General features: G+C 45.5%; 58 protein-coding genes and 1 pseudogene (1 of these 59 running past the window's edge). 15 read left to right on the top strand and 44 right to left on the bottom strand.

Translation table 11 applies throughout. The features are described from left to right. Together pduB and LKD36_RS11550 are read right to left on the bottom strand one after the other, a co-directional pair. Positions 1-562 carry the 5' portion of a microcompartment protein PduB gene (gene pduB / locus LKD36_RS11555; RefSeq protein ID WP_308459714.1) on the bottom strand. 170 nt of this gene lie to the left of the window's left edge, so the window shows 562 of its 732 coding nt (coding positions 1-562); the start codon lies at positions 560-562; its stop codon lies off the left edge, out of view. A gap of 471 nt (positions 563-1,033) precedes the next feature. After that, positions 1,034-1,258, bottom strand: a complete 225-nt coding sequence (locus LKD36_RS11550) for a hypothetical protein (protein ID WP_331465225.1) — start codon at positions 1,256-1,258, stop codon at positions 1,034-1,036. 150 nt (positions 1,259-1,408) lie between these two features. On the opposite strand from LKD36_RS11550, the gene feoB (LKD36_RS11545) reads away from it, so the two are divergent. From feoB (LKD36_RS11545) to LKD36_RS11535, 3 genes are all read left to right on the top strand, one after another. Further along, positions 1,409-3,748 carry a ferrous iron transport protein B gene (gene feoB / locus LKD36_RS11545; RefSeq protein WP_308459685.1) on the top strand — a complete coding sequence of 780 codons (2,340 nt, stop codon included), beginning with the start codon at positions 1,409-1,411 and terminating at the stop codon, positions 3,746-3,748. Between the two features lie 162 nt (positions 3,749-3,910). Further along, entirely contained in the window at positions 3,911-5,578 is a 1,668-nt protein-coding gene (locus tag LKD36_RS11540) for a DUF6020 family protein (RefSeq protein ID WP_118770822.1), read from the top strand. Then, positions 5,575-6,864, top strand: a complete 1,290-nt coding sequence (locus tag LKD36_RS11535; RefSeq protein WP_118770823.1) for a CotH kinase family protein — start codon at positions 5,575-5,577, stop codon at positions 6,862-6,864. Before LKD36_RS11540 ends, LKD36_RS11535 begins: the two co-directional genes overlap by 4 nt. On the opposite strand, the gene LKD36_RS11530 is transcribed toward LKD36_RS11535, so the two are convergent. Both LKD36_RS11530 and LKD36_RS11525 read right to left on the bottom strand, forming a co-directional pair. Then, positions 6,840-7,412 (bottom strand): GNAT family N-acetyltransferase, encoded by a 573-nt coding sequence (locus LKD36_RS11530; protein WP_308459684.1) that lies wholly within the window; start codon positions 7,410-7,412, stop codon positions 6,840-6,842. The genes LKD36_RS11535 and LKD36_RS11530 overlap by 25 nt on opposite strands. 11 nt (positions 7,413-7,423) lie before the next feature. Next, entirely contained in the window at positions 7,424-8,263 is an 840-nt protein-coding gene (locus tag LKD36_RS11525) for a magnesium transporter CorA family protein (RefSeq protein WP_308459683.1), read from the bottom strand. A gap of 228 nt (positions 8,264-8,491) precedes the next feature. On the opposite strand from LKD36_RS11525, the pseudogene LKD36_RS17695 reads away from it, so the two are divergent. Both LKD36_RS17695 and LKD36_RS11515 read left to right on the top strand, forming a co-directional pair. Continuing rightward, positions 8,492-8,602: pseudogene (locus tag LKD36_RS17695) on the top strand (YbaK/EbsC family protein); the annotation flags it as partial. A gap of 19 nt (positions 8,603-8,621) precedes the next feature. Beyond that, positions 8,622-9,164, top strand: coding sequence for an HD domain-containing protein (locus LKD36_RS11515; RefSeq protein WP_308459681.1), 543 nt, complete (start codon positions 8,622-8,624; stop codon positions 9,162-9,164). Positions 9,165-9,177: 13 nt separating this feature from the next. Here LKD36_RS11515 and LKD36_RS11510 read toward each other — a convergent pair whose 3' ends face one another. Further along, a complete protein-coding gene (locus LKD36_RS11510) occupies positions 9,178-9,825 on the bottom strand; it encodes a DUF3786 domain-containing protein (RefSeq protein ID WP_118770841.1) in 648 nt (215 codons plus the stop codon). Between the two features lie 227 nt (positions 9,826-10,052). Between LKD36_RS11510 and LKD36_RS11505 the strand changes: the two genes are divergently transcribed. The 3 genes from LKD36_RS11505 to LKD36_RS11495 are packed head-to-tail and all read left to right on the top strand — an operon-like array spanning position 10,053 to position 13,039. Beyond that, complete coding sequence (locus LKD36_RS11505; RefSeq protein WP_308459680.1) at positions 10,053-10,637, top strand: manganese efflux pump MntP; 585 nt, start codon at positions 10,053-10,055, stop codon at positions 10,635-10,637. A 30-nt stretch (positions 10,638-10,667) separates the two neighbouring features. Then, positions 10,668-12,017, top strand: a complete 1,350-nt coding sequence (locus LKD36_RS11500; RefSeq protein WP_308459679.1) for a hypothetical protein — start codon at positions 10,668-10,670, stop codon at positions 12,015-12,017. A 23-nt stretch (positions 12,018-12,040) separates the two neighbouring features. Beyond that, complete coding sequence (locus LKD36_RS11495) at positions 12,041-13,039, top strand: U32 family peptidase (protein WP_308459678.1); 999 nt, start codon at positions 12,041-12,043, stop codon at positions 13,037-13,039. Positions 13,040-13,083: 44 nt separating this feature from the next. Here the strand turns inward: LKD36_RS11495 and LKD36_RS11490 are convergent, their stop codons facing one another. Continuing rightward, a complete protein-coding gene (locus LKD36_RS11490) occupies positions 13,084-14,601 on the bottom strand; it encodes a CoA-acylating methylmalonate-semialdehyde dehydrogenase (RefSeq protein ID WP_118770831.1) in 1,518 nt (505 codons plus the stop codon). Positions 14,602-14,824: 223 nt separating this feature from the next. Here LKD36_RS11490 and LKD36_RS11485 point away from each other — a divergent pair, with 223 nt between their 5' ends. Further along, positions 14,825-15,622, top strand: coding sequence for an IclR family transcriptional regulator (locus LKD36_RS11485; protein WP_308459677.1), 798 nt, complete (start codon positions 14,825-14,827; stop codon positions 15,620-15,622). A gap of 55 nt (positions 15,623-15,677) precedes the next feature. Here LKD36_RS11485 and LKD36_RS11480 read toward each other — a convergent pair whose 3' ends face one another. After that, positions 15,678-16,022, bottom strand: a complete 345-nt coding sequence (locus LKD36_RS11480; protein WP_308459676.1) for a VOC family protein — start codon at positions 16,020-16,022, stop codon at positions 15,678-15,680. 238 nt (positions 16,023-16,260) lie between these two features. Here LKD36_RS11480 and LKD36_RS11475 point away from each other — a divergent pair, with 238 nt between their 5' ends. Both LKD36_RS11475 and LKD36_RS11470 read left to right on the top strand, forming a co-directional pair. Beyond that, positions 16,261-16,710: an Hsp20/alpha crystallin family protein gene (locus LKD36_RS11475; protein ID WP_308459675.1), complete on the top strand. Its 450-nt coding sequence runs from the start codon at positions 16,261-16,263 to the stop codon at positions 16,708-16,710. Positions 16,711-16,791: 81 nt separating this feature from the next. Further along, positions 16,792-17,244 (top strand): Hsp20/alpha crystallin family protein, encoded by a 453-nt coding sequence (locus LKD36_RS11470; RefSeq protein WP_308459674.1) that lies wholly within the window; start codon positions 16,792-16,794, stop codon positions 17,242-17,244. A 50-nt stretch (positions 17,245-17,294) separates the two neighbouring features. Here the strand turns inward: LKD36_RS11470 and LKD36_RS11465 are convergent, their stop codons facing one another. Beyond that, on the bottom strand, positions 17,295-18,482 hold the full coding sequence (locus tag LKD36_RS11465; RefSeq protein ID WP_308459673.1) for an iron-containing alcohol dehydrogenase: 1,188 nt from the start codon (positions 18,480-18,482) through the stop codon (positions 17,295-17,297). Between the two features lie 172 nt (positions 18,483-18,654). On the opposite strand from LKD36_RS11465, the gene pfkB reads away from it, so the two are divergent. Next, entirely contained in the window at positions 18,655-19,563 is a 909-nt protein-coding gene (gene pfkB, locus LKD36_RS11460) for a 1-phosphofructokinase (RefSeq protein WP_308459672.1), read from the top strand. Between the two features lie 26 nt (positions 19,564-19,589). On the opposite strand, the gene fabZ is transcribed toward pfkB, so the two are convergent. The 7 genes from fabZ to LKD36_RS11425 all read right to left on the bottom strand — a co-directional run bounded on the left by fabZ (position 19,590) and on the right by LKD36_RS11425 (position 25,298). Beyond that, positions 19,590-20,015, bottom strand: a complete 426-nt coding sequence (gene fabZ / locus LKD36_RS11455) for a 3-hydroxyacyl-ACP dehydratase FabZ (RefSeq protein WP_118771525.1) — start codon at positions 20,013-20,015, stop codon at positions 19,590-19,592. Between the two features lie 44 nt (positions 20,016-20,059). Further along, positions 20,060-21,295, bottom strand: coding sequence for a beta-ketoacyl-ACP synthase II (gene fabF, locus LKD36_RS11450; RefSeq protein ID WP_308459671.1), 1,236 nt, complete (start codon positions 21,293-21,295; stop codon positions 20,060-20,062). Further along, positions 21,295-22,035 (bottom strand): 3-oxoacyl-[acyl-carrier-protein] reductase, encoded by a 741-nt coding sequence (gene fabG / locus LKD36_RS11445; protein WP_308459670.1) that lies wholly within the window; start codon positions 22,033-22,035, stop codon positions 21,295-21,297. The genes fabF and fabG overlap by 1 nt, the downstream gene beginning before the upstream one ends. A gap of 2 nt (positions 22,036-22,037) precedes the next feature. Beyond that, complete coding sequence (gene fabD, locus LKD36_RS11440) at positions 22,038-22,964, bottom strand: ACP S-malonyltransferase (protein ID WP_308459669.1); 927 nt, start codon at positions 22,962-22,964, stop codon at positions 22,038-22,040. Positions 22,965-23,068: 104 nt separating this feature from the next. Continuing rightward, positions 23,069-23,995 carry an enoyl-[acyl-carrier-protein] reductase FabK gene (fabK, locus tag LKD36_RS11435; protein WP_308459668.1) on the bottom strand — a complete coding sequence of 309 codons (927 nt, stop codon included), beginning with the start codon at positions 23,993-23,995 and terminating at the stop codon, positions 23,069-23,071. Positions 23,996-24,014: 19 nt separating this feature from the next. Further along, positions 24,015-24,248, bottom strand: a complete 234-nt coding sequence (gene acpP / locus LKD36_RS11430) for an acyl carrier protein (RefSeq protein WP_118771520.1) — start codon at positions 24,246-24,248, stop codon at positions 24,015-24,017. A 123-nt stretch (positions 24,249-24,371) separates the two neighbouring features. After that, a complete protein-coding gene (locus LKD36_RS11425; RefSeq protein WP_118771519.1) occupies positions 24,372-25,298 on the bottom strand; it encodes a beta-ketoacyl-ACP synthase III in 927 nt (308 codons plus the stop codon). 616 nt (positions 25,299-25,914) lie between these two features. Between LKD36_RS11425 and LKD36_RS11420 the strand changes: the two genes are divergently transcribed. Further along, on the top strand, positions 25,915-26,115 hold the full coding sequence (locus tag LKD36_RS11420; protein ID WP_308459667.1) for a hypothetical protein: 201 nt from the start codon (positions 25,915-25,917) through the stop codon (positions 26,113-26,115). Between the two features lie 178 nt (positions 26,116-26,293). Here LKD36_RS11420 and LKD36_RS11415 read toward each other — a convergent pair whose 3' ends face one another. From LKD36_RS11415 to LKD36_RS11385, 7 genes are all read right to left on the bottom strand, one after another. Continuing rightward, on the bottom strand, positions 26,294-26,428 hold the full coding sequence (locus LKD36_RS11415) for a hypothetical protein (protein ID WP_308459666.1): 135 nt from the start codon (positions 26,426-26,428) through the stop codon (positions 26,294-26,296). 562 nt (positions 26,429-26,990) lie between these two features. Then, entirely contained in the window at positions 26,991-28,355 is a 1,365-nt protein-coding gene (locus LKD36_RS11410) for a sensor histidine kinase (protein WP_055059697.1), read from the bottom strand. Beyond that, entirely contained in the window at positions 28,346-29,008 is a 663-nt protein-coding gene (locus LKD36_RS11405; RefSeq protein WP_308459665.1) for a response regulator transcription factor, read from the bottom strand. The genes LKD36_RS11410 and LKD36_RS11405 overlap by 10 nt, the downstream gene beginning before the upstream one ends. A 38-nt stretch (positions 29,009-29,046) precedes the next feature. Further along, positions 29,047-29,424, bottom strand: a complete 378-nt coding sequence (locus tag LKD36_RS11400; RefSeq protein WP_025580194.1) for a NisI/SpaI family lantibiotic immunity lipoprotein — start codon at positions 29,422-29,424, stop codon at positions 29,047-29,049. Further along, positions 29,417-30,160, bottom strand: a complete 744-nt coding sequence (locus tag LKD36_RS11395; protein ID WP_025580193.1) for a lantibiotic immunity ABC transporter MutG family permease subunit — start codon at positions 30,158-30,160, stop codon at positions 29,417-29,419. The genes LKD36_RS11400 and LKD36_RS11395 overlap by 8 nt, the downstream gene beginning before the upstream one ends. A 2-nt stretch (positions 30,161-30,162) precedes the next feature. Next, on the bottom strand, positions 30,163-30,909 hold the full coding sequence (locus LKD36_RS11390) for a lantibiotic immunity ABC transporter MutE/EpiE family permease subunit (protein ID WP_008705323.1): 747 nt from the start codon (positions 30,907-30,909) through the stop codon (positions 30,163-30,165). Then, entirely contained in the window at positions 30,910-31,614 is a 705-nt protein-coding gene (locus LKD36_RS11385; RefSeq protein WP_308459713.1) for a lantibiotic protection ABC transporter ATP-binding protein, read from the bottom strand. It lies immediately after the preceding gene. Between the two features lie 337 nt (positions 31,615-31,951). Here LKD36_RS11385 and LKD36_RS11380 point away from each other — a divergent pair, with 337 nt between their 5' ends. Then, positions 31,952-32,848, top strand: coding sequence for a hypothetical protein (locus tag LKD36_RS11380; RefSeq protein WP_308459664.1), 897 nt, complete (start codon positions 31,952-31,954; stop codon positions 32,846-32,848). Positions 32,849-33,110: 262 nt separating this feature from the next. Here LKD36_RS11380 and LKD36_RS11375 read toward each other — a convergent pair whose 3' ends face one another. The 12 genes from LKD36_RS11375 to LKD36_RS11320 all read right to left on the bottom strand — a co-directional run bounded on the left by LKD36_RS11375 (position 33,111) and on the right by LKD36_RS11320 (position 42,851). Continuing rightward, positions 33,111-34,574 (bottom strand): peptidoglycan DD-metalloendopeptidase family protein, encoded by a 1,464-nt coding sequence (locus LKD36_RS11375; RefSeq protein ID WP_308459663.1) that lies wholly within the window; start codon positions 34,572-34,574, stop codon positions 33,111-33,113. Continuing rightward, positions 34,526-35,143, bottom strand: coding sequence for a flavin reductase family protein (locus LKD36_RS11370; protein WP_308459662.1), 618 nt, complete (start codon positions 35,141-35,143; stop codon positions 34,526-34,528). Before LKD36_RS11370 ends, LKD36_RS11375 begins: the two co-directional genes overlap by 49 nt. Positions 35,144-35,319: 176 nt before the next feature. After that, the gene (locus tag LKD36_RS11365; RefSeq protein WP_118771516.1) at positions 35,320-35,601 is read right to left on the bottom strand and encodes a DUF2325 domain-containing protein; all 282 of its coding nucleotides are present in this window, start codon (positions 35,599-35,601) and stop codon (positions 35,320-35,322) included. 22 nt (positions 35,602-35,623) lie between these two features. Further along, complete coding sequence (locus LKD36_RS11360) at positions 35,624-36,052, bottom strand: flavodoxin (RefSeq protein WP_308459661.1); 429 nt, start codon at positions 36,050-36,052, stop codon at positions 35,624-35,626. A 23-nt stretch (positions 36,053-36,075) separates the two neighbouring features. Beyond that, positions 36,076-36,633: a DUF3793 family protein gene (locus tag LKD36_RS11355; RefSeq protein ID WP_308459660.1), complete on the bottom strand. Its 558-nt coding sequence runs from the start codon at positions 36,631-36,633 to the stop codon at positions 36,076-36,078. 128 nt (positions 36,634-36,761) lie between these two features. Then, on the bottom strand, positions 36,762-37,184 hold the full coding sequence (locus LKD36_RS11350; RefSeq protein ID WP_308459659.1) for a transcriptional repressor: 423 nt from the start codon (positions 37,182-37,184) through the stop codon (positions 36,762-36,764). After that, positions 37,166-37,312, bottom strand: coding sequence for a FeoB-associated Cys-rich membrane protein (locus LKD36_RS11345; protein ID WP_118771512.1), 147 nt, complete (start codon positions 37,310-37,312; stop codon positions 37,166-37,168). Before LKD36_RS11345 ends, LKD36_RS11350 begins: the two co-directional genes overlap by 19 nt. After that, positions 37,312-39,456: a ferrous iron transport protein B gene (gene feoB / locus LKD36_RS11340; protein ID WP_308459658.1), complete on the bottom strand. Its 2,145-nt coding sequence runs from the start codon at positions 39,454-39,456 to the stop codon at positions 37,312-37,314. The genes LKD36_RS11345 and feoB (LKD36_RS11340) overlap by 1 nt, the downstream gene beginning before the upstream one ends. A 74-nt stretch (positions 39,457-39,530) precedes the next feature. Then, a complete protein-coding gene (locus LKD36_RS11335) occupies positions 39,531-39,752 on the bottom strand; it encodes a FeoA family protein (protein WP_118771510.1) in 222 nt (73 codons plus the stop codon). Positions 39,753-39,783: 31 nt separating this feature from the next. After that, positions 39,784-39,999 carry a FeoA family protein gene (locus tag LKD36_RS11330; protein WP_308459657.1) on the bottom strand — a complete coding sequence of 72 codons (216 nt, stop codon included), beginning with the start codon at positions 39,997-39,999 and terminating at the stop codon, positions 39,784-39,786. Between the two features lie 201 nt (positions 40,000-40,200). After that, complete coding sequence (locus LKD36_RS11325; protein ID WP_118771508.1) at positions 40,201-41,847, bottom strand: putative manganese-dependent inorganic diphosphatase; 1,647 nt, start codon at positions 41,845-41,847, stop codon at positions 40,201-40,203. 341 nt (positions 41,848-42,188) lie between these two features. Next, complete coding sequence (locus LKD36_RS11320; protein ID WP_308459656.1) at positions 42,189-42,851, bottom strand: GTP pyrophosphokinase; 663 nt, start codon at positions 42,849-42,851, stop codon at positions 42,189-42,191. A 184-nt stretch (positions 42,852-43,035) separates the two neighbouring features. Between LKD36_RS11320 and LKD36_RS11315 the strand changes: the two genes are divergently transcribed. Further along, positions 43,036-43,302, top strand: coding sequence for a hypothetical protein (locus LKD36_RS11315; protein ID WP_118771507.1), 267 nt, complete (start codon positions 43,036-43,038; stop codon positions 43,300-43,302). Positions 43,303-43,337: 35 nt separating this feature from the next. On the opposite strand, the gene LKD36_RS11310 is transcribed toward LKD36_RS11315, so the two are convergent. The 10 genes from LKD36_RS11310 to LKD36_RS11265 all read right to left on the bottom strand — a co-directional run. Beyond that, positions 43,338-44,210: a DUF1002 domain-containing protein gene (locus LKD36_RS11310; RefSeq protein WP_308459655.1), complete on the bottom strand. Its 873-nt coding sequence runs from the start codon at positions 44,208-44,210 to the stop codon at positions 43,338-43,340. Positions 44,211-44,217: 7 nt separating this feature from the next. Then, positions 44,218-45,180, bottom strand: a complete 963-nt coding sequence (locus LKD36_RS11305; RefSeq protein ID WP_118771505.1) for an alpha/beta fold hydrolase — start codon at positions 45,178-45,180, stop codon at positions 44,218-44,220. A 147-nt stretch (positions 45,181-45,327) separates the two neighbouring features. Further along, on the bottom strand, positions 45,328-46,647 hold the full coding sequence (locus LKD36_RS11300) for an aspartate kinase (RefSeq protein WP_308459654.1): 1,320 nt from the start codon (positions 46,645-46,647) through the stop codon (positions 45,328-45,330). A gap of 132 nt (positions 46,648-46,779) precedes the next feature. Next, complete coding sequence (locus tag LKD36_RS11295) at positions 46,780-47,481, bottom strand: L-ribulose-5-phosphate 4-epimerase (RefSeq protein ID WP_308459653.1); 702 nt, start codon at positions 47,479-47,481, stop codon at positions 46,780-46,782. 75 nt (positions 47,482-47,556) lie between these two features. Next, positions 47,557-52,044 carry a dockerin type I domain-containing protein gene (locus tag LKD36_RS11290; protein WP_308459652.1) on the bottom strand — a complete coding sequence of 1,496 codons (4,488 nt, stop codon included), beginning with the start codon at positions 52,042-52,044 and terminating at the stop codon, positions 47,557-47,559. A gap of 14 nt (positions 52,045-52,058) precedes the next feature. Next, on the bottom strand, positions 52,059-54,269 hold the full coding sequence (locus LKD36_RS11285) for a transglutaminase-like domain-containing protein (protein WP_308459651.1): 2,211 nt from the start codon (positions 54,267-54,269) through the stop codon (positions 52,059-52,061). After that, the gene (locus LKD36_RS11280) at positions 54,270-55,415 is read right to left on the bottom strand and encodes a DUF58 domain-containing protein (protein WP_308459650.1); all 1,146 of its coding nucleotides are present in this window, start codon (positions 55,413-55,415) and stop codon (positions 54,270-54,272) included. Continuing rightward, complete coding sequence (locus LKD36_RS11275; RefSeq protein WP_118771499.1) at positions 55,412-56,359, bottom strand: AAA family ATPase; 948 nt, start codon at positions 56,357-56,359, stop codon at positions 55,412-55,414. The genes LKD36_RS11280 and LKD36_RS11275 overlap by 4 nt, the downstream gene beginning before the upstream one ends. Continuing rightward, the gene (locus LKD36_RS11270) at positions 56,328-57,461 is read right to left on the bottom strand and encodes a prenyltransferase/squalene oxidase repeat-containing protein (protein ID WP_308459649.1); all 1,134 of its coding nucleotides are present in this window, start codon (positions 57,459-57,461) and stop codon (positions 56,328-56,330) included. The genes LKD36_RS11275 and LKD36_RS11270 overlap by 32 nt, the downstream gene beginning before the upstream one ends. Further along, positions 57,458-57,671, bottom strand: a 214-nt coding sequence (locus tag LKD36_RS11265; protein ID WP_308459648.1) for a hypothetical protein, incomplete at its 5' end; no start/stop codon positions are given. The genes LKD36_RS11270 and LKD36_RS11265, both read right to left, overlap by 4 nt.

The raw sequence follows: 57,671 nt of genomic DNA, 5'->3' as shown, positions 1-57,671 counted from the left end.
ATTTTACGATGTCCACATCGGCTGCTTTCACCGCCAGATCCGCCATGACAAAACCGATCGCTGCCGGAGATCCGCAGACAAATCCAAAGGCTTTTCCTCTGGGAATGTCGAAGGCAAAACCAAGTGCCTGATCCGCCCGTGGGGAATAGGCAAATTCCAGATGTCCGGCATCGCTGACATAGATCTCCCCGGCATTACGCTTCGTCTTTTCCAGTGCAATCTCCACCGCTCTTCTGGCATCTGCCACGGTCTCTGCGCCGATCACAATGTAGTTTCCATGTCCGCCCCAGCCTTTGGTATCTCTGGGCAGCATAATGGAAAGCACTTCTGTGTTCGTCTCTTTTACCGCATCGTCTACCGCCGTGATCTGACCGGCTGCGCCGGTTCTGGAACTGATGATTCCCACACTGCGGTAATTCTCTTTTATTTTCATTTTCTTCCGGAGCTCCGGGTCTACACTGGCAATGACAAGTCCAATGGTGTCAAGCACGGTAGTTCCCACAAACTCCGGCATGGTATTCTGTTTCATTTGTTCACAATTCTCCGTTTTACTGACTGCAATGATTCTTTTATCATCTTATCATAAGTACTTCTTTTGTGAAAGCTTATTTTCTGTCGCAAGCCCGAACACAAACTTTCCAAACACGCAGGTGCACTTGTGGGTCTATATAAAAACAAATGCTCACCAGTTCCTGTTTTTATTCTTCACAACAAGCTTTTTCAAGTGAAATGGGCCAGGATACCAGGTAGTGAAGGAAAAATTCCTGTCTTTTTTTAAAAGACAGGAATTTTTTTTAACCAATTGCGCCAGAGACCCACAGGGCCGGCAGCCACAACAATATGGCACACCACAACAGGTTCCAAAGTCTCACGTCAGGCACACCACACAGCAAAAGAAAAAGCCTCCGCGGATTTTCCGCGAAGGCTCTGTTCCAACACTTATTTCATAAAGAATTTCTGCAGATCTGCCTCGGTAGTATCCTCGCCGATGGTAATCAGCTCGGTTCCGGTCAGACGTGCAAACATCGCGATATCATCTCTGGTCAGCGCAGATGATACGGAAGTGATCGCCCATATCTACCATGGTTACCTGAATACCATCTCCGGTTACGCCATCGAAGATCAGGCGGGCCGGATCTTCTTTTCCGCCGATTCCAAGCGGGATCACGTCAATTTCCGGTTTGGTTGCTGCAAATGCAACCGGTACTTCCAGCATAAAAATAGAAGATTCACTGGTCATTTTGTCACTATTTAACATTTTACATTTTTGCCGCATCAAAGGAAAGCAGACAACCTTCCTCTTTTCTAATGCTGTATTTTCTGTATTTCTTTCCATTACTCTTGACCATTCCACTACAAAAAGATAAAATTTATCAATAAGAAAAGTACATCAGAAAGGACAAAAGACATGACTTTACGAGACTTACCAATTGGAAAGACAGCCACCATCCGGTCTGTGGGCGGTGAAGGTGCACTTCGCCAGCATTTTCTGGACATGGGACTGATTCCCAAAGGTGATGTAACTATGGTAAAATACGCCCCCATGGGTGATCCTATGGAGCTTCGTATTCACAGTTATGAACTGACTCTGCGTCTTGCAGATGCTGAAAAAATAGAAATTGAAAATATTCGGGATACCAGTGAGGAAACAGTCACACGTAACCGTGAAAATATTCCTCATCCCGGTCTTGGTGAAGGTGGAAAATATCATCAAAAGGAAACAGAACATCCTCTTCCGGATGATGCGCTCCTCACCTTTGCACTGGCCGGTAATCAGAACTGCGGAAAAACTACATTATTCAATCAGCTGACCGGTTCCAATCAGCACGTAGGAAATTTTCCCGGTGTAACCGTAGACCGAAAAGACGGTGCTATTCGCGGCAAAGCGAATACACTAGTAACTGATCTTCCGGGCATTTATTCCATGTCACCTTATACCAGTGAAGAGATCGTCACCAGAAACTTTGTGCTGAACGAGCATCCAAAAGGAATTATCAATATTGTGGATGCCACCAATATTGAGCGGAACCTATATCTGACCATGCAGCTCATGGAACTGGATATTCCTATGGTGCTGGCTCTGAATATGATGGATGAAGTTCGTGAAAATGGTGGTTCCATTATCGTCAATCAGATGGAAGAGATGCTTGGCATCCCTGTAGTACCTATCTCTGCCGCCAAAAACGAAGGGATTGATGAACTGATCTCCCATGCACTGCATGTAGCAAAATATCAGGAGAAGCCAACCGAAATTGATTACTGTGACGCCAATGACGATGGGGGGGCTGTTCACCGCTGTCTTCATGCCATTATGCATCTGATCGAAGATCATGCTGCAGAAGCAGGTATCCCGGTTCGTTTTGCCGCTTCCAAACTGGCAGAAGGTGATTCCCTGATTCTCGACAGTCTTCATCTGGACCAGAATGAAAAAGAGATGCTGGAACACATTATTGTACAGATGGAAAATGAACGGGGACTGGATCGTGCTGCTGCCATTGCTCATATGCGCTTTGATTTTATTCAGAAAATCTGTGATGAGACCGTCATCAAACCAAAAGAGAGTAAAGAACATCTTCGAAGCGTTGCGATTGATAAAATACTTACCGGTAAATATACTGCTATTCCCTGCTTCATCGGCATCATGGGACTGGTATTTTTCCTGACTTTCGGCGTGATCGGTGCCTTCCTGTCTGATCTGCTGGATCTGGGAATTACATCTCTCGGAAATCTGGTCGATGGTCTTATGACATCCTGGAATGTGAACCAGGCGCTGCATTCTCTGGTCATTGACGGAATTTTCAATGGTGTAGGAAGTGTTTTGAGTTTTCTTCCCATCATTGTCACTCTGTTTTTCTTCCTGTCACTTCTGGAAGACAGTGGCTACATGGCGCGGGTTGCCTTTGTCATGGACAAGCTGCTCCGAAAGATCGGTCTGTCAGGACGAAGCATTGTTCCTATGCTCATCGGATTCGGATGCACCGTTCCCGGCGTTATGGCAAGCAGAACTCTTCCTTCCGAGAGAGACCGCAAAATGACAATTCTGCTCACACCGTTTATGAGCTGCTCGGCAAAACTTCCCATCTATGCCTTTTTTGCAGCAGCCTTCTTTCCTGAGCACGGTGCACTGGTCATGATCGCCCTGTATTTTGGCGGAATCTTCATGGGAATTCTCATGGCACTGCTCATGGGACACACTATGTTCAGTGGCGAAGCCGTTCCCTTTGTTATGGAGCTTCCCAATTATCGACTTCCTGGAGCAAAAAATGTCGGACATCTCCTGTGGGACAAAGCAAAGGATTTTCTGCAGCGTGCATTTACCGTTATCTTCCTGGCAACTATGGTGATCTGGTTCCTTCAGAGTTTCAACCTTCACCTGAATATGGTTTCTGATTCGAGAGACAGTATCCTTGCCATGGTGGCAGGTGTGATTGCTCCTTTGTTTGCACCTATGGGACTGGCTGACTGGCGGATCTCTACAGCACTGATCACCGGATTTCTCGCAAAAGAAAGTGTGGTTTCCACCTTGTCCATTCTGTTTGGCAGCACAGCAACCCTGACTTCCGGCATTACACCGCTGTCGGCTGCAAGTCTGCTGGTCTTCTGCCTGCTCTATACGCCCTGCGTGGCAGCCATCGCTTCTATTAAGAGGGAGCTTGGTGGAAAATGGGCGGTTGGTGTTGTCATCATCCAATGCATAATCGCATGGATTGCTGCATTTCTTGTTTATCTGATAGGGAGCTGGATTTAATCCGGCTCCTTTACAATTTCTGTTTTTATGTCACATTTTCTTCATGTTTCCTTTATTTTTCAGACAAATATCTTGTTTTCCTTTATATCCTGTTTATAATGTTAATTTACGATAATCTACTGACATATAATAGAAAGAATAAGAAAAGGATATCAAAGAATAATGAAACACATCTCCATACGAAACGTCTTAAGCTGCGTGATACCGGCTTTTTTCTTTGCTGTTTTTATGGTTCTCGGTCACTCCTTTTATGAGGATAACAGCTGGGATCTGGTATTTGGCAGTACCGAACTCTTCCGATCATCCGTACTTCACGGAATCGGATATTTCATCCTGTTTTCTGTCGGCATTGCGCTCCTGTTCCATGGGCTGGACCGGCTCAGCCGGAAGCATTACAACGAACGTACCTGGCCAAAGCCCATACAGTTTTATCTGGATCTGCTGCACCGACACCCCATTGCCACCACCTTTTTCACCCTGTTTCTCCTGTATCTTCCTTACATGATCTATTCCTTCCCTGGAATCTTCACTTCCGATACAGTTGCACAGCTGGAAAACGGTTATGTGGCACTTTTTGAAAAAACCAGCCGTCTGAGAAATCATCATCCGGTGGTACATACTCTGCTTTTATACGGATTTAGCCGGTTCGGTGCAACCGTCTTTCATTCCCCCACCATCGGAATCGGACTTTTCTCTCTGCTGCAGATCTGTTTTCTGTTCTTTGTCATTGGCTGGATGGTACAGTTTTTACTGGAGCGGCATGTTTCTGCCAGATGTCTGGGACTGGTTTTACTCTTTTATGTACTGTCCCCACGTATGAGAAACTACATGTTCCTGCTGGTAAAAGATGCCTGGTTTGCCGGATTTCTGCTTTTATTTCTCGTAGAACTCTATCGGATCCTCACTGTACAGAACTGGTCATCCGCAGAGAAATGGCAGCATCGGGGAATGTTCCTTCTCTCCGTACTCGGTATCTTTTTCTTCCGTCAGGAAGGTGTTTATCTGATCATCCTTAGTTCTCTGGTCATGCTGATCGCAACCCGGAGACGTTCCTTCCTCCGTCTGGCGGTTCTGGCATTTGCAGGATTTTACTTATATACCCAGATACTTTTACCGGCCTGCTCGGTAAAAGCATCGAATCCAAGAGAAGTATTCTCCATACCCTTCCAGCAGACCGCACGGTATCTCCGGGATGCCGGAGATGATGTAACGCCGGAAGAAAAGGAAGCGATCTCCGCGATTCTGGATTATGACAATCTGGCTGAGCGGTATAACCCGAATCTGTCTGATCCGGTAAAAGCAACTTATAACACGGATGCCGGTACGGATGAACTGCTGGCCTACTTTGAGGCCTGGTTCCAGATGCTGCTTCGGCATCCGGATATCTATGTGCAGGCAACCATGAATAATCTGTACGGATATTTTTATCCGGGCGGTTTCACCACAAAACTGTACAGCTATGATAACAGTGAAGAGCACCTGGAAGAGCTGAATGAGAGTCTTTACGCGTATGGCGTTTCCTTTCACTATCCAACTGCTTTTGATGCTGTCAGACAGAATCTGGAAACGCTTCGGGAATCCATATTCCAGCTTCCGGGTCTGGTACTGTTCAATTATACAGCAACCTATATCTGGATGCTGATTCTGTGGTTCTTCTACTGTATCCGCAGAAAGAATCAAAAAGGCCTCCTGCTCCTTACTCCATTGATGATTGTATTACTTGTCTGCATCGCAGGTCCTACTTATGGATGGTATTTCCGTTACGCATATTCCATCGCATTCTGCCTGCCGGCAGTGATCTTAACTTCATGGAGTGAATACAGACAATGAAACTGAAAAAACACATAAGACGACTTCTTCTGATAAATGCCATTCTTATTTTCATCTGCGCAGGTCTTATTACCCGGGACAGCAGCGAAGATCCGGAAATGGATCTTCCTGCTATCCATATTTTCCTCAATGACTGTACCCTGGAAGAAATCCATGATGGTGCTACCGGTATTCCTTATGAGGGAAATACCCTTGATCTGGACGGAAAAGAATATACCAACGTCAGGGTCAAAGGCAGAGGAAATTCTTCCTGGAAAATGCCCCGGCGAAGTTATCAGATCAAGCTTCCCAGTCGCGACTCTATGCTTGGCATGCCCCCGGCAAAGAAATGGCTTCTCATCGCCAATTATGCCGACGCCTCCATGATGCGCAACAAGCTCATGTATGATCTGGCCGGGCAGATGATGGATTTTGCCCCGCAGGCTGAATTTGCAGATGTATGGATTGATGATGAATACAAGGGGACCTACCTTGTCTGCCAGCGGCTTGCAACCGGAAAAACATCCATGAACCTGAAGAGCGAAGAAGGCATTCTGGCAGAGGTCGATACCTTCTACTGGTATGACACCGAATACCGTTTCAGCAGTGAATACAGTCCCGCAGTCTTTACGTTAAAAGATGCCTGCGCCGACGATCTGGGAAAAGAGGATTCGATTGCCGAAAAATCATTTGCAGACTTTGAAAATTATGTGCGCAGATTTGAAGATCTTCTTTATGCGGAAGACAAGGACTGGGATCAGATCTCTTCCATGATTGATGTGGACAGTTTTGTTGCTTTCTATCTACTGGAAGAGTTTTCCGAGAATCCGGACAGCTGCCGGACCAGTCTCTACATGTACCAGGATGGCCCGAACGACGTCTTACATATGGGTCCTGTCTGGGATTTTGACAAGGCACTCGGCTATGCCCAGAAAAAGAAATATGGCGGTGATCCAAAAAGAGATTATGTCAGCCAGATCCAGGAATACATGGGAACAGAGAAAGACTGTACCTGGTATATGGAGCTTATGAAAATTCCGGAATTTCAGGATGCAGTACAGGAATGTTATCAGACGACTGCCCGCGATGTTTTCCTGACATCAGAACAGCTTATTGAGGATTACCGACACAGAATTGCCAAGTCTGCAGAATATACAGAAAGCATCTGGCCTGTAGCAGAGATTGCTGAGAACTGCGGACATGATCCCGTACAGTTTTCCTGTTGGAATGACGCAGTCGATTATCTAAAAAACTGGACAAAAAAGAGAATTCAATATTTTGATCAGAAATGGATGTCCTCCAACTGAGAAAATGGAATCGGAGACGGCTGCTCGTCAGCATGTTCTCCGATTATTTTTTCCATCCAGATCATATTGTACCAGCGATGAAATTTGTAACCGCATTTTTGAAATTCACCTACCATGCGATAACCCAGATGGGCGTGAAATTCTCCACTGTTCTTCGTCAGTGTTTCATCCTCTTCTCCGTCTGGCCAGGCAATACAGGCATTCATGTTTAAAATGCCCTGAGTTTTCAACACCTGTTCCAGTGCATCGTGAAGTTTTCCACCAACACCTTTGTGTATCTTCCGCTCATCCACATAAATCGACGTTTCCACCGCCCAGTCATAGGCCGGCCGGTCATGAAACGGTCCCACATAGGCATAGCCCAACAACTCTCCGTCTTCTTCTGCCACCAGATAAGGATATTTTTCCAGCGTATGCCGGATTCTGGAACGAAATTCTTCTACCGAAGGAACCTCATATTCAAACGTAATGGCCGTATGCTCCACATAAGGCGCGTATATTTTCAAAAGCGCTTCTGCATCATTTTCCGTTGCTCTGCGTATCTGCATATTTTCTCCTTCTACCAGAATTTCTTCTTTTTAAAATATAGAATGTTTAATATCGTAATCACAATACTCAAAAGAATGATGAATCCATACCCATAATGCCAGGTAAGTTCCGGCATATTGGTAAAGTTCATACCATACCAGCCTGCCACCAATGAAAGTGGCAGCACAATGGTCGTAACAATCGTAAGCAGCTTCATGATCTCGTTCTGGCGCTCATCAATCAGGGACTGGTATACTTCGCGGATCTGCACACAGTAATCTCTGAGCATCAGTGTCTCATCATGAAGTCGGTTAACTCGTTCCGTAAGCAATGAAAAACTGCGCTTTTCTTTTTCTTTGAAAATGTGATTGTCGTCCTCACACAAAATACTGCTCAGATCTGCCAGCTGCAGATAGTAATGTGAAAACAGGCTGACTTTTCTTCTGTATCCACTAATCTCATGATTGAACGGAATGTCACTGCCCTTTTCCAGCACCATGTCCTCCAGTTCCTCCAGACTATGTTCCAGTTTCGTGATAAATATCACATCATCCTTGATCAGATATTCTAGAAAATCCGCAAAGAAAATTCCAAGCTCCGGCTGTTTTTCATCGCCTGCCTTCAGCATTTCTTTCAGCCACTCTAGAACTTTGCCGCTGTCATCCACAAATATAATTTTATCTTTTTCTATCCGAAAATAAAATCCGGTATGGGAACGATTCTTTGCTCTGGACGGAATATAAAGGCTTCCCACGTAGGAGCCCTGTATCTTCTCCACTTTACAGAACCGAATCCCTCCAGATATTTCCATGCCTTCTTTTACCGCTTCTTTTTCTGTCATCACCTGAATAAATGTGCCCAGCTGATTCAATCCATATCCCTCCTGTCTGCTTCTACTTATGTTATATCTCAATCTTCCCCTTTTCGCAATTTTAATTCGAAGCATTTTCATTGACAGTTGTACCTTTGCGCCCTAAAATACCAGTAAACATATTACAGCAAGGAGCGCTTACTCATGTCATTCACAAAAGCAAAGGCTTATCTTGAATCTGTCGGCTTTGCCGATCATATTATGGAACCGGAGGCATCCACCGCAACTGTTGTGGAAGCTGCCGGTAATGACCATAGCGCCGTCCAGCTGACCATTCCGGAACTGGAGCAAGTAGCCAATGCCCGCGGATGGGTGGATGTCTGCAAGGAAGCAGTCTAAAAAGGAGGGACAAACTCCTATGAGAATGAACACCTATACCGGAAAACGGTTTGATCCCATGCAAATGACACCGGAGGAGGTCTCCCTCCGGGATATTGCCCATGCCTTAAGTCTTCTCTGCCGCGGCGGCGGACATATGAAATATTTCTATACCGTAGGACTTCATTCCCTGAACTGCGCCCGGGAAGCAGCTTCCCGCGGATGGTCCGACCGGCTGGTACTGGCCTGTCTGCTTCACGATGCCAGCGAAGCTTACCTATCCGACATTATCCGCCCGGTAAAAGTACACCTCTCCAATTATCTGGAGATTGAAGAGCAGATCATGCAGACCATTCTGACCCACTTTCATCTGGGTGATCTGACTCCGGAAGAACATGCTTTGTGGCATCAGATTGATGACGAAATGCTCAGTCAGGAACTGAAAAGTCTCATGAATGGAGAACATGAAATGGTTCCCGTTCCCCTGACGTCTAAACCCGATTTTCGGGAACGGCCCCATGAAGAGGTGGAGGAAGAATTTTATCAGCTGGCGGAATCACTGGTACAAAAAATGCAGGCATAAAGCCTGCACTTTTTTATCTGGCACTTTCCAGCCGTATCACGTCCATCAACTCTGCCAGCCGGTCCAGCAGATCTCCCTGCAGATAATAAGTCGTCTCAAAATTTAAAAATTTCATAGTCTGACTGTCCCAGAGAATCCGGATCTGCGGAGCAAATTCATCATCTCCCTCCCAGAACTGAAGAAGCACCGGAAAGAACGGAAAAGCCGGAATCTGCGCTGTCACATCCGCACCGGCAAGCCTAGCTTTCACCTCGCCGCCCATGATCTTACAGGCTGCTTTCAATTCTTCCACTTTTCCATTAAATGCATCTGCATACTTCTGTGCAAAAAGATTGGCATCCGGACTCGACCCCGCTGCCGCAAAATTTCCGATCAATTTCCAGTCACCGGTAAGCGCCGGGATTTCCTGTTCAGTTCCGTGACAGAGCATATCATAGATGGTCATGACAATGGTATATTCCCGGCACTCCACATAGCCATTCTCCACTTTTCCTTCCACGGCTGCTGTCTTTCGATCAATCCGATAGTCCGTATCCAGATACCGGATATATAAATAAGACTCATCTATTGATAAGTGAAATTTCGCCGCCAGTTTTTCCGGATCATATTTCAGGAAATACTGTCTGCCGATATCTACCTGTTTTTCATAATTGGAAGCCATCTTTTTTCCTCCGTCATCCACCTGATTTCTTCTTTTATCTTACACAACTTTCCTTTTCCTGTAAATCATGGGATTCCACATTGACAGATCATTTTTCTAATGATAAACTATCATCAATAAAAATCCCATGAAGAGCATGGAGTTTGTTCATTTTGGAATCATATACCCAAGTATAGTCGTTCGTCTGTACTTGGGTTTTTTAATGCTTACGCAGGAGGAAGTCGAAAGTGGAATGGAATCTATTATTTTTCTTTAACAGCATATTGCTTGGTGTGGGACTGGCCATGGATGCCTTTTCCGTATCTCTTTCCAATGGACTCAATGAACCTCACATGCGGGTGAAAAAAATGTGTATTATTGCAGGTACCTTCGGATTTTTCCAGGCATTTATGCCTATGGCCGGCTGGTTCTGTGTTCACACGATCGTAGAGTACTTCAAGGCATTTGAAAAATTCATTCCATGGATTGCCCTCTTCCTGCTGCTTTATATCGGCGGTAAGATGGTATGGGAAGGACTGTACGGTGAGGAGGAAGCAGAAGAAGTGGTCCGCCTTGGAGCTGCCGGCCTTCTGATGCAGGGAATTGCCACCTCCATCGATGCGTTATCTGTCGGATTTACCATTGCTGATTATGGTTTTGTCATGGCTTTCGTCTGTTCCCTGATCGTTGCTGCCACTACCTTTTGTATCAGCTATTCCGGTCTGATCATCGGCAAAAAATTTGGAACCCGATTTGCAGACAGAGCAACTGTTTTCGGCGGTGTGATTCTGGTTTTCATTGGACTGGAAATCTTCATCACCGGGATCTTCTGATCCGGAAACATCTAATACAGGAGTAATCTCATGACCCTTATACCGCCGGAACTTTTTGGAGTTCCCATGATTCCTTTTGGACTCCTCAGCGCATTTGTAAATAAAAAAGAGGTACGCATTACAGAATTTTCTGAAACAGGGTTCCGGTTTCGTACCGCAAAACCATGTTCCGCCCCGGTGAATATCCGCCTTGCTTTCTGGCAGATGGAGCTTTCTTCCTATCAAGAAGTATCCCTTTCTGTCACCTCCTTTTCCTTCGAGCAGCGATATGATTATTTTTATGAATATACTGTACTCACAAAAGATCCCGTCTATCGCTCTGCTGTAAATGCATTGTTGGGCTGGTATGGATCTTATGTCAACCTGAAGTTGACCGAAGACGACAGCGAGCTTTCCATGGCGCTCACCGGATATCCGGCGGAACAGGAGAACATACACTTCGAAACCTTCGCTGCTCAAAAACAGGCATGGTTTCAGGAACCGGATAATCTGCCGGATTTTTCATTTCTGAATACAAATACTCCGGAACTGGCGATCGAACTGGACCGTCCGGAACTTTATACTTCTTATCTGAATATGAATTTTTCAGACTGGCTCTCCCAATATTGGGCATCTAACCATCTGTCCTGGCATCCATTGTCCCGGCTGCAGCTGACTCGCCTTTATATTGGAAATCAGTTCTGTCATCTGCTGTTCCCGAAAGAGGATGTCCTGTTTGCGCTTATGGACAAGGCCTGGGCAGATGGATTGGCAATAACCCTTTCCTTTTCTTATCTTCGAGAGTTTATGCTGAAACCAATTCAGCAGCTGCTCGAAACATTAAATTTCTGGTGTCAGAAACACCAGACGACCGTGGAAATTGTCGTCAATGACTGGGCTATGACAGACCTTCTGACAGACTTTCCACATCTGCACCCTATTCTTGGAGTACTTATCAACAAACGCCGGAAAGATCCACGTCTTTCTTATAAGAAAGGGGAACTTTCTGCCCTCTCCGAAAACAGCATAAATGCAGATTTTTATCGAAATTTTCTTGCCGAAACCTGCAGGATCACACGGTATGAAGAGGAATCCTGTGGTTATCTTCCAGAACTATCGGAAGGAAAGCACAGCCTTCATCTGCCCTTTTACCAGACCAACACCTCCCAGTACTGTCCACTCTATGCCCGCTGCAAAAGAGGCAGTCGCGGCGCACAGACACTCCCAAAGGACTGCCCCCACTGGTGCAGGGAATATGCCTTTCTCTATCCGGCTCACCTTCACATGCTCGGACGATATAATTCCCTGTTTGCACTGGATACCGGGATTCTACGGTCGCCGGAACTGCTTGGTGGATGGCTACGAGAAGGCGTTGACCGTCTGGTTGTCAATCTTCTGTAATTTTATTTTAATGGAGAATCTTTATGAAACTGACTGTTGGACTTGGATCTGTCGATGAATATATTCGTTTTAGCGAAGCGGGTGCCGATGAATTCTTCTGCGGGTATGTTCCTTATTCCTGGACGCAGAAATACGACACAATGATGCCTCTTAACAGGAGGGAAGTACTCTGCTCCAATGTACAGCTGGGTGCTTTCTCCGAGCTGGAAATCCTGTCATCCATGATACGGGACTATCAGCGTCCGGTTCATCTGACCTTCAACTCTCTTTTCTATCTGCCGGAACAGTATCCGGAGATCGCTAAGATCATGAAAGCCTGTATGTGCCTTGGATTTCAGAGTTATATTATTGCCGACCCGGCGCTCATTCTGTATCTTCGGGAACATAACATTGACTGTGAGATTCATTTAAGCGGCGAAACCGGGGAAGTCAACAGCCGTATGGTCGATTTTTTCCAGCAGTTTTCTTTAAAAAGAGTAATTTTTCATCGAAAGAACAACTTTGACGATATGAAAGCAGTCATCGACGCAGAAAAATCCCATGGCGGTCTGCGGTCCAGGACAGAATTTGAGGCATTCGTCCTTAATGAAATGTGCCAGTTCGCCGGCGCTTTCTGCAATTCTTTCCACTGTGATGAACTGGGACACCTGTGCCGGGTTTCCTACTGGCTGGAGCCTTTAAGGGAATCTTGCGGTGACTCATCTCTCAGACAGCTTCACCCGTCACCACCTGCTGCTTCGCCACAAACAAGCTTGCCACATACCCCCGATCTTCCAGATGGCTATCTCTGTGGTGCTACCGGATGCGGACTCTGCGCCCTTTACCGTCTTCGGGAAATCGGCATTACTCACCTGAAACTGGTGGGGCGCGGCAATTACAATGACTATATGGAACAGGATATCCGCATCCTTCGGCGAGCACTTACCCTGCTGGAGCAGAGTACTTCCGAAGAAGATTTTAAGGACACTTTGCGTCGCACGCTTTTTTCTTATAAATGCAGCAAGGTCTGCTACTATCTGTAGCAGACCTTGCTGTGATATAGGAATGTAAGTTTACAGATTTCTTTTTATCTTTCAACTGTTCCTTCCCAAGTATCCATTGCTTTCTTATGGGAAGTCTCATCGTACCAGTGTTTTGTAACGGTCTTTGCACGAGTGTAGAATCTCACACCATCTTTTCCAAGTACATGCAGATCACCGAAGAAGGATTCTTTGTTTCCGGAGAACGGGAAATATGCAGTCGGAACCGGAATACCTACGTTGATACCAACCATGCCGCCATCGGTCAAAAACTCAAATTTTCTTGCATAATATCCGTTCTGGGTGAAGATTACGGAACCATTTGCAAACGGATTGGCGTTCATCAGAGCAAGTCCTTCGTCAAAATCTTTCACTCTCTTAATCAGCGTTACCGGTCCGAAGATCTCTCTGTCACCTACGGTCATGCCCGGTTTTACGTTATCAAGAATGGTCGGTCCTACGAAGAATCCATTCTGATACGGTTCGTCTACTTTCACATTTCTTCCATCCAGTACCAGCGTAGCACCTTCGTCTACACCTTTCTGAATCCACTCACATACTTTCTGCTGATGTGCCTTTGATACTACCGGACCAAGTTTGGTCTCCGGGTCATAGGAGCATCCCACTTTCATAGCTTCTGCTTTCTTCTTCAGCAGTGCAACGAATTTATCTGCAATGCTCTCCTGTACCACGATAACCGGCAGAGCCATGCAGCGCATTCCTGCGCATCCGTAAGTGGAGTTGATGATTGCATTAGTTGCACTCTCCAGATCAGCATCTTCCAGAACCAGTGCATGGTTCTTTGCCTCACACTGTGCCTGTACACGTTTTCCGTTTGCTGCTGCTTTAGAGTAAATATATTTACCAACACCGGTTGTTCCTACGAAAGTAACAGCCTTTACACGAGGATCGGTCATGAAAATCTCAGCTTCCTGACGGCTGCAGGTTACCAGGTTTACAACACCTTTCGGGAATCCTGCTTCCTCATAGAAGAGTTCCAGAATTCTCATGGAAGTCAGCGGAGTCTGGCTTGCTGCTTTTAATACAACCGTGTTACCGGTAGCAATTGCCAGCGGAACCATCCAGCCCCACGGAATCATAGCCGGGAAGTTAAACGGAACGATGCCTGCTACAACGCCGAGCGGCATACGGTAGGTTGCAGTATCAAATCCGGTAGTTACCTGAAGGGATGCATCTCCCTGTACCAGAGTCGGAAGGCTGCATGCATGCTCTGTCGGCTCAATAGCCTTCAGCACATCACCTCTTGCCTCTCCAAGAGTTTTTCCAAGCTCTTTGGAGCAGAGAAGTGTCAGTTCATCCAGATGCTCTACCAGTACATTTCTCCATTTAAACATCATCTGTGTTCTTGCGCTTAAAGACTTCTGAGACCACTCCGGGAAAGCAGCCTGTGCAGAAGCGATTGCCTCTTCTACTTCCTCTGCAGTACAGCACGGAACTTCTGCCATCACTTCACCGGTACTGGAGTTGGTTACTTCCATCCATTTCGTTGTCTTAGATTCTTTCCACTCTCCGTTTACACAATATTTTTTTCTTTCTACACCCATGATTTCTCCTCCAATTTTGCAAGCCATTATTTCATTTTGCGTGTTTCAATTTCGAATGTAATTTATATATATCACTTTCTGTTTTCAAAGTCAATATTATTTTTCTATTTTATAAATTTAATTTCATTATTTGAATTCTAATTTTGCATTTTAGTTTTCTATTGATTTTTTTGCCATTTTCATAGTATTATAATAAGTAAGATCGAATCAGAAAGGTAATACTATGAGAACAAATTCTAATGGAGGCAATGAGAAAAATTCCAACCAGTCCTCTGATAAACTGCTTCAAATTATGGAAGCTTTAGCAAAAGAACGCCTGCCTGTCCGGCTTCAGGATCTCAGTGCACAGGTAAATATGTCCCAGTCAACGGTGCTTCGCTATTTAAACGCACTTCAAAGTTCTAATTATGTATATCAGGAAGAATCAACTTCCCGTTATGCATTGACCTGGAAGATCTGCGGACTGAGCGAACATTTAAATTCTAATCTTGGACTACGCAGTATTACTGCACCGTATATTACCGAACTTGTAAATAAGCTGAACCTTGGTGTCTGTCTGGTTATTGAACAGGATCATGATTGTGTCTATCTGGACTGTGTGGATGCTTCCCCATCATTTCAGCATACATTCCAGCGAATTGGAAAACGGGCACCCATGCATGCTACCGGATCCGGCAAGCTGCTCCTCTCCCAGAAAACTCCATCCCAGCTTTCCGACTATCTGGTGCTCCGGGGACTTCCCAAATTCACGGACTATACCATTACTTCTCAGGATGATTTTCTCGCCGAGCTGAAAAAAGTCCGTGAAAGCAAAATGGGCATGGATAATCAGGAATGTGAATTGGGTCTGATCTGCGTTTCCATGCCGCTATACACCTACTCCGGTTCCATTATTGCCGGACTGAGTGTCTTCGGAGATTCCGATAAAATGACACAGGAACGAATTCATTCAGAAATCGCTCCACTGCTCCGTGCCGCTACTAACGAAATCTCCCTTCATCTTGGATACGAAGAAGCATAAAAAACCGCAGGTTCATGGTTATTTCATCCACGAACCTGCGGTTCTCTTTTCTTTCTCAGCTGTTCACTTTCCACTTATCCAGAGGCTTCAGCTCAATTTTTGTGCCGTTGGGAAGCTGGAACCAGTGATCATTCATCACTTTTACTGGGTATCCAGTAAGCTTCTCCATCGTTTCTGAAACGGATTCCACTGCGATGGAAATGTGACCATATCCGTTCTGCGCTTCCGTATCAATCTTCTCAGCAGTCTCATTTAACTGGATTCCTTCCATATACCAGCATCTGCGGACCGGTTTCTCGCCATCCTCTCTCCATTTTCTCATTCCAAATACTTCTTCGAAAAAACGCTGCGCATCTTCATAGGATTCCGTAAGAAGACCTGCGTGGTCAATCTTTGCCATTTTTCCGTACCTCCTTTTCTTTACAGCATATCGAATATTCTCTTTTTCTGCAACGTGAAATCTATTTTAAGAGTTCACAAAAAGTTCACAAAAAATTAGCACTCACCTCTTGACAGTGCTAATAATGCGTGCTATATTACATATAGAACAAAGGAAGGGGAACAAAAAGAAGAGTTCCTGGTACGGAGTTCCAAAAAATGACAATAAATATGAGGTTCACTGAAAGGAGAAATGACTTATGTTGATGCCTAGTATTTTTAATGATAACGTATTTGATGATTTCTTTGATTTTCCGTTTTACGATGACAGAGCTGAGAAAAAGCTTTACGGTCACCATGCAGCTAATCTGATGAAGACCGATATTCAGGAACATGAGGATGGCTACACTCTGGAGATGGATCTTCCGGGATTCAAGAAAGAGGAAATTCAGATTGAACTGAACAATGGTTACATGACCATCAGTGCAGCCAAAGGTCTGGATGAAGATGAGAAGGACAAGAAATCCGGTAAATACATCCGCCGCGAGCGTTACACCGGTTCCTGCCAGCGTAGCTTCTATGTTGGTGAGGATGTTACCGAAGAGGATATCAAAGCTGAATTTAAGCATGGTATCCTGAAACTCTTCGTTCCGAAAAAAGAAGCAAAACCTGCTGTTGAGCAGAAGAAATATGTTTCCATTGAAGGATAACTGATTCCCCCGGCGGGAAACCGCCGGGAAGTAACTTTGAACATTTTGAATATAATTTTTATTTTTAAGGAGAGATGACTTATGTTGATGCCGAGCATTTTTAATACAAACTTATTTGATGATTTCTTTGATTTTCCGTTCTATGATGATACCAAAGCTGAGAAAAAACTCTATGGTCACCATGCAGCTAATCTGATGAAGACCGATATTCAGGAACACGATGATGGTTATACTCTGGAGATGGATCTTCCGGGATTCAAGAAAGACGAAATTCAGATTGAACTGAACAATGGTTACATGACCATAAGTGCAGCCAAAGGTCTGGACGAGGATGAAAAAGATAAGAAATCCGGTAAGTACATCCGCCGCGAGCGTTACACCGGTTCCTGCCAGCGTAGCTTCTATGTTGGAGAGGATGTTACCGAAGAGGATATCAAGGCTGAATTTAAACATGGTATCCTGAAACTCTTCGTTCCGAAGAAAGAAGCAAAACCTGCTGTTGAGCAGAAGAAATATGTTTCTATTGAAGGATAAAGAACTATTGAAGAGGGAGCCGCAAGGCTCCCTCTTTTTATGTTCATCTGCTATTCCTGATTGGCCATGCGATAGATCGCAATCATATCTTCCGGATACAGATCCTTTGCAGAACCTTTATGGCCTCCGGATGCTCTTGCGCAGGAATCTGCCATCTCTTTTATCTGCTCATCTGTCGGTGCGATACCAAGTTCCTTAAAGTTTACCGGCATTCCGATCTCATGATAGAAATCTTCCATTGCCTCAATTCCTTTCAGTGCCGTCTTCTCATCGGTCTCCCCTGGTGTAACTCCCATGACATGAGTCGCATAGCGTACAAATCTCGGCAGACAATTTTTATAAACATATCTTGCCCAGCTCGGCCAGATTGCCGCAAGACCGGCACCATGAGTCACATCGAACATGCCGCCCATCTCATGCTCCAGCATATGGGATGCAAAGTCTCCGCCGTCATTTCCACAGCCGGTCAGTCCGTTATGCGCCAGACTTCCTGACCACATAATCTCTGCCCGTGCCTCATAATTCGTCGGATCATGATGGAGAATTTTTGCATATTTCATAACGGTGCGGAGAAGTCCTTCTGCGATTTCATCCGTAATCTCCATATTTCCACCCTGCGTGAAATATCTCTCCATAGTATGCATCATAATATCCGTGCATCCGGATTCAGTCTGATAATCCGGCAGAGTCATCGTCAATTCCGGATTCATAATGGCAAACTTCGGACGCGCAATATCATCATTGTAAGAACGTTTTTCCTTGGTTTCTTCATTAGTAATAACACAGCTGTTGCTGGTCTCACTGCCGGCTGCCGCAATCGTCAGGACAGATGCAATGGGCAGGAATTTCTGTGCAGTGCGTTTCTTTTCAAACAGTTCCCATACATCTTTTTCCGGCTCTGCGAGTCCGTAGGAAATTGCTTTTGAAGAATCAATTGTGGAACCACCTCCAACTGCAAGAATAAAATCAATGCCCTCTTTCTTACCAAGTGCAATTCCTTCCCGCACTTTGGACAGATGCGGATTCGGCACGACGCCGCCCAACTCTACATGAGCCACTCCTGCTGCGTCAAGAGACGCTTTCACCCTGTCAATCAGACCTGATTTCACAGCACTTTTGCCGCCATAGTGGATCAGTACTTTTTTTGCCCCATATGCCTTTACCAGTTCCCCTGCCTGATTTTCCGTGCCTTTTCCAAAAATAACTTTTGTAGGTGAATAATACTCAAATCCAAACATGTTGTTACCTCCTTTACACCTTCGTGTTTTGCTTTCCGAGATAATTATATCAGGAAATAAATCTGCGCTCAAGACAAGACTTTTTTCTGAAATTTTTCTAAATATATCCCTTTTCCTTCCTATTCATGATATAATTTCTCTGTTTGAGAAAATTTTAGCGGAGGTCGACATCATGATTTATACTGTGACATTCAATCCCTCTCTTGATTATATCGTATCAGTAAAAGACTTTAAACTTTGGAATACCAACCGAACGGACACGGAACTGATGCTCCCCGGTGGAAAGGGACTCAACGTATCCACGGTTCTGAAAAATCTCGGCATGGACAGCACCGCCCTCGGATTTACAGCTGGTTTTGTCGGAGATGAAATTCTCCGCCGGATTGAAAATATTGGATTTAAAAGTGATTTTATCAAATTGGAAAATGGATGTTCCCGCATTAACCTGAAGTTAAAGAACTATGACGGAACAGAGATCAATGGACAGGGACCAGTCATTGAACATGCTCACTTGGAAGCACTTATGAAGAAACTGGATCAGCTGAAAGCTGGAGATATCTTGGTGTTGGCCGGAAGCATTCCCTCTTCCATGCCTACATCTACTTATGAAGATGTTCTGGCACGGCTGCAGGATCGAAAAATTCTCACTGTGGTGGATGCTACAAAAAATCTGCTCACCAATGTGCTGAAATATCATCCCTTCCTGATCAAACCGAATAATCATGAACTGGGAGAGCTTTTCTGCCTGGAATTCAATACCCATGAAGAAGTCATCCCCTATGCGAAAGAACTGCAGAAACAGGGGGCACGAAACGTTCTGGTTTCTATGGGCGGAAAAGGTGCCGCTCTCGTAGCAGAAAATGGCGAAGTCTATACTTCTGACGCCGTAAAGGGCCGACTGGTCAACGCTGTCGGTGCCGGTGATTCCATGGTCGCAGGCTTTCTCACCGGCTGGCTGGAACAGCATGATTATGCACATGCCTTCCGCATGGCTCTTGCCGCAGGCAGCGCCAGTGCCTTTTCTGAACTACTGGCTACCAAAGACGAAATTATGGAGATTTATGATCAATTGCAGGTATAAAAAAGGAGGCACATTGCCTCCTTTTTTTAACCTACCGCAAATGTCATCTCTGCACACGCAGCCAGTTTTCCATCCACAGTCGCCTTTGCGGTACCCACGCCGATGGGACCTTTCTGTTTCACAATTTCCAGTTCCAGTGTCAGAACATCTCCCGGAACGACTTTCCGTTTGAATTTCGCTTTATCGATTCCACCGAAGTAAACGGTCTTTCCTTTATTTTCCGGCTGGCTTAAGATTGCCACTGCACCGGTCTGGGCCAGAGCTTCCAGAATCAGGACACCTGGCATAACCGGCTCCTGGGGAAAATGTCCGTTAAAGAACGGCTCATTATAAGTCACACATTTCTTGCCTACCGCTCTTTTTCCCGGTTCCAGTTCCTCGATCCGGTCGATCAGCAGAAACGGCTGCCGATGAGGAATGATTTCCATGATTTCTTTAATATCCATTACCATATGTATACTTCCTTTCTGTCCGGAGCCGCTTCGCCGCTTTTTTCTTACTCCGCGTATTTCTTAATCAGAATACTTGCATTGTGTCCGCCAAATCCAAGAGAGTTGGACAATGCATACTCCAGATCCATCTCCACACCGTGGCCCTGTACATAATCAAGATCCAGTTCCTCGTCTGGATGTTCCAGACCTCTGGTTACATGGACAAAGCTTTCTTCCATCTCTTTCACGCAGGTGATGAACTCAACCGCACCTGCTGCACCCAGAAGATGTCCGATCATAGATTTGGTAGAGTTGATCTTCATCTCTTTTGCGTGCTCGCCGAAGGCCAGCTTGATGGCACGGGTCTCGAAAAGATCATTGTGATGAGTACTGGTTCCATGTGCATTGATGTACATAATATCTTCCATAGCGGCGCCGGATTCCTCGACTGCCCATTTCATTGCGGTAGCAGCTCCCATTCCGTCCTCTGCCGGAGAAGTGATGTGGTAAGCATCACTGGTGGCACCATATCCGACTACCTCTGCCAGAATGTGTGCTCCTCTTGCCTTTGCGTGTTCCAGATCCTCCAGAATAACCACACCAGCGCCCTCGCCCATGACAAATCCATCGCGGTCTTTGTCAAAGGGAATAGAGCAACGCTCCGGATCCTCACTTCCGGACAGAGCAGTCAGTGCTGCGAATCCAGCTACACCGATGGGGCAGATGCAGCTCTCCGTTCCGCCTGCCAGCATTACGTCTGCATCACCGGTCTGAATGCTTCTGTAAGCCTCACCAATGGAATGCGTTCCGGTTGCACAAGCCGTTACTACGTTAAGACTCTTACCTTTCAGGCCATAAGCGATGGAAACATTTCCTGCTGCCATATTGGAAATCATCATGGGCACCATCAACGGATTCACACGATTCGGTCCTTTTTCTACCAGTTTGGTATACTCTTTTTCCACTACCTGAAGACTTCCGATACCGGAACCGATAGAGCATCCTACACGATATGGGTCTTCTTTGCTCATATCAAGTCCTGCCTGTTCCATGGCCTCTTTTGCTGCTGCCACTGCATATTGGGAAAACGGCTCCATTCTCTTTGCTGCCTTAAAATCCATGTATTCTTTTGCAACAAATCCTTTGACTTCTGCTGCCACATGAGCTTTATACTCAGAAGCGTCAAATTTGGAAATGGTGGTAAATCCATGATTTCCTGCTTTAATGTTATCAAAATACTCTTTTACATTCAATCCCATGGGAGTGATGGCTCCCATACCGGTTACTACTACTCTTCTCATCAGATCGCCATACCTCCGTCTACACTGATAATCTGTCCTGTAATATATGCTGCCTTTTCAGATGCCAAATAAGTTGCCATATTGGCAATATCTTCCGGCTTTCCGAAATGTCCCAGCGGAATCTGCTTCGTCGCTGCCTCTTTTACCTCATCAGAGAGCACCTGGGTCATCTCTGTATCCACGAAGCCCGGCGCAATGCCATTGACCGTGATACCGCGGCTTGCCAGCTCTCTTGCCATGGTCTTGGTAAGACCGATGATGCCTGCCTTGGATGCTGCATAATTTGCCTGGCCTGCATTTCCAAGAATACCGGATACGGAGGTAATATTGATGATTCGTCCTGCACGCTGCTTGAGCATCTGACGGCTTACTGCCTTAATCGTGTTAAAGCATCCCTTTAAGTTCGCATCAATGACCGCATCAAAATCTTCCTCTGACATTTTCATAATCAGATTGTCGCGGGTAATACCTGCGTTATTCACCAGGATGTCAAGACTTCCATATCGTTTGATCACATCCTTGATCATGGCATCCACGTCTGCGGTATTTGCCACATTACACTGATAAGCCTCACTGTCTTTTCCCAGCGCTTTAATCTCGTCTACCACAGCCTCTGCCTTCTGTGCAGAGCCATTGTAATTTACAATCACAGTCGCTCCATCTGCAGCCAGTGCCAGTGCAATGGCTCTTCCAATTCCTTTTGCAGCTCCGGTTACCAGAGCAATCTTTCCTTCCAGCATGCTTACTCTCCTTTCAGCTCTGCCATGGCTTTCTCAAAATCAGCCATATTTTCAATGTTCAGGGTTTTCACACTGCGGTCGATCTTTCTCATAAATCCGGATAAAGTCTTGCCAGGTCCGATCTCCACAAAGGTATCCACACCATCTGCAATCATCCGTTCTACTGACTGCTGCCACCGAACGCTGGAGGATACCTGCAGACGAAGAAGTTCTTTTACTCCTGCGGGAGAGGTCACATAATCTGCGGTCACATTGGTAATATACGGTGTAGAGAACGCATGAAGCTCTACCTCTTTCAGCGCTTCGCCAAGTTTCTCACCTGCTCCGGTCAGCATTTTGGAGTGGAACGGTCCGCTGACTTTCAACGCAACCGTTCTCTTGGCACCTGCTTCTTTCAGGCTTTCTGCCGCACGGGCTACCGCTGCCTCTTCTCCTGTGATAACGATCTGTCCCGGACAGTTGTAATTTGCAATAGAGACGATACCTTCTGTCTTCTCACATACCTCTTCAATGACAGCTGCGTCAAGTCCCAGCACTGCCGTCATGGCTCCACCGGTGGGAACCGCTTCCTGCATGTAAATACCTCTCTTACGGACTACGGAAAATGCATCTTTTTCACTCATAACTCCAGACGCAATCAGCGCACCATACTCACCAAGGCTCAATCCGGCATTGACAGAAGAGGTCACTCCCTGTTCCTCAACCGCTTTTAAAATCGCTGCCTCTGCGGTGAGCATGCAGATCTGGGTGTATTCTGTCTGATTCAGACGCTCGTCTTCCTCAAAGCAAAGTGCCGGAATGTCCAGGCCTGATGCCTCCGATGCATCCTCAAATACTTTACGGCTCACCGGAAATGTATCATAAAAATCTTTTGCCATTCCCGTGTACTGGGCTCCCTGCCCCGGGAACATAAATGCAATTTTAGACATTGTATTCTCCTTTATATAGTTTGAATTTCAAAGTATATATTTAAAAAAACAGAACCACGGAAATGTTCCAGCGGCTCTGTTCTCACAAATCTGCCTGCCGCAGATTAATTTACTTTTAACAATTTCTCTGCCTGAATCAGAATCTCATCCACGATCTCCTGACAACTCTGGCGTTTCGTGATCATACCTGCAATCTGTCCTGCCAGTACGGAACCATTATCCACATCACCTTCCACAACTGCTTTGCGAAGGCCTCCCAGAGTCAGATTTTCCAGCTGTTCAAAGGATGCTCCCTCTGCTTCCAGCTTCAGATATTCACGGGTCATCTTGTTTCTTAAGCCCCGCACCGGATGTCCGTGGCTTCTTCCCGTCACCTCGGAATCAATGTCTTTGGCTTTCAGGATACGCTGTTTGTAATTCTCATGGATCTGACATTCATCAGCTACGCAGAAGCGGGTTCCGATCTGTACTGCTTCCGCACCCAGCATAAAAGCTGCTGCCATTCCCCGGCCATCTGCGATACCGCCTGCTGCAATGACCGGCACGGAAACCGCATCAACCACCTGAGGAACCAGCGTCATAGTCGTTGCCTGTCCGATATGTCCGCCTGACTCGGTACCCTCTGCAACCACCGCATCTGCACCGCAGCGCTCCATACGTTTTGCGAGAGCTACGGAAGCGACAACCGGGATGACTTTGATATTGGCAGCTTTCCACTGTTCCATATATTGCTCCGGGCTTCCTGCACCAGTAGTAACGGCTGAAACCTTTTCCTCTACCACTACCTGGGCAATATCTGCCGCATAGGGGCTCATGAGCATGATGTTCACACCGAAAGGCTTATCTGTCATCTCTTTTGCTTCCCTGATATAATTCCGAACTACCTCTGCCGGTGCATTGGCTGCACCGATGATTCCGAAGCCGCCTGCATTGGAGACCGCTGCTGCCAGATGAGACTCTGCCACCCAGGCCATACCGCCCTGAATAATCGGTTTCTCCACTCCTAAAAGTTCTGTAACTCTCGTCTTCATACTTCGCTCGCCTCTTTGCTTATGCTTCTACGCCTTTGGATTTCAGATAGTCCATAACAGCGCCTACGGTTGTGATTTTCTCAAGATCCTCAGACGGAATCTCAACACCGTACTCCTCTTCCAGAGCCATTACCAGCTCAAACAGGTCCAGGGAATCAGCTCCCAGATCATCTTTGAAAGAAGTAGCCTCAGTAATCTCTGCTGCGTCTACGTTTAACTGCTCTGCGATCATCTCTTTAATTTTTTCTAACATGGTGTTTCTTCTCCTTTTATTATCCATTCATTGTCCCCGCCTGGCGGGATATTTTTGTATCTGCCTTAATTACTTTGACATTCAAAGTATATCTGCGTCGTGCCTGTTTGTCAAGGGGATTTTTTACCACTCGATGACACATGCACCCCAGGTCAGTCCTGCACCGAATCCGGACAGTACCACTTTGTTTCCTCTGTGAAATCTTCCCTGTTCATCAAGCTGCGCCATCAGAATCGGCAGACTGGCTGCGGATGTATTGCCGCATTCATTCATGTTCATGGGGAATTTCTCTTCCGGCTGCTTTAATCGCTTCGCTACAGACTGAAGGATTCTCACATTTGCCTGATGCAGCAAAAACAGATCTACATCATCTGCCTTCATACCCGCTTTTTCCAGTGCATCTTCCACGCACAGTGGAACGGTCCTTACTGCAAACTTAAAGACTTCCTGTCCATTCATCTGCAGGTATCCGCCCTTCGGGCAGGAAAGCACTTCCCATTTCTCACCATTACTTCCTACAGACTGAGAAAGGATTCCGCCTTCTTCCGATGCCGTCAGAAATGCAGCACCTGCCCCGTCTCCAAAAAGCACGCAGGTTCCGCGGTCTGTCCAGTCCACAATCTTCGACAGGCTCTCCGCCCCGATGACCAGTGCATTTTTATAAATACCGCTCTTGAAAAATGCATCTGCCACATGAAGCCCGTACAGAAAGCCGGAGCATGCCGCATTCATATCAAATGCCACCGCATGGTCTGCGCCAATCTGTGCCTGTACTTTGCAGGCCGTACTCGGTGTATCCGTATCTCCGGTAATCGTGGCCACAATGACAAGCTCTACCTCGGATGCATCCACACCTGCTTTCTGAAGAGCTTTTCTGGCTGCTTTTGCTGCCATGGAAGTCGTAGTCTCTTCTTTTGCCAGATGTCTGGCACAGATTCCGGTTCTTTCTCTGATCCATTCATCACTGGTATCTACCAGCGTGGCAAGATAATCATTATCTGCCCTGAATGCCGGCAGTTCATAGCCGGTTCCCATTATTTTTGCATTCATTCTATGCCTCTCATTTATTTTGATTATCAAACTATTTCCTGCAAAGAATAACAGGGAATGGAATATTTGTCAAGTGCGAAACGTGCAAAAAGTGACAGGCTGTGAGCGGAACTGTGCACACAAAAATGACAATATGTGAGCGGAACCGCTTGCGCTAAGTCCTCGGTCCAGCGGTACTAACCTTCGAGCGGCGTCTTCGCCTTGCTCTCAGGAAGTACCGGGACTGCGAACGTTCCTTTCACATATTGTCATTTTTTTCGCCAGCTTCGTACAAATAAGCTGTACGTACTTATTGTAAAAATGATCACTCAAGTCAACGTCTGTAACTACTACAAATATTTCATTGCAATATTTATATCCACTCAAAAACATTGATTTTACGCTATCTATCTTCCAATTCACTACAGTATTTTCAGTTCATCTGCTTCTTCTTTTTTCTCTTCTTCTGAAACGTGCGTATATAAATCAGTTGTCATTGCCAACGCGGAATGACCTAAGAGTTTTTACACTACCTGTTTTCAAACAGTAATTGTTCTCATATATTTTCAGTGTTACAATAAAATCAAAAACTTCAAAGAATAAATTACAACTATTATTTTTTCATGGAGGAAATAAAATGTATTCAGTCACTCAACGAATTAGTCAAATAAAACAGCCTAGAGGTGGATATGTTAAACGAAAAGATTTTACATGTATTACCTTAGAAGATGGAATTGAACTAAATTCTCAAGAGAATATCCATCCAAGTTTAATTGGTTTTGTCAATGGATCAGTTGTCCTTTCAGCCAAAGATGTCGCATCATACTTGTCATTATAACTTAACGCCTTTCCACTTAACCAAATATCTATTTGATAATCCTGTTCTTTTAAGATTTCAATATCTCTTTCTGAAATTTGCAAATATTCTGGTTTCAAATACGCAAACAGACTAGTGGAAATTTCTTGCTTTGGTAATTCCTTTATTTTGAATCCTTGTTCTTTCCAAGTAGATAATATTATCTTTTCTCCATTATAAGGTACTGATTCACATTCCTTTCCCGGAAGTAGTCAACGGCTTCATGGGACAGTACCAGCTTGCAAAAATGGTCAAACTGGCAGCGCCTCCCGTAATCATCAGGGGTAACTTTCATCTTCTCACCCCCTTTCCGTGGGGAGTGAGCAGGATGAGATCCTGTCCGTTGTCAGGGGCCTATGCTGGCCCTGGTCTGCTGACCGCCTCCTTTTCCATCTGATTTTTTGCCGGAAATGACAATCCGCGAAAATCGACAAAAATCGCCCGGCAGGTCGTAAACCTACCGGGCGACGATTTGAAGCGTTTTGTTGTTTTCTTACATGGTATAGTTCATACTCATAGCCGGAATATTCCCGTGGCGGGGCAAGGCTTTTTTTAAGCGGTAGAAGTGGATTAGATTATAATGATAGTAAAACAGCATGGCGGCGTCCTCCCGTGGGCCGCCATGCCTTTAACTGCTGGGAATGACAGAAAGAAAGCAGCGGCCTTGATTTCTCAAAACCGCCACCAGTGAATATAAATTAAGCGTGAAAATGGGTCTGCCCAGCAGCGGTTTTTTTCTTTTCTGCCGCTGGGCAGATGTTTTTTCTTTAGATACATGATAAGAGGAATTTTTGAAGATTCCATAAAGATTTGAAAAATGCACGGACATAAAAGACGTCCATTACACTATCGGAAAATCAGCAAGGAAGTTTCATAGTAACCTTTGCGCCGCCGGTTTCTTTTGAATTTTCTAAAATAAGCTGACCATTATGTTGTTCCATAATCGAATTTGTAATATATAGACCCATACCAAAGTGTAACTTTGAATTGCGGCTTTGATCGCCCATATAGAACCGTTCCTGTGCGTGGCATAATGCCTCTTTAGAAAACCCCGTTCCCTCGTCTGTGACTGAAATTTCCACGAAACCGTTGTTACTCTGAACATCCACATAAAGCGTTCCGCCTTGCGGGGAGTAGTCCAGCCCATTACTGATAACATTCATAATAGCACGTTCTATCAGCACCCTATCAAATTTCAGCATTTGAGGGAGTGAAACAGTATTCATTTGCAGCCGGATTTCTTTTGTCCGGCATAGTGATTCCATATAACCGAACAAGTGCTGCATGAACGCTGGCAAGTCTATACTTTCAATATGGAGCTGATAACCAACCGCCGCCCGTGATATATCAATCAGGGTTTGAATATATGACTGCATCTGGCCGGAGCTTTCCACGACGTAACCAGCGTATAATCGTTGCTCATCATCAAGATTTGTTTCTGTGAGTAAATCAGCATTTCCTTGAATAACCGTCAGAGGCGTTTTCAAATCATGGGCAAGCGCGGCGATTTGCTCTTTCTGTGTCTGTTCGGTTTTCCATTGCCGTTCTAACGAAATTTTCAGATTATCTTTCATATCTGAAAAAGATGCAAGGACATCTTCAAACTCTTTGATTTTGGCGTGTCCTACTTCAAAATCAAGGTTTTGCTTTGAAACCTCCGCAGTTGCTTCGAAAAGCGGGGTCAGTTGTGTACGCAGGTTCTTAGCAAATCTGGCGGTCAGTATGATAATGACCAGCAGCGAATTTACAGCCATCAGGATAAACGCAAGCGTGTCAGGAGATGGAAAATATTCCGGTAGCCATGACACTGTAAATTGAGAACCAATATAATACCTTAAAACGCAAAATTCGTTTTCCCGGACAACAAGTGCAAACTGCCTCCCCGTAGCATATTCAATATATTCTCCCTTTGCGTACAGCAGGGCAATTTCTTTTTCATCATCGTCCATATTGCTGTAAAGCTCATTAAAGTTCTTGTCCAGAATTAAGTAGCCGCATCCCTGTGGAATCACAACCTTTGTAATATCCGGGGCAATCGTCAGCGTTGGAATGATCTCTTTTACCTGCAATTCACTTAGATTTGCTCTTGTAGCTAATCCAGCATTTACAGCAAGTCCCTCCAAACCAAAAGGGACAATAATTGCCGCTACCAGCATGACAATGAGGGAGATAGCAAACTGGCGAAACAATATTTTCAATGTAGGTTTCTTTTTCACTCCCATTTATATCCTATCCCCCATACGGTGCTGATCGGACTTATTTTGAAATGCTCCAATTTCGCACGAATATTTTTTATATGCGTTGAGATCGTAGAGTTATCGCCTATTCCATCAAACCCGAAAACGGCTTCATAGATTTGTTCTTTTGTAAAAACCTGTCCCCGGTTTTTCGCAAGGTATTCACAGATTGAATACTCGCTTTTGGTAAGGGGAACCGGCTGTTCTGAAACATACAGTACCTTTGCGGAAAGGTCAAATCTTATATCAGGCTCAAATGAAAGTGTGCTGTGATGCTCCCTTTTTTCTCTGCGTAAATGTGCCGCGACACGGGCGCGAAGCTCCTGAATACGAAAAGGTTTCGTAATATAATCATCCGCACCGATGCCCAATCCAAACAACATATCTTCCTCTAATGTCTTTGCGGTCAGAAAGAGAATCGGGCAGTCTACCATATTCCTGATCTGTTTGCAAAACTCAAACCCGTCTGTGCCAGGCATCATCACATCCAAAAGAATGAGGTCATAGAAATGCAGCTTTTTGATGTCTACATCATCCGCATTTTGACAGACTGTTATCAAATATCCATCTTTCCCCAAACTGTTCTTAATCAATTCCAAGATAGAAACTTCATCGTCAACTACAAGTAAGTGGGGCAAAAAATCACCTCCCACCCCATTATACCACATTGTCGAGGTTACTCATCATTATTTTTAATGTCAGCTTTCCGATATTCATTGTTGATATTTACAGCTACGGCATTGCTTATATCCACATCCACAATACTGTAAACGTAGCCGAAACTGAAATCTTCCCCCGCCACATTTTTGAAGCGTTTCGATACCTGCCCGATTTCTTCTTGCAGTTCTGACATTTCAAGACATTCATCCGTTATGGTATATGTCAGGCCGTTATATGAAATTTCATCATAGTTTGCGGCGTTCAGCTCATAATACGGCAGAGATTCATTTAACGCCTTATTTTTATCGGCGGTATCGCGGAGCGCACCGCAGGCCGATAAGCATATAAGACTTACAAGCACAATTACCACGGCAAACAGGCACTTTTTATTCACTGTTTTTACCTCCCTCCCAACCATGAAACCAAACCAAACTGGCAATCAGCAGACAAACAGTGCAGCATACAGAAATAATCATACCGCTGAAAAAATCGGTTTTTACCTGTGCATACAGTTGGGGGCTATCCCATGCAAGCACAGTGTAATCCATAGCACGAACGCCCCAGGCCCAGGGAATATATTTCCATGTAGCGTCACCAAGCCCTGTTATCATAAGGGCAGCTATTAAACTCCCTGCAATTCCCAATCCCATAGATGCACCTTTTCCGAAGCTCATTCCCACAAACAAATGAATCAGGTAAATGGGAAGCATGGTAATCAACAATAGAATCCCTGCTTTCAGGTAAAGGCTTGCCGGAGCATCCCTATATAGTGCAGCGAATGTTCCTAACGCTAAAAATGTTGCGCCAAAAGCACAGATCATCAGAAAACCAAGTTTACCAATATACGTTGCCATGCGAGATGGGATTGTTCCCAACAAAAGCTGATAATGCCCGGCCTGATTTTCGATCTGAACAACCAGGCCCACAATAATGCCGATCAGAAACGGGAACGCAACGGCCAGCACTTCCAGATAGGCACTGATTTTGGTTGCCAGTTCCCATCTGGATATATGATAGTAACCCGCAAAAATCGCCGCACATATAATCGGAATCATGCTGTGCATATAGAGCAAAATGCTATGTTTACACTTCTGATATTCTGCTTTCCAGCAGCGAACCACAGATACCATAGTTACCCCACCTCCTTTTTCTCAAACCATCTTGCAGTTAAAAATGACAGCGCCGCAAACCAGGCCAGCGAAATGACCAATACAAGTATAATCATCCAAAATGCCATTGCCGTACTCTGATCTGCAACCGGCTCACCATTAGGCAAAATACCTAACACGGAAATCATAAGATGCGGCACCCAGCTATACGGGCAGATCATCCACAAAGAGGTTGTAGCCGTGAAAATCCCTAAAACGCTTCCAAGTCCGGCATTAAGAATAACCGTGACAAAGATACCAACTTTTTTTGATAACCATAAGCACAGCGGAACTTCCCATAGGCTTGCAATGACAATACAAGCTGTTCCGGCCGCAGCCTGCCAAATTCCGATTGTCAGGGGAATTTCGTTGATAACTAATATTGCAAAACCGCCCAACAGATTTAGCGCCAGGAAAATGAAATTCCCCACACAGGAGTAAATACCGGCCACTCCAATTTTTGCTTTCCAGACTTTGTTCTGCGAAACAGGCAATGAAGCAACGGCACGATATTTTAGTTTGCCATTATCCCGCTGTTCAATCAAGGCACAGGTGAGCGTAAGGAATCCAGGATAAAGCAGGATATACCACCAATTATAAGAATTGAGCTGGAACCAAAGAGGGGCAAAAAAGTTCATAAGCGCAGTTACAAACGGGGCCAGAACGATCAGCGTTTTTGTGAAAGTTCTCTTATGCTTTAGGTTCTCTGCCTGAATATATGCCATCTCCATTTAATATCCCTCCTTACCATTTCTGCGAATAACATCCATAAAGAGTTGTTCCAAATCTTCACCGGCGCGAAGCTCTCCCTCATATCCAAGGACGCCGCCAGCAATGATACCCACATGATCTGCAATCTGCTGGACTTCTGACAGAATATGGCTGGACAAAATAACTGTAATCCCTTTGCAGGGAAAAGAGCGAATTAACTCTCGAAGTTCCTCAATCCCTAAAGGGTCAAGGCCGTTAGTCGGTTCATCCAGAATCAAAAGCTGGGGACTGTTCAGCAATGCAATAGCAATACCAAGCCGCTGCTTCATACCAAGAGAAAACTGCCCGGCCCGTTTCTTGCCGGTATTCGTGAGCTGGATAATTTGCAATACCTCGTTAATTCGTGCATCGTCCAGGCCGAGCAATGTAGTTCTGACTTTGAGATTTTCGTATGCAGTCAGATTTTCGTAAAGCGGGGGCATCTCAATCAAAGCACCGATATGCTCCAGATCATTCCGCTTCCACGGGTGGCCGTCAAACTCGATGCTTCCCGATGTGGGGCGCAAAATGCCGGTGAGCATTTTTAAGATCGTGGATTTGCCAGCCCCATTCGGCCCCAGCAGACCATAAACCGAGTTGCGCCGGATGTTCAGTGACACATTGTTTACCGCCATTTGCCCCTTGAAATTTTTGCAGAGGTCAGTCGTTTTCAAAATCATATCCATATAATCAAGTCCTTTCTTTGATTTTACGGATAGCATACCGGGCAATTTTGAAGATTTCATAAAGATTCCCGAAAACAGAATATGAACAATACACCGTAACCGTGGAGCATATCGCAACAAAGCACCAACCTACGCATTTAGGACCTTAAAAAGCCCTATATTTCAAGGTTTTTCCCGCATAGTCGGCGGGGTATGTGAGTGTTTTATCCTATCCCCGCCATAGTGCCGCTCTAAATGCGTAGAATTTACCAGCAGAAAATCGCCGGTTTCTCTGGCTCCATACTCCCAGATATCAGAAATCAATCCTGATACGAATACTATTGCAAACATTATAACAATGATAAAAAGAACTTTGTCTTTTGGGAAACAATATGGTCCAATCATCAAGGATGGTTTTACTTTTGAAGGCGGATACACATCTATCATATCAACAGGAGATGGAGATTATTTAACTAAAGATACTTTATGGGATTTAAAAGTATTAAAAGAAGAAATCAAACCCAAATACACCTTACAGTTACTTATATATTTAATTATGGGGCTACATTCTGTACATAAAGAATTTAAGAACATAACACAGTTAGGTATTTATAATCCACGCTTAAATAAAGTATATATCATTAAATTAGACACTATACCTCAATCTATAATAGATACCATATCACGAGATGTTATAGGTTATGGAATATCAAGAGAAGAATTAAAAGAATTACATACAGCACAGTTGGACGAACTTAAAAAGAATTTCTTTAAAACTCCTATTCAAAAAAGCTCTCCAAATGTAAATGATTCTAATGATTATTTAGATAAAAAAATTTATGGATATTCAAGCAAAAAAAAATATATGTCCGTAGCATTTCCTCCTAAAATAATTGATGAATCAATATATGAAAAAGAACCTATTTTTTGGAGTGGCAATGCTCTTCCTTCCATTATCACTCAAAAGAATCTTCCATATATAGTAAGATTTAAAGCTTGTTTCAACCTAAAAAATGGAAAAGAACCTTTTGTTATGAATAAAACAAGTCTTCTTTACCCTTTTAACAAAGCTTTAACTACATCTGACATTTACGATCCTAAGTCTAAGAAATATTACTCACAATATTTAGACAAGAATGGTAACATAGTAAAATCAAAACCAACCCTAATATTAACCAATAATGATTTCAAATTATTTCAAGAATTATATATTGTAAAGGATTTAGAAATCCTAGATGGGTGTTACTTTTTATAACTAAAATACAAGATATCCTTATTTTTAATCAATTATATCAAATAGACGCAGGAAGTATTTCCACTACCTGCGTCCATTTTGACTTGAAATATTTACTCCATTTTAAAAATCTGTTACGATATTTTGCGGTATTCCATGATACCTTTTCTTTGAAGAAAAATGTCTGTAAACCTCGATTTTAAGCAAACTTTTCAATATTTCCAAGCACTTTATTCTGTTGTAAGAACTTCTTCTCAATTATTTCCTTACAATATCTATAATATTACTGCAAATATTTCAACGGATTCACCTGTGAACCATTCACAATAATCTCGAAATGGACATGGGGACCCGTACTGCGGCCCGTATTGCCGCTCAGGGCGATTTTCTGACCCTGGTCAACTTTTTGCCCGGCAGATACCAGAATCTTGCTCAGATGACCGTAGCGGGTCTGTTTGCCGTCCGGATGACGGATAGTGATACAGTTTCCATACCCTCCGGACCAGCCTGCGCTGACGACGGTACCGCCGCAGGACGCTCTGACTGCCGTTCCCTTCGGTACTGCCCAGTCGATACCCTTGTGCATACGTCCCCAACGCCATTTAAATGTAGAAGTCAGGGTTCCGCCGGTGATCGGTTTGATGTACGTCGGAGGCGTCTGGGTTCCTTTCTCGATAATCTCCGGTACCGGTTCCGTAATAACATTCTCTGACACCATCTCCCGGCTGGTCTCCGTGCCGTTCCTGGATGTGGTAAGCACCGTTACCTCATGATGCCCCGGAACTGCCTCCTGCCGAACCACCTGCTGGGTGGTGTACCAGCTGTCATTCTCTATGTACTGCGTCTCCGCATCATAATCCTCTTCATAGGTAGACTGTTCTGTAGTCAGAACAGAAAGCTCCGGTTCCGGCACACTGATGACGATCTCGTCACCCAGATGCAGCGTCGCATCCCTCGTAAGACCCGGGTTCAATGCCAGCACCTCATCCACATAATAACCGCGGCTGTTGGCAATGACAGACAGAGTGTCTCCCGGCTGTACCTCATAAGTCTGGTTTTTCTCCGTTTCCTTGGTCACCGCTTCGATGGCCTCTGAAATCTTCGATACCCGGTCCGCATCTACATATGCTTCTGAAATCTCCACTTTTTCTGAAAAATTCAGTGCTTTCAGGCCATCTCCCTCCGCCAGTTCTTCTTTGGGTGTTACTTCTACGGTAAACACATTCAGTTCGCGGCTGGTATCGGAGATTACATTTACCTCAAAAAGCCCATCCGGATCATAGGGTTTTAGAGCCGCCTCCAAAAGTGCCTTTACTTCATCTATTCCATACAGATAAACTGTAAATTCATTCACTTTTACCAGATAATATTTCTGCTTTGCGGCTTTCACCTGCTCTTTTAAAAGGTCATAGATCACATTTTCCAGTTCTGACTGTTCCAGTGTCGTTCCAAAGAGTCTCGGCACTTTCTGAAAACTGCACTCCACATTTCCAAGTACCAGTCCTTCGGTCTCTCTGGCAATTCTGGCTCTTGCATTTAAGAATGCCTGATTTACTACCTCCGGGTCTGCCACTGCACCAATGACTTCACCGTTCAGCAGCACCTCATTGTAGGTAATGGAGGAACTGACGCTGTCACCCTGAATTGGAATGACCATCAGCATCATCAGACAACAGGCAACCGCCCATCCAGCATAATTTAGTTTGAATTTTTTCCCGAATAATTTTTTCTTCTTTTTCTTCCGCATGTATCCTTTTTCTTTCTGACTGAATAACCGAAGGTTCCGACGCGTTCACCAAGGCCATAATATTCTCCGTGAGAATAAGCCACCAGCCCGGACTTGTTCAGTTCAAACTTTCCGTTTTCGTTCATATACCGGTCATCAATGGTCACGTTGGTCACTTCCGCCAGAAAAAGATCATGGCTGCCAAGGGGCTTTACCTCCGTCACCTTACACTCAATATTCACCGGGCTCTCCCCAATACCAGGGGACTGTACGGTCTGTGACGGCTGTTCCGTCAGATGCATTTCCTGAAATTTGTCTACGTCCCGACCGGAACGGACGCCGCAAAAATCTGCTGCCCGCACCAGTTCCTTCGTTACCAGATTAATGACAAATTCTCCGGTCTCTTTAAGAATGTCATAAGAATACCGCTCTTTCCTGACAGAAATCGATACCATGGCCGGTGAAGAGCATACCGTTCCCGCCCATGCAATCGTGATAATATTCGGTTTCTCTCCCGGCCGTTGACAGCTCACCATCACTGCCGGTACCGGATACAGCATATTTCCCGGTCTCCAGGATTCTTTTGCCATAATCTGCTCCCTCTATGTTCCTGCCCCGCAGGGCATTTTCTCTTAAAAATCTGCAACAGTTCTATTTTACGCACTAATGGGCGGTTTGACAAGGAAAAACACCTGATTTTCACGTTATTTTCACAAAAAATGACACCTCCATTGGGAGATGTCATTTTTATAAGGATATCTATGGCTTATGCTACGTACTCTTTTAAAATGTTTTCCAGAGCGGAACCACTGCTTGTGTGGCACCGGACTACTTCTACATTCTTCCTCTTTGCTTCATCCACAGCCGTTTTCACCATCTTATGAGATACGGTGTTGGTAAAGAGAATGAACAGGTCCGGGGTCCCCATCTGCTTGTCCATGCTGGCAGACATCTGTGTAAATATCTTTGCCTTGCATTTATAGTTCTTACAGATCTTCATATACTGACAGACCATCCGGTCATGTCCTCCTACAATTACAACACTCATGAAAACGGTACCTCCTCTTCTTTTATTCTGCTAATTTCTTTCCAAGTTCCACAAGTTTTTCTTCTGCTTCATCATCCGGAGCATCACAGCAGATAGCGTCTTCTCCACCGAGAACTTCAGCACCTGCATCCTGCATCTGTTTTACCCAGTTGCGCATCCACTCACCGTCTCCCCATCCATAGGAACCGAAGAGTCCGATTTTTTTACCTGCTGCAAATTTTGCTACTTCCTCAACGAATGGCTCCATCGTGCCTTCCTCAAGTACTTCGTCTCCCATTGCCGGACACCCCAGTGCAAATGCTACTTCCTCCTTCAGCTCTGCTGCGTCAAATCCGTCTACGGATACAACCTTTGCAGTTGCTCCTGCTGCCTCTACTCCTTTTGCAACCATGGAAGCCATTGCCTCAGTGTTACCAGTCTCGCTGTAATACACGATTGTAATCTGTGCCATCTTCAGATTCCTCCTCAAAATAATTATACCTGATAACTGATTTCGTAAAGATTGCTGCCAGCCATAATAAGCTGAAGCACTGCATCCCGGACACTCTGGTAAAGCTGAAAGGTACTTTTCGCTTTCTGTTCATCCCGATATACTTTCCAGTACCCGGAACAAAGATACTCTTTTCCGTGATGTTCAATAAATCCTTTCACATCTCCCAGCGGATATCCCAGAAACACACCCATCTCATGGGGAAATGGCTGCCGTCCTTCTTTATACTCCGCGAATCTGTGCTGAAGCCGCAAAAGCTTCTCATCCAGACTTTCCCGAACCATCCGGTATCCATACTGTTCCAGAAATTCTCCTGTCTGGGGCCATACAAGTGCCGATTCCAGACGATCTCTCCTGTACAGAAGCCATGTGCTTTTGTTTTTTCCTTCATACAGGCACAGGCTGGAAATATGGGGAAGCTCCTCCATCTGTAAGAATACCTCTTCTTCCTCACTGGTCAGAATCAGGAGATTCGAAGGTTTCACATCCGCCAGAACCGGAGCACATTGATTAGCTATCACTTCCCACAATTTCTTTTCCATTCTGCACCTCTTTATGTTTCATGGTTAGTCTTTACTAATTAGTTATTACTAACTCATAGTAACAAAAAACACAAAAAAAAGCAACCATGTTACTGATCACTTTTTCTCAATAACATGATTGCCTTTTCTCACTTATTTAATACGACACGCTCAATTTCCGGAGCTTCCGCATAGCCTTTTTTTTGCAGGGCATCTGTCAGCAGTTTCCTCCACTCGTCACCGGTGAATTCCACTTCTTTCTGATTCTTCAAGATGACACGGAATCCATTCTTCGGTTCCTGTAAAAAAGGATCCAGACGATAGGGAGTATGCGTCTGAAATACACCCAGCTCTCCCAACGCATTTACCATACGATAAACGGTGGCAATTCCAATATTCTTGTCTCGTTTGGACGCCTGATAATAGATTTCCTTACAGCTGGTACATTCCTGTTCAAATACAATGTCCAGAATCAGCTTCCGCTGTTTAGTAATCCGCATCCCTTTGTTTCGAAAGAGTTCCAGAATTTTATCTTTCTCTCTGGCAACTCGAATCAGTCTTTCGTCTTGCACCCGGAACAACCTCCACAGTTTCCACTGCAGCCGCTGCAGCTCTTTCCGGATTTTTTATCCTTCCAGATACTGTGTGCAGCCGCTGCTGCAATTGCCAGAACAATCAGTCCTACAAATAAAGTTCCCATTATGCTTTCGCCGTTCCTTTCACATTTACCTTCAGGGTAGTTGATTCTTTATACGGACGAACCAGCAGCCAGATGAACAGCACGATCAGTACAGCTGCAACGATCAGCCACGGACTGAAGATACCATATACAACCAGGTTTCCTACCTGATTGATCACCAATGATACGCAGTAAGCAAGCAGGCACTGATATCCGATTGCAAACCAGGTCCATTTTGCATTGTTCATCTCTCTTCTGATTGCTCCGATTGCTGCGAAGCACGGTGCACACAGAAGGTTGAATACCAGGTAAGCATATGCTGCAACTGCGGTGTAATCCTGGGCGATGTTGCTCCAGAATTCCTGTCCGTCTTCAGCTACCTCACCCAGTCCGTACAGAACACCAAAGGTACCTACTACGTTCTCTTTTGCTACCAGACCAGTAATCGCTGCCACAGTCGCTTTTGCATTGCCGAATCCCTGCGGAATGAAAATCCAGGAAATTGCATTACCAACAGTTCCAAGGAAGCTGTTTGCGAAATCCTCTACTGCGCAGTAGCTGCCGCCCTCAAATCCATAGGTAGAAGTATACCAGATAAAGATGGTAGAGAGAAGGATAACCGTACCAGCTTTCTTAATGAAGGACCAGCCGCGCTCCCACATACTTCTTAATACGTTAAGCACTGTCGGTACGTGATAAGCCGGAAGCTCCATAACGAAGGGAGCTGGATCACCGGCAAACATCTTGGTTTTCTTCAGGATGATACCGGAGCAGATGATTGCTGCGATACCAACAAAGTATGCACTCGGTGCAACCCATGGAGCTCCGCCAAAGATGGCGCCTGCGAACAGGGCGATAATCGGAAGTTTAGCTCCACACGGGATAAAGGTTGTGGTCATGATGGTCATACGACGGTCACGCTCGTTCTCGATGGTTCTGGAAGCCATGACACCCGGAACACCGCATCCGGTACCGATCAGCATCGGGATGAAGGATTTTCCGGAAAGACCAAATTTACGGAAGATACGGTCCATAATGAAAGCAACACGTGCCATATATCCGCAGTCCTCAAGGATAGCCAGGAAGATGAACAGGATCAGCATCTGCGGCACGAATCCAAGAACAGCTCCAACACCGGCAACGATACCATCAAGGATCAGGCTCTGCAGCCATCCAGCACAGCCAACGCTGGTCAGGAATCCCTCAATCGCTGGCGGTACGATCTCGCCAAACAGCACATCATTGGTCCAGTCAGTTACGAAAGTACCTACCGTTGTGACAGATATATAATATACAAGGAACATCACTACTGCAAAGATCGGAAGGGCCAGAAAACGGTTGGTTACGATCTGGTCGATCTTGTCAGATGTGGTCATCTTTCCTGCTTTTGCTTTCTTGCAGCATTTTCCGATGATGGAAGAAATGTATACATAACGCTCGTTGGTGATGATACTCTCTGAGTCGTCATCCATAGCCTGCTCAGCAGCTGCTACGATACCTTCTACATCCGGAACCTGAGCCATCTGCTCTTTGATCTTATCGTCACGCTCAAACAGTTTGATTGCGAAGAAACGTTTCTGCTCTTCCGGAACCTCACTTCCAAGCATATTTTCAATATCGGTCAGGGCATTTTCCACCTTTTTATCAAAGGTATGTACGATCTGCTGTGCCTGTTTTGCACTTGCAGCCTTCACTGCTGCCTCTGCAGCTTCCTTGATTCCGGTACCTTTCAGTGCAGAAATCTCAACCACCTTACATCCAAGTACCTCAGACAGTTTGTCGATGAAGATCTGGTCACCGTTTTTCTTAACAACGTCCATCATGTTGACTGCCATCACCATCGGGATACCAAGCTCTGCCAGCTGAGTGGAAAGATACAGGTTACGCTCCAGGTTGGTTCCGTCTACAATGTTCAGGATTGCATCCGGACGCTCGTTAATCAGATATCCTCTGGCTACAACCTCCTCCAATGTATAGGGAGACAGAGAATAGATACCCGGAAGGTCCATGATGATAACATCATTATGGCCTTTTAATTTTCCTTCTTTTTTCTCAACGGTAACACCCGGCCAGTTTCCTACAAACTGGTTTGCACCGGTCAGACCATTGAACAATGTTGTTTTGCCGCAGTTAGGGTTTCCGGCAAGTGCAATTTTCATTGACATTTTGACCTCCTGGGGTTAGTAGATTCTAACCCATATTTTTAAAAATAAGCTGTTTTTACACAGCTTTTTACAAGTTACTGTACTTCAATCATCTGAGCATCTTCTTTTCTCAGAGACAGCTCATATCCACGGACCGTTACTTCCACCGGATCTCCAAGCGGAGCAACTTTACGAACAAAGATCTGTGTTCCTTTGGTGATTCCCATATCCATGATCCGGCGTTTTACAGCGCCCTCGCCATGGAGTTTTACTACGGAAACAGTCTTTCCAACAGCCACTTCTTTTAACGTCTGCATTTTGTTCTCCCTTCCTTATGGTCGTTTTACGTCAGGCAACCATGATCTTGGACGCCAGTCCTCTGTCCAGTGCAATACGGACACCTTTTACAATCAGAATCATTCCGCCTGGAGTCTCACCTACACACTCTACTTCAGCTCCCGGAGCAAATCCAAGATCCTGCAGATGACGCAGTGTTTCATCCTTTCCGCGAAGAGTCTGTACTGTGCGCTTTTCTCCAATACTCATCAGTGCTAATGCCATCATGTTCCCTCTTTTCTTTCTCATTCTGGGGTTTATTGAAAACGACTATCATTTACGTTCCATATTATATAGTTATAGCTAATTATTGTCAACTAACTTTTTGAAATAATCCGCATTCATTATTGATAACTTTTATCAGTATTATAAAAAATGCATAAAATAAGGGCATTCTTTCGAATGCCCTTTTGATAATCTGTTTCATTACTACTGTTGCAGTACTGTAACTATACTTGGAATCAACTGCTTCTTTCTGGATACCAGACCCTTCAGAACAATATGTTCCATGTCCGGTGACAGCTGGAATGCGCTGCGCGCCACATCTTTTGCCTTCTCACCGAAGCAGAGAAGTTCTGTATCTTCCTTTACAATATTGGTAAGCATGACAAAGCACATCTCCACACCCAGTCCCTCAAACCGTTCACTCAGGTACGGTACCAGTTTCTCTTTGACCTCTTCCAGCTCAATCGCATTCATACTGTTGATCTGTGCCACGATAAAGCTGTGATCTCCTACCTGGAATTTCTTCTTATCCTGATTAAAGATCTCCTTCGGTGTCCGGGAACTCATATCACTTCCGGCACTGAACATGTCGATAGCAAATTCTTCGATCTCCACGCCACAGATCTCGGAGAGCTTCTCTGCTGCCATCCGGTCGATGGACGTACAGGTCGGAGATCGGAACATAAGCGTATCGGAGATGATCGCCGCCATGAGTAATCCGGCGATTTTCTTTGAAATCTTCACACCGTTTTCCTGATACATCTGATAGATGATCGTTGCCGTGCAGCCTACCGGCTGGTTACGGAAATAAACTGGCTCCAGTGTCTCCAGCGTACCGATCCGATGATGGTCAATAATCTCCAGAATGTCTGCAAACGCAATACCGTCTACGGTTTGGCTGGCTTCATTGTGGTCCACCAGAATCAGCCGTCTCTTACGCAGGTTCAGAAGGTTCCGGCGCGAAATCATACCAATATAATTTCCATCCAGATCAAGGATCGGAAAATCACGGTACCGTTTCTGTCCCATGATGCCTTTGATATCCTCTGTCTTCTCCGTCACTTTGAATGTAACCAGTCCTTCTCTCTTCATGAAATGAGAGATCGGCATACTCTGATTGATCATACGCGCTACCGTGAACGTATCATGGGGTGTTACGATAATACTGCAGTTGTGTTCCTGTGCCAGCTTCTGAATCGTCTTGGATACTTTTGCACCCATACACACAATAATGCAGGCTGCATTCATCTCAATCGCACACAGCTGGGACTCATAGCGATTACCCAGAATGACCATGTCGCCTTCATGGATATAATCTTCCATTACATCCGGATTGGCTGCTGCGATAACGACTTCCCCTCTGTCGTAGAGCGCATTCTTGTCTCCAAGAAGCAGCTCTGCATCCAGTGTCTCCAGAATATTTTTATACGGAGTTCCTGCCACAGACAGGATACAGTTGTCATAGACATCCATGTATGCATTGGCAATATCACCGATAGTGATCAGTCCCTGCAGTCTCTGGTTGTCTGTAATGGGCAGGGTAACTACTCCCAGTGCCCTCATCATATTCCACGCTTTCTTCAGAGAAATATCTCCTGTTACTCCCTGCGTCTTGCGAATCTCAATATCACTTACATCTGTCATAACATCCGGCACATAGATAGGAGCCTGCGCCTGAAAAAAATTCAGCACATACTGTGTCTCCTGATTGATCTGACCGGCTCTTGCTGCACAATATCCTCCTCCATGCAGCAGATTTTTCAGTTCTGCATAAGCTACTGCAGAACAGATGGAATCAGTATCCGGATTTTTATGTCCGATGACATATACTGGTGATGTCTCTGATGACATATCAGTCCTCCTTATTTCATTATATTGATGCAAACATTTTAGCACTTTGCAGTTTCAATTACAAGTCACGCAACTTCCCCTTCTTCATTTGTTTGTTTTGTACATGATTTTTTTGTAGCCTTTCTTTTTTTTGTGCTATTTAACATATTTTTCAAAGTTTGTTCATAATTTATTCATATTTCAATGCTATATTATAAATGTCTTAAAGATAAGGCATTTAAATTATGACAGACAGATTTTTTCATAATAGCCCCGGCATCCGTATTGTCGGGGCACTCCTCATTTATAAATAACTTTTCTCATTTATGAGTTTCTCACTTTCTAAAGATCGACGGGGATGATCAGATATGACCATCCCCGTCGATTTTTTTCATTGCTTCATTTAACGACATCATCTTCGTGTCCAGACGTGAAATGATGGATGCGCACTCCTGCAGCTCTCTTTCAAAATAATCCGGGGCATTTCCCTCATATTTATAATAGATCTTATGCTCCAGGCTGGCCCAGAAATCCATAGCCATAGTACGGATCTGCAGTTCCACTTTTGCGGGCACCACAGCATCTGCCAGTGCTACAGGAATAGACAGCAGCATATGATAACTCATGTAGCCGCTTTCTTTTGGGTTCTTTATGTAGTCTTTGATGCTTAATACTTCCAGATTGTCCTGCTTTGCAATCATATCAGACAGGAAATAAACCTCTGAGAAGAAAGAACAGGTGATCCGAATTCCGGCAATATCATGAATGTATTCGATCAGATCATTCACATTGAAACTATGTCCCTGTTTCCGGAGTTTCTGCATAATACTCTCCGGCGTTTTCAGTCGTGTCTTCACATATTCTATCGGATTGTAGGAATATACCTGGCTTAATTCATTATTCAGCACGTCGATCCTGCTGCGCATCTGGATCAATGCTGACTGATAGACAAACATAACGGTCGCAAACGCGTCTTTTTCTGAATGTTTCTGAATATACTGCTGTATGCTCATCTCTTCTGCCATTTTCCGTCACCTCCTGTTATATTGCATAACGGTATAATTATATCATAGGGTTATCTGTAGTTTCTGTCGAATTTTGCAGATCACTCATATTCTTTTCTTCTTATTATTTGTCAATTCATAAGTTTTTCTTATATCTTTACATACTTATAAAAATTCAGTATACTAAAGCGCAGGAGGAAAACAGATGTTTCGAGTTTGGGGAAAAATATTCAAAGATAATCATATGCTCGCGGATACAACAATCTGCGATGGCGGAGACGATTCCCGTACACATAAAATCTTTCATGCACTGGATGAGATCTGTTATCAGTTTGATCTTAGCAAGCCGATCTGGTTGGAATCCAACATCCGGGAATTTAAGCGCCATGCGAAGACCCGTTTCCGGCAGGACAGTTTTGTGGATGAAGTAGATTTTGATTTTCTTGAATTTCAGGTAATAGAAGAAGATTAGAAAACCGGCGGAGATATGTCCGCCGGTTTTTTTATTTACTGTTTCAGGAAGCTCTGGATCAGGTTCCAAATGGAAGATACCATTCTGGTCACGAAGTTTCCCACTTTCTCACTGTCCAGCTTGATGCCCATAGCATCCAGTTTATCATACAGTTCCTTGGCCTGAGATGCCAGCTTTCCGGCATCAATGTCCAGATTGTCAAGCTTCAGCAGAAGATCTACAATCCGTGATACCTGCTCATCGGTCAGTTTGAGATCCATCTTATCAGATGCTTCATTAACAAGCTCTGTCAGTTTTCCCGGATCATCCAGTCCTTTTTCTGCAATCTGTTGTTTCAGATAGGCAATCAGATCGGAGATCTGCTCAGAATCCAGTTCATCCGACAGCTCGCCGGTCAGTACCAGCTCATCTGTTGCCGCATTGATCGCCTCATCACTGACGGTTGTTCCACTGTAAGTCTCATACGCTTTTACCGCACCGATCAGTGCAGCCGTGCCACTGATGGGCATGGGAGCTGCTACAATCACTTTTGCATCCTGCACTCCTGCCGTCAGAAGCGCATTCCGGTACATGGCAATCGTACAGTAGTTGATATTATGGGTCTCTACGGTCAGTCCTGCACCGCTCTCCTGCGGTATCAGAAGCACGGATGAAAGGGAATGGCTTCCTACCACGGAAGAACCCAAAGATTCATCCAGATACTGATGCTCCATATCATTGGTAATCGTAACAGTTTCATAAGAAGCTGCTTCTGCTTCCGTAATTCCCATTTCTGAAAGCACAGTTGCTCTCTGATCTGCGCTCAGATCTGCTCCAAGGGCAAGCACACCGGTTCCGGCGGCCTGTGCCTGAATTGTTCCTGCACACAACATGGTCATAACCAATAACAATGACAGCCATTTTTTCATAGTTACATTATCCTCCTGCATTTCTGCGTTTTCCCCTGCTGCAAATCTCGTTGCACCAGGCCAAAATTTCGGCTGTGACCTCCTTTTTGTTATAATCATTCAGAAGCTCATGTCTGGCTTCCGGATAAATACGGCAAGTCACATTCTGCATTCCTGTTTTACTCAGCATCGCTTCAAACCGGCGCACGCCTTTTCCATATCCTCCCACCGGATCTTCCTCACCGGAGAGAATTAAAAGCGGCAGATCTTTCGGCATTTTTGCCGCCCTTCGTCTGTTAATATCTTCTTCCACCGTGCGGAATAATGCTTCATAAGCACCTCTCGTAAACTGGAAGTTCATTTTCTCATCCCTTAATACTTGAATCAGCACCTGTGGATCTCTGCTCATCCAGCTTCCGGTTCTGGCATTGTCCGGATATTTTTTCGCATATCCGCTGACCGTCAGCCGGTTTAAGAGGCGGCTCTTTCCTTCCCTGCCGCCTTTCAGCAGCTTTCCTGCCCAGACGGTCAAAAGTCCCAGCTTCACCATAAGAAATGGCTGCTGCCCGGTTCCTATAAGCACCGCTCCATCTATCCGCTCTCCATGATAGATCAGATAGCGGCGTGCCAGAAACGAACCCATACTGTGACCCAACATAATATAAGGAAGATTCGGAGCGGCTGCCACTGCCATTCTCCGTACCAGTTCCATATCCTTCAGCCAGAGCACCGCTCCGTCTTCTCCCAGATGACCCAGCTCTTCCATACTGTTCACAGAATCTCCGTGACCCAGATGATCATGACCGATCACATAGTAACCGGCCTCTGCCATTTTCTCCGCAAATTCATCGTATCGCTCTATATATTCCAGCATCCCGTGTATGATCTGCAGAACACCAATCCATTCCTGCTCCGGATCATACCAGCGGTAGCCGTGTATCATATGCACTCTGTCCATTGAATCCACATAAAATTCTTCTCTTACAACCATTGTCTTTTTTGCCCTCTTTTTGGTTTTCTTTCTGGCAGTATAGCATATTGTTTCCCAAAATAACGGGATTTCACAGAATTTTAAGGATTCTTAAGATAGTTTAAAAAGCTCCCGAATCCGGATGGAATTCGGAAGCTCTCGTATTCATTACAGCTGTGTTGTAACAAAAATATCGTAGATTGCCTTGATTGCCTTCTCAAAATCTTCGTTTCTCACTCCGATAATAATGTTCCACTCACTGGAACCCTGGTCAATCATTTTCACATTTACATTGGCATGTGCCAGTGCTGAGAAAATTCTTCCGGCTGTCCCGCGGTTGGACTTCATGGCACGTCCTACGACTGCTACAAGCGCCATGTCTCCTTCCACTTCCAGATAATCAGGATTTACTGCACGCTGAATGCCTGCAAGTACCTGCTGCTCTTTCTCCTCAAACTCGTCCTGATGAACAACGATGCTCATGGTATCAATACCTGATGGAATATGTTCAAAGGAAATGCCCTGTTTTTCAAACTCTTCCAGAACCTTGCGGCCAAAACCAATCTCGGAATTCATCATATCCTTCTCGATGTTGATTGCCACAAATCCCTTTTTACCGGCGATACCGGTAATGGTATAATCCGGTTTATGACAGGTGCTTGCCACAATCATGGTTCCCTTATCACCCGGACGGTTGGTGTTCTTGATATTGATCGGAATACCCGCTTTACGTACCGGGAAGATCGCATCCTCATGAAGAACCGTTGCACCCATGTAGGAGAGTTCACGAAGCTCTTTGTAGGTGATGACATCGATGGTCACCGGGTCTTCGATCAGTCTCGGGTCTGTTACCAGGAATCCGGATACATCTGTCCAGTTCTCATAGAGATCCGCTTCCACTGCTCTTGCTACGATGGAACCAGTCACATCAGAGCCTCCTCTGGAGAAGGTCTTGATCTTTCCATCCTCATATGCGCCGTAGAATCCAGGAATAACTGCCTTCGGCATGTCTTTCAGCTTTTCTTTCAGCAGTCTGTCTGTCGTCTCTGCATCGAACTCTCCATCTTTGTTAAAACGAATCACCTCTGCAGAATCCACAAACGGATAGCCGATAAAGGCAGCCATCAAAATACCGTTCAGGTACTCTCCGCGGGAAGCCGCATAATCGCTTCCTGCTTTATTTTTAAAGTTCTCCGCAATAGTCTCAAATTCCTTATCCAGAGAAAGCTTCAGGTTCAGCCCACCGATAATCTCATTGTAACGGGCTTTGATCTGTTTTATCTGTCCGTCGAAATCTTCTCCGTTAGCTGCGGCATAATAACACTGATACAACATATCTGTAACCTTGGTATCTCCAGTGTACCGTTTTCCAGGCGCAGACGGAACTACATAACGGCGGCTGTCTTCTGCCAGAATAATCTTTCCTACTTTCCGGAACTGTTCTGCACTGGCCAGTGAGCTTCCACCAAATTTGACTACTTTTTTCATCACTTTATCTCCTCGTATTTAAAAATACTATTCATGATTATACTTGTATTGCGCGGAGAAAACAACTGTTTTTTCTAAAAGAATGCCGGGATGCTGTACATTTTTCCGCATCCCGGCACTGATTGGTCCTTTTTATTTCGTATCCTGTCCGTAATAAGCATTTGCACCATGTTTTCTGTAGTAATGCTTATCCTGCAGCTCCTGCGGTGCCGGCTGGATTCTCGGCTCGATAACCTCGGCACGATATGCCATCTTGGCAACCTCTTCCAGAACAACCGCATTATGAACTGCTTCATGTGGATCCTTACCCCATGCAAACGGTCCGTGGTTCTTGCACAGACATGCCGGAACATCCATCGGATTTCTTCCGCTCTCCTTAAAATAGTTCACGATCAAGTGGCCGGTATTTGCCTCATATGCCTCCTCGATCTCCTCTTTGTTCAGACAGCGCATGCACGGGATATCTCCATACATATAGTCTGCGTGAGTGGTACCATAGCACGGAATACTTCTTCCTGCCTGTGCCCAGCTGGTCGCATAGGAAGAATGGGTATGAATAATACCCCCGATCTCCGGAAATGCTTTATAGAGCTCCAGATGAGTCGGTGTATCAGATGACGGTTTGTAATGTCCCTCCACACGGTTACCTTCCATATCCATAACAACCATATCTTCCGGTTTCATCACATCATAATCCACACCACTTGGTTTGATCACAAACAATCCTTTTTCACGATCGATTCCGCTGACATTTCCCCAGGTAAATGTAACCAGACCGTATTTCGGCAGAAGCATATTGGCTTCCCAGACTTCTTTTTTTAATTCCTCCAGCATTTTAAAAATACCCCTTTCCAGCTTCGAAAAGCGCTCACATATTTAGTTCAAATATATACTGTTTCCAGTATAATGTCAATTCGCTTTTCCGTCGGGAGTATCCGCCGGGAACTCTTTTAATCTACCTTTGCAGTATCCATAAATCAGCTCTGCATCCATGGCGTCCACTTCACCATCTCCGTCCACATCTGCTGCCTTTAACTGCTCTTCGGACGCCTCGATTTCTCCATTGGCAATCTGGACTACCAGTTTCGCATCATCCTCATTGACAACACTGTCACCATTCACATCTCCGGTAAGTTGTTCCGCTCCTGCTATGGTAAGCTCCACTTCTGCAGACGGTGCTGTATAATCCACCCCTGCCACGCCGTCTTTGTCCTGATATTTCACATGCTCAAAACGGATTTCAAATTCGGTATCCTCTGCCGTCAGCGGCTGATCCGAATAAGAAATCAGATCCGTAATATCTCTGGAAGTTCCATTGGTATAATGAGCAATGACTTTGATTCCTGCCGGTTCAAACAGGTCACCCACTGCATAAGCCGTCTTTGTCGGAGGTTCTGCAATCTCCAAATGGTCAATGGTGCTTCCCAATGCCATCAATCGTCCGGAATCATTTTTAAAATAAATGGTTCCGTCTTTGTCCACAATCGGGCTGCAGATGGCATACTGGGCCTCTTCCCCATCCGGGGTAAAGAGTACCGGAGCTGTCTCATAATCCACCAGTTTTCCATTGACCCGATAACTTTCCGTTATGGTTTTTCCCGGTGCGGTCTGGTCTTCCTTATCCGTAATCACCCGTAATTTGCCAGGTGTATAATTATCAAAGAAATAGATATAGGCAACACCTTCGCTCTTCTCGTAGGCAGTTGTCAGAAGTCCGCTGGTCTGCGGATAACCCATGGTTTTTACCTGGTATGCAATTCCCCAGTTTTTAAGATCCAGCACCGTAATATTATGGCCGGAATAAGCACCAAACTGGCTGGCTCCGCAGACACCGATGTAAGCTCTGTTTCCATAGATGGTCGGAGTACTGGTACTCATGGGAATTTCTTCACTGCCATTTTTCAGCTGGATATACTTCAGAGAATTTTCATCAATAATACCATTTTCATCTGCGGTCACCCCATAGAAATATCCGCCCTTGGATGTGAAATAGTAGGAGTTTGTCCCCTCCTGTCTCACAATGTTGCATCGAATATCCCCGGTGTGCGGAAGCGTGATCTGGCTGATCACAGCTCCCGTCTTCGGATCCAGAGAAAGAAGACTGGCATGTCCGGTCGTATAGCTTGCTTCACCATCATCGGTTCCAATCAGGACAAAATCATTCGATACATAAGCTCCTGCCCAGTAGAAACCGCCCTTCTGCGTATAGGCCCAGGAAGCTTTCTTCTCTTCCTTGGTGGAAGAAGGATCTTCATCCGTCACAGACAGGCATACAAAATTCGCACGCTCCACTTCAGACCGCCAGAAACCGGTATAAATATATCCATTCTTATAGATAATCGGACAGTTCGGCTGACCGCCCAGTTCATCATGGTAGATCCACAACGGTTTCAGCGTATCCGCATTAAACGCCTGGATACAGCCATTCGCCAGCCCCACGAAGATCATGCCGTCCGCATAGGTCGGCGGATTAATGGCAAAGCTGGAAGCATGATCCATGGTTCCGCTGGCTTCCACTTCTCCCGTCATTTTGTTCACTTTATAGATCTGGTTTTTTGCGTAAGTATAAATATAATCCCCTATCAGAATCGGACTTCCGCATGCATCGGAATCGTATCCTTCTCCTAATGCTGTCGACCAGTACAGAACGGCTTCCTCTGCAGTTCTCGGAACCGGAATATTTTCTACTACTCCGTTATTTTCCTCATCATACCGGAAGGTCGGCCATTCTGCATCAAATTTCACAAGTGAAGTATTTTCCGATGCTTTTTCCAGTTGAACGTTCACCGTCTCCGCCTGGGAAGATGCCTTGTAATTGCTGACTTCCTTTGCCCGATATCCGCTGGCTGTGATGCGGTACGTATAAGAGGTTCCGGGGATCAGCCGATACACGCCATTCTCCGGCAACACTGTTTTCTTGTTTCCATTATTTTTCACGAGGATCCGCGCATTTTCCGGTTCCGTCTGAAATGTCACCTCTACCGGATCCATCTGCCTGATGTGAATCGTATAAGTCATGGGAACGCTGCCAGCAGCAATATTGTGAATCTCAATCGCTACATTCTTTTCATCCCATCTATCCGGATCATCTCCCAAGGCAAATTCTACATTTTCCAGTGAGTCATATCTCGCACCATCCATCAATGCATAATATCCGCCACAGCAATCCGTGGTATCCAGCGTGTTCGGAAATTCCGCCTGGAACCAAATTGCCTTACTTCCACGCTCTACCGTCACCCAATATTCATCAACATTACGGTTAAAACTGATGATATTTCCTTTCTGATCTGTCAGATCAAGGGAAGTTCCTCCAAGAGAAGCCGCGAAATTGATTATATGGAGGGATCGTTTAATCTTGACTTCATAGTCCTGATACAGCGTAACGGATGCATCTGTATCTGAAGTTTTGGAAAGACGCAGGCTCAGGTTCTGTCCATATCCGGATTTTGCAACCAGTGAGCCGAGGATCGTGCAGGCGCCAGTTGAGGAATAAGGTTTCTTAATCTGCGTCTCATAAAAAACGTCATTGGTTGAACTAATCGTCGTCTGCTTCTGATAGCGGGCATTAATCCGATAGCCCGTCTCACCTGTTGCCTGTGCATAGACTGCCGTATTCATATCCGGTACCACACACTCATACTGATGTGTACTCTTCTGATATTTAGAATTCAGTGTAAATTCTTTTCTTTTCGCTGCTCCTCCATTATCATACAGTGCAAAGGCTGTCATAGCATCTTTAGTCTCTGGTGCTGCCACATGCACCGTCTTTCCTTCTGAAGCCAGGAACGATGCTGTACTGTGATACCAGCTTCCTTTGGTAGCTGTATAAGTATATTGCTCTCCTGGTATCAATAAATAAGTTCCATCATCCTCTGCCTTGATTTCGGATAACGCCTGGTTCGTCACCTGCACTTCTGTATCCGCCGGGACTTTTAACGTCACTTTGGCGGCATCTGTTCGGGTGATCCGCAGTGTATAAACAGTGGGATTTCCTTCTCCATAAGATACTGATACCGGAATCTCATAGGTTTTCTTCTCCGGCAGTTCCACAATGCCGGAAGCATTCTGATCCACCAGTACCGTACACCCTTCTTCCAGGGGCGTTCCACTGATAACCACTCTGTCAGAAGTCGTGCAAAGCTCATATGCCATGGTCAGATTCTGAAATCCCGTCATCAGCTCCGTATTTCCTGCCTTGACAAAAATATTTTTCAAAGTCGGATAGCGCTGCAGTTCCATCTCATAGGACTGAATCATCACATAGCCAAAATCCGCCCTGTTCTCATCTGTAACAGTATACTGTGCTTCCAGCTGGAACGTCCGTCCACCCATTCCCTTCTGCAGACAAAATGCCAGCGCAGTATATTCGCTGTTCCAGGTTCTGGCAGTTTCTGATTTGTCTTTGCCATCTGTTCCTGTGTAAATCGTCCTCAGACGCGTTGTAGCATCATCCAGAAGTGCACCGGATGCCGCATTCAGATAAATCCCGGAAGAACTGATGGTATCTGGAATCTGATAGACCGCTTTATGTGCAGATTTGTCCTGCTCTCCCGCATAAGGATTTTTGTTCTTGTCCAGTAGCTTAATATCCCCGAACCATTCGCCATCCGGGAGTGCAACCGTCAGATTTTTCTCAGAGACAATCTCCACATTTCCTTCTGTCCGGTTCCAGGTTCCATCGGATACAGAAAAATGATAGGTTCCTGCCGGTACCTGAATCGTTGTGCCATCTGCCTTTGTCTCATTCCCATAAGCATCTGTCATGGTAATCTTCAGACCGGTAACGGTCTGACTGCCTTTTGTCGCGGCAAATATTACCGTATATTTTGGTCCGTTTAAGATTGCTTCATAATCATTGACCGCCTGCACCAGAGCTGTCTGCAGACCTTTCGCATCTTCACTTCCTGCTCCGCGGCAGAGTCCTTTTAATGCATTGTCATATGCCTGCTTTGCAGGCTCATACTTCTGAAGCTTTTCATAATCTTCTTTTGCCCGGTACTGACCCAGATAACGGATCAGTTCCAGCATATTTTCTGAATAGGCATCTTCTGCTTCTGTAAAACAGAGAACCGTTACGTCTTTCAGCTTCGTATCCAGCTGATAGGCATTTCCGTCAAAAAAACGCCGGTAATTGCCGGTCACTCCGTCGATGGAAACAATCCATCCATCCTCCAGTCCTGCGAACTCATGTCCACTTTCCGCCAGAAGTTCCTTTACGGTCTGGTCTTCTCTTCCCGTAACCGCTGTCGGTTCTATGATCATTTCCGACTTTGTGGAAGCAGTTATGTAAACCGTTTTCGTCCCAGCCGCTTCCTCTGCATGCACCGTACCGCCAAACCCAATCAATAATGCGGCACAGAAGATCAGGAGTGCTGATAGTTTCCTTATAGTCTTCACGTTTTTATCCTCCTCTATCGGCAGATACATAGAATCCAACGGTATTTCAGCCGTTCAATCAGATTCCATTTTGCCATACAGTTTTCCCGTACCTGCTCGGCAAACTTCATTTCCTGTCCCTTTTGTTCCTCCGTCATAGGATGACTGCTGAACATTGCCTCATCAGAAAGTGCCCGCATTTCCCGGTTTTCCTTCTCCTCCGCAGTTCCCCCATGCTGCATCAGGCAGACCGCATAACCATACCAGGCCGCCACACCTTCTTTCGGTGAAAGCTGTTCCATTTCCTGGAGTTTCTTCAAAAGCTGTCTTCTACGATAAACCTGACGCCCAATCAAAGCCAGCAGCAGAAGTAAAAGAAGCAGAAATGCCCAGACAGGCGTCACCTTCCATTCGCTTCTGTCCCCGGATTCTTCTTCCATGGTATCCGGTTCTTCCTGCGCCATGTAGTCCTTATCCGGCGCTTCGTAAGAATCCTGTCCCAGACCAGTATCCTCGCTGACTCCGATCTCTTCCTGATCAATATAGCCAGGCGTTGTCTCAAAGGGAATCCATCCGATACCGTCCAGATAATACTCTGCCCACGCATGTGCATGGGTCTCATCCAGCACCAGTTCTTCTCCCGGTGCTGCCGCATTAGCCTCCTCCGGGCGGAGATAATATCCTTCCACATACCGGGCCGGCACGCCATAATAACGAAGCATCAGTACGGTTGCCGTCGCATAATGGACACTGTATCCTTTTTTCTTCTGTTCCAGTGTATAGGCAAGAAAATCATTATTTCCATTCAGTGTCACGGCACTTTCATCATATGCGAGATTTTCTTCCAGACACTGGTAAATACGTTCTTTGATCTCTGACAGTTTCAGCCTGCCTTCCGCAGGGGGAAGCAGACGTCCCAGCGTCGCCGCTGCCGTATCCGTAATCTGAAGATCTTTATCATATACGTATTTCCGGTAAGCATCCTCACAGCGAAGATATTCCTGCTCTTTGTCCGCCTTCTGATGATCCGCCAATTTCTGTAATACGGCATACCACTGGGGAACGCTTCCCGAAAGATAAGAAATCGTCCAGTTTTCCTCGTTCTTCTTTACTTCTGCATCACCAATCACATCCGCAGAAAGCAAGGAGCTGTCATGCAGCGCATAGGGAAGATACAGGTGTTCCCTGCAGGCGCCCAGATTTGTGATCTCCACTGTCTGTTCTGCCGTCTCTTCCTCTGTCAGATCAGAAGCAAGACCGATCATTTCATTTCCGTAAAACCCATTTTTATGAAGCCAGTAAAACAGCGCCTCACTGTCTGCTTTTTCTTCCGCCGGAAGTTCCTCCCAGGCAGTTCCGGTGTAGTTTTCCCTGATGACGCCGCGCAGATACAGTTTTCCATACTGATCCGCCTTCAAGGACAATGCCGCCGCATCGGATTTCTTCCAGCTTCCCAGATTTTCCAGATTTCCTTCCGGCATGGACTCCGTACTGCTATCATACAAAAAACGATGGACACTGTCCTTCCACCAGTTCTCTTGAAACAGGTCCATTCTTCCCAGGAAAGTGCCCGCCGTCAGGAGCAGTACCAGCGATACTGCAATCACCGCCGCATAAGCCGGAAGATTCCCCTTCTCTTCCCTGTCTTTTCCGATCTGTTCCCGGAATACCGGAAGCAGTAGCACACCTGCCAGAAATACAGCTGCCGCAATCACTTCCCTGGAAAATCCGCTTATCAGTGCTGCTGCCGCCAGAAAAATCACCGGTGAGACCGGCCATAATGTTCCATACCAGATGGCATTGGCTGTCAGAAATGCTGCCAGAAATCCAATGGAAAATAACGTAAAATACACATTTCCTTCTGCATTTACCTGAAAGTCCAGATAAATCTTTCCTGTTTTTTCCGTCATAAAATGCAGCATATCATTGGACAGTATCAGAAATCCATCCCGAATCCGTCCATAAAAGATCCCGGCAAATAAAAGATAAGGGATCAGTACGGCTGCCTGCCGGCCTTTGCTGTATCCTGCCAGCAGAAAAATTCCCAGACAAATGGAAGTGCCGCAGATTCCAGGGATTACCCATCCGCAAGACACAGAAGGAAATGCCGGCACAAACAGTCCAGATAATCCCATCATCAGAAACACAGCCGCCAGAAATCTTCCGGCATATGCCCTTCCACCGTCCACCGCTTCTTCCGGCACCGCCATCGCAAGCCCTGTTTTTGTCACGTCTTTTTTCCTCATCTACAACACCACCATCTGAAGATCCTCTGCAAAAGTCTGTGCATGGTATACCATGGTATTCCACCGGTTATCCGCAGGAATCCCATCGCAGAGCAGAATGGAGATCTCTCCACCGGAAAATTCCTCCAGACTCTCCGGAATCCTCTTTGCAAAATAAATGATCTTTCCATATTCCGCCCGGCCATAAGCATCCATCCAGAGAGAAACTCCATCTTCCACTGGATTCTGCCCGTTTTTGAGCATCTGTGGCAGAAGTCTTAACAATTCTTCCAATGTAAACGCTTCTTCCTGGCAGATCTCCTGTCCATCCGTCCATCCCAGGGTGTACTGTACTCCATCCTGGCTTAATGCCTGACAGATGGATGATACCGATTCCGCCATTGCATCCATCTCATCCGGACTTGCTTCTTCTGTATTCTTGTCCCAGAATACCAGCAGAGAACGGGATACCGGAAGACTTGCTTCCTTAATTAATATGTGGTTCAATTTGCTGGAAAGCTTCCAGTGAATCTGCTTTACCGGATCACCCGGTACATAATCCCGAAGCTGGAAAATCTCCGACGCATCGTTTCCTTTCCGGTCCGGTGCATAATTTTCCTCCTCATCCTGCTGACAGTAAGGAATCTGAAGTGACACTTCCGTGGAAAAGGTATTAGGAAGAATCGAAGTTCTTCCATCGCTTTTACAAGGAATTCTAAATGGGAGGAATCCAAACCAATCCATCACCGTTACTTTGCTTATCTCTGTATGAATATAGCCACAGTGTGTCCCGCAAATCGTGAACTCACTTTTGCCACTTCCTCCTGCCGGTACAGACATGATCAGCTCCAGTATGGAGTTCTCCCCTGTCAGCCTGTTTTCCGCCTGCACTGTACAAAAGAGATGAACTGCCGGTATTCTGGCATGATTCTGAATGGTCACTTCTGCCTGAATCTCTTTTCCTTTCTCAGCTGTGGACGGCATTTTCAATTCTGCTTCCAGTTTCTCTTTTAATAAGAAATTCATCCCCCAGGTACCCACAGGCAGAACCAGCAGCAGCACAACTCCGCCCCAGACCTGTGGAGCCATTCCCGACACCGCAACTGCACAGAGTAACAGGAACAGCAGCAGCCATCCTCCTAATGCAGTGAATTGTCTTTTTCTCATCTGGCACGAAACTCCTTCACTGACGGTTTTTTCACGTCTTTCAGAATCTCTGTCAGCAAATCATCTGCAGTGTATTCATGAAGCCGCGCCTTTGCGGACAGAACCAGTCGATGTGCACATACGGATAAAAATACTTCTTCTACATCTTCCGGCAGCACATAATCTCTGCCTTTCAAAAATGCATTGGCTTTCGCAGTCCGGCATACCGCCAGCGCACCTCGGGGGCTGACACCCAGCTGAATGTATTCCTGATGACGACTTGCCTCCGCAAGATCCGTTACGTATCCGTAGATTTCATCTGCCACATAGACTTCCGCTGTATCCACAATCAATTTTCTGAGTTCCGGAATATCCACTACCGCTTTTAACTGATCCAGCGGATTGGAATGGTGACGTTCTTTCATCAGCGCCACCTGGCTGTCACGGTCCGGATATCCCATGCTGAGGCGCATAAGAAAACGGTCCAGCTGTGCAGACGGCAGAAGCTGTGTACCTGCAGAACCAACCGGGTTCTGTGTTGCAAGTACCACAAACGGATCCGGAAGCGGATGGGTCACGCCATCTACTGTTACCTGATGCTCTTCCATTGCTTCCAGAAGCGCTGACTGTGTCTTACTGGACGTACGATTAATCTCATCTGCCAGCAGCAGATTGGTCATAATCGCTCCTGATTTGTACTGCAGTTTTCCGGATTCTTTTTCATATACAGAAAAACCGATAATATCAGAGGGAAGTGTATCGGAAGTAAACTGAATTCGTCTGGAATCCAGACCCAGTGCTCTGGCAAATGCCATGGCAAGCGTTGTCTTTCCTACTCCCGGAATATCCTCCAGCAAAATATGTCCCTGTGCCAGGACTGCCATCAGTACTTTTCTGATGACATCGTCCTTACCAATAATTGCTTTTTTAATCTCATTTTGAATCTGTTCTGTCAGCTCCTGCATTTGTCTTCCCCTTTCTTCTCACCGCCAGTACCACTGCTCCTGCAGCAGCTGCCGCGATCACAGCAATCACGATTTTCCTCATCGAAGTTCCGCTTTCCTGCGGACCTGTGTATTGTTCAAAACTATATAACCGCTCTTCACCCTGTCTGAGACGAAGAAGCGCCGTCTTCGCAAGAAGCACCTGCTCGCTTGCCATAAAGTTACTCTCTCTGTCAGACTGTGCATGTGCATATCCACCGTCATTTCTTGCAAAAGCTTCCATGCCATCGAGAAGCGTCACGCCATTTTTTGCAAACCGGTCATCTTCTGCCGGATCAGTTCCAAGAGCACAAAGAGCAATGACCGTCTGTGCACAGGATTCTGCACTTTCCTCCCCATAACTCACATAAGAACCATGTTCTGTCATGTGTTCTGACAGCCAGACAAGTGCTTCGTCAGATGCCGCCTTTACTTCGCTGTCTTCCTGATACGGCGCCAGCGCCTGCAGTGCCATGGCTGTGAGATCAGGATCTGCCGATCCTTTCTGCAATCCAAAACTTCCATCCTCGTTTTGCTCCGCAAGAATCTCTTCCACCATCATTTCCCGTGTATACTTTGCATCCTGTGGTTCCTCATAGGATCCTGCATCTGCAGCAATCAGAGAATAAATCCATCCATTCACGCCCTGGTCTCCCAGGCTTCCACCCTGGTACTGCCAGATGCCATCTTCTACAAGATCTGCTCCTCCAAACTGTTCCGGGTCTCTTCCCAGTGCCAGGACCGTAAGAATGACACGGTCATATTCCGTCGCTTTCCGGTCAGAAAGGCTGCCATTCCTTTCATAAGTTTCCTCCACATAGGTTTCCAGGTTTTTTGCATAAATCTGATAATGGTCCTTTTCTCCCGCCAATGCCAGAGCCATGGCCGCCCAGTCACTCTGGGGAGAGCCAGCAGGCAGTATTTCCTGCCGATTTAGGATCATTTCGTCTTTTCCTTCCAGTGCGGTTCTTAAGCCTTTTGCCGCACTTCGCACTTCCTCTTTCATAGTTCCGACAGCTGTTCCTGCGCCCAGCAATATTAGCATCATACACAGCAACACTGGAATTATCCGTCTTCGTTTCATGCTTCTTCTCCTCCCTGGTCAGGGGCCGGATCGGGATCCGGTTTATCTGGTTCCGGATCCGGATTATCTGGTTCTGGGTCCGGTTGGTCAGGATCTGGCTGATCGGGATCCGGTTGGCCAGGATCTGGCTTGTCGGATGCATCTTTACCATCTTTAATACGGTAGTAATCATCCATATCTACGCTGAGTTTTACCGTGGTATCTGGTTTT

The organism is Hominiventricola filiformis (assembly GCF_020686965.1).
Lineage (GTDB): Bacteria > Bacillota > Clostridia > Lachnospirales > Lachnospiraceae > Hominiventricola > Hominiventricola filiformis.
This window is presented reverse-complemented; position numbering and strand designations above follow the sequence as displayed.

Bases quoted from the DNA above. Each gene is read 5' to 3' on its own strand.
- LKD36_RS11475 (WP_308459675.1), top strand. From the start codon at position 16,261: ATGTTGATGCCTAGTATTTTTAATGATAACGTATTTGATGATTTCTTT.
- LKD36_RS11515 (WP_308459681.1), top strand. From the start codon at position 8,622: ATGAGAATGAACACCTATACCGGAAAACGGTTTGATCCCATGCAAATG.
- LKD36_RS11345 (WP_118771512.1), bottom strand. From the start codon at position 37,312: ATGGGAACTTTATTTGTAGGACTGATTGTTCTGGCAATTGCAGCAGCG.
- pfkB (WP_308459672.1), top strand. From the start codon at position 18,655: ATGATTTATACTGTGACATTCAATCCCTCTCTTGATTATATCGTATCA.
- LKD36_RS11315 (WP_118771507.1), top strand. From the start codon at position 43,036: ATGTTTCGAGTTTGGGGAAAAATATTCAAAGATAATCATATGCTCGCG.
- LKD36_RS11285 (WP_308459651.1), bottom strand. From the start codon at position 54,269: ATGAGGAAAAAAGACGTGACAAAAACAGGGCTTGCGATGGCGGTGCCG.
- feoB (WP_308459685.1), top strand. From the start codon at position 1,409: ATGACTTTACGAGACTTACCAATTGGAAAGACAGCCACCATCCGGTCT.
- LKD36_RS11470 (WP_308459674.1), top strand. From the start codon at position 16,792: ATGTTGATGCCGAGCATTTTTAATACAAACTTATTTGATGATTTCTTT.
- LKD36_RS11360 (WP_308459661.1), bottom strand. From the start codon at position 36,052: ATGGCACAGATTACAATCGTGTATTACAGCGAGACTGGTAACACTGAG.
- LKD36_RS11380 (WP_308459664.1), top strand. From the start codon at position 31,952: ATGATAAAAAGAACTTTGTCTTTTGGGAAACAATATGGTCCAATCATC.
- LKD36_RS11490 (WP_118770831.1), bottom strand. From the start codon at position 14,601: ATGGGTGTAGAAAGAAAAAAATATTGTGTAAACGGAGAGTGGAAAGAA.
- LKD36_RS11320 (WP_308459656.1), bottom strand. From the start codon at position 42,851: ATGGCAGAAGAGATGAGCATACAGCAGTATATTCAGAAACATTCAGAA.
- LKD36_RS11535 (WP_118770823.1), top strand. From the start codon at position 5,575: ATGAAACTGAAAAAACACATAAGACGACTTCTTCTGATAAATGCCATT.
- LKD36_RS11485 (WP_308459677.1), top strand. From the start codon at position 14,825: ATGAGAACAAATTCTAATGGAGGCAATGAGAAAAATTCCAACCAGTCC.
- LKD36_RS11510 (WP_118770841.1), bottom strand. From the start codon at position 9,825: ATGGCTTCCAATTATGAAAAACAGGTAGATATCGGCAGACAGTATTTC.
- LKD36_RS11355 (WP_308459660.1), bottom strand. From the start codon at position 36,633: ATGGAAAAGAAATTGTGGGAAGTGATAGCTAATCAATGTGCTCCGGTT.
- LKD36_RS11300 (WP_308459654.1), bottom strand. From the start codon at position 46,647: ATGAAAAAAGTAGTCAAATTTGGTGGAAGCTCACTGGCCAGTGCAGAA.
- LKD36_RS11530 (WP_308459684.1), bottom strand. From the start codon at position 7,412: ATGCAGATACGCAGAGCAACGGAAAATGATGCAGAAGCGCTTTTGAAA.
- LKD36_RS11280 (WP_308459650.1), bottom strand. From the start codon at position 55,415: ATGAGAAAAAGACAATTCACTGCATTAGGAGGATGGCTGCTGCTGTTC.
- LKD36_RS11495 (WP_308459678.1), top strand. From the start codon at position 12,041: ATGAAACTGACTGTTGGACTTGGATCTGTCGATGAATATATTCGTTTT.
- fabD (WP_308459669.1), bottom strand. From the start codon at position 22,964: ATGTCTAAAATTGCATTTATGTTCCCGGGGCAGGGAGCCCAGTACACG.
- LKD36_RS11390 (WP_008705323.1), bottom strand. From the start codon at position 30,909: ATGGAGATGGCATATATTCAGGCAGAGAACCTAAAGCATAAGAGAACT.
- LKD36_RS11295 (WP_308459653.1), bottom strand. From the start codon at position 47,481: ATGCTGGAGGAATTAAAAAAAGAAGTCTGGGAAGCCAATATGCTTCTG.
- LKD36_RS11270 (WP_308459649.1), bottom strand. From the start codon at position 57,461: ATGAAACGAAGACGGATAATTCCAGTGTTGCTGTGTATGATGCTAATA.
- LKD36_RS11275 (WP_118771499.1), bottom strand. From the start codon at position 56,359: ATGCAGGAGCTGACAGAACAGATTCAAAATGAGATTAAAAAAGCAATT.
- fabZ (WP_118771525.1), bottom strand. From the start codon at position 20,015: ATGGTAATGGATATTAAAGAAATCATGGAAATCATTCCTCATCGGCAG.
- LKD36_RS11365 (WP_118771516.1), bottom strand. From the start codon at position 35,601: ATGAGTGTTGTAATTGTAGGAGGACATGACCGGATGGTCTGTCAGTAT.
- LKD36_RS11375 (WP_308459663.1), bottom strand. From the start codon at position 34,574: ATGCGGAAGAAAAAGAAGAAAAAATTATTCGGGAAAAAATTCAAACTA.
- LKD36_RS11415 (WP_308459666.1), bottom strand. From the start codon at position 26,428: ATGAAAGTTACCCCTGATGATTACGGGAGGCGCTGCCAGTTTGACCAT.
- fabF (WP_308459671.1), bottom strand. From the start codon at position 21,295: ATGAGAAGAGTAGTAGTAACCGGTATGGGAGCCATCACTCCCATGGGA.
- feoB (WP_308459658.1), bottom strand. From the start codon at position 39,456: ATGTCAATGAAAATTGCACTTGCCGGAAACCCTAACTGCGGCAAAACA.
- LKD36_RS11335 (WP_118771510.1), bottom strand. From the start codon at position 39,752: ATGCAGACGTTAAAAGAAGTGGCTGTTGGAAAGACTGTTTCCGTAGTA.
- LKD36_RS11500 (WP_308459679.1), top strand. From the start codon at position 10,668: ATGACCCTTATACCGCCGGAACTTTTTGGAGTTCCCATGATTCCTTTT.
- LKD36_RS11420 (WP_308459667.1), top strand. From the start codon at position 25,915: ATGTATTCAGTCACTCAACGAATTAGTCAAATAAAACAGCCTAGAGGT.
- LKD36_RS11310 (WP_308459655.1), bottom strand. From the start codon at position 44,210: ATGAAAAAATGGCTGTCATTGTTATTGGTTATGACCATGTTGTGTGCA.
- LKD36_RS11385 (WP_308459713.1), bottom strand. From the start codon at position 31,614: ATGGATATGATTTTGAAAACGACTGACCTCTGCAAAAATTTCAAGGGG.
- LKD36_RS11395 (WP_025580193.1), bottom strand. From the start codon at position 30,160: ATGGTATCTGTGGTTCGCTGCTGGAAAGCAGAATATCAGAAGTGTAAA.
- LKD36_RS11305 (WP_118771505.1), bottom strand. From the start codon at position 45,180: ATGGTTGTAAGAGAAGAATTTTATGTGGATTCAATGGACAGAGTGCAT.
- fabG (WP_308459670.1), bottom strand. From the start codon at position 22,035: ATGCTGGAAGGAAAGATTGCTCTGGTAACCGGAGCTGCAAAAGGAATT.
- acpP (WP_118771520.1), bottom strand. From the start codon at position 24,248: ATGTTAGAAAAAATTAAAGAGATGATCGCAGAGCAGTTAAACGTAGAC.
- LKD36_RS11370 (WP_308459662.1), bottom strand. From the start codon at position 35,143: ATGGCAAAAGAATCCTGGAGACCGGGAAATATGCTGTATCCGGTACCG.
- LKD36_RS11540 (WP_118770822.1), top strand. From the start codon at position 3,911: ATGAAACACATCTCCATACGAAACGTCTTAAGCTGCGTGATACCGGCT.
- LKD36_RS11465 (WP_308459673.1), bottom strand. From the start codon at position 18,482: ATGTTTGGATTTGAGTATTATTCACCTACAAAAGTTATTTTTGGAAAA.
- LKD36_RS11480 (WP_308459676.1), bottom strand. From the start codon at position 16,022: ATGGCAAAGATTGACCACGCAGGTCTTCTTACGGAATCCTATGAAGAT.
- LKD36_RS11550 (WP_331465225.1), bottom strand. From the start codon at position 1,258: ATGTTAAATAGTGACAAAATGACCAGTGAATCTTCTATTTTTATGCTG.
- LKD36_RS11325 (WP_118771508.1), bottom strand. From the start codon at position 41,847: ATGTCATCAGAGACATCACCAGTATATGTCATCGGACATAAAAATCCG.
- fabK (WP_308459668.1), bottom strand. From the start codon at position 23,995: ATGAAGACGAGAGTTACAGAACTTTTAGGAGTGGAGAAACCGATTATT.
- LKD36_RS11425 (WP_118771519.1), bottom strand. From the start codon at position 25,298: ATGAATGCAAAAATAATGGGAACCGGCTATGAACTGCCGGCATTCAGG.
- LKD36_RS11410 (WP_055059697.1), bottom strand. From the start codon at position 28,355: ATGGGAGTGAAAAAGAAACCTACATTGAAAATATTGTTTCGCCAGTTT.
- LKD36_RS11330 (WP_308459657.1), bottom strand. From the start codon at position 39,999: ATGATGGCATTAGCACTGATGAGTATTGGAGAAAAGCGCACAGTACAG.